Source organism: Microvirga lupini (assembly GCF_014191055.1).
Lineage (GTDB): Bacteria > Pseudomonadota > Alphaproteobacteria > Rhizobiales > Beijerinckiaceae > Microvirga > Microvirga lupini_A.
The window spans coordinates 1,347,384-1,404,323 of sequence record NZ_JACHWB010000001.1; the positions used below are offsets into that span (position 1 = coordinate 1,347,384).

Sequence of the window (56,940 nt, forward strand, 5' to 3'; positions counted from 1 at the left end):
ACCGCCAGCGCTTCGCCCGGGCCGAAGCTATCATGGCCGAGCGACCCAACACCGAGGTGCCGACACTGCCGGGGCGGGTGATGATCGTCACCCTCGGCTATGCGCTGGCGAAGGACGGCACAGCGGAGAAGCCGCTCCTCGACCGCCTGGATGTCGCCCTGAAAGCCGCACAGGCCAATCCGACCGCCCGGATCATGGTCACCGGCGGTCAGCCTCAGGCGGGCGTCACCGAGGGCGACGTCATGATGAAGTGGCTGGTGGAAAAGGGCATCGATCGGGACCGCATCCTGATCGAAGACAAGTCGAAGGACACGGTCGGCAACGTGCTCAATGTCGCCAATCTTCTGAAGCGCCATACGGCCGACGCGGTCATTCTCGTGACCAGTTCCAGCCATATGCGCCGTGCCCGTACGCTGCTCGAGGACGCTTTCCGGCAATACGACCTCAGCGCAAAGATCGTCCCTGTGGTGGCGCTCGATGCGCCGTCAGTCGAAGAGGCCGCCAAAGTCTCGAAGGATGAGCGCATGGTCGTGTATCGTGACCTCATGCGCGTCTCAGGTCTCTGGGCCTATCCGGGCATCCAGCAGTAATCCGCCGCCTCATTCGACGTGGAAGTCTCCTGGATTCCAGGAGACTTTCGGATACTGAGGGTTCATCTCCTCGAGGGTCGCCTTGACGATGCTGGCGATGGCGGCGTTGCGGACCCATTTGCGGTCGGCCGGGATGACGTGCCACGGCGCCCACGGGGTCGAGCAGCGATGGAGCATCGTCTCGTAGGCCTCCTGGTACTCGTCCCAGTGCTCCCTGTCCTCCAGATCCCCGGGATTGAACTTCCAGTTCTTGGTGTGGTCGTCGAGGCGGGCCTGCAGGCGCTCCTTCTGCTCGTCCTTCGAGATGTGGAGCATGAACTTGAGGATCGTGGTGCCGTTTTCGACCAGCATCTTTTCGAAGGCATTGATCTGCTCGTAGCGCTGCTCGATCGCCGCATCGGGCGCGAACTTCCGGACCTTACCGATCAGCACGTCCTCGTAATGGGAGCGGTTGAAGATCCCGATGGTGCCGCGCCGGGGGCAGACGGCGTGCACGCGCCAGAGGTAGTCATGCTCCAGCTCGAGTTTCGTCGGCGGCCCGAAGGCATGAACCGAGACGCCCAAGGGACCTGTCGCATTGAAGACGCTGCGGATCGTGCCGTCCTTGCCGGAGGTATCCGTGCCCTGGAGAATCACCAGGAGCGCCCGCGAGCCCTCGGCGTAGAGCCGGTCCTGCAAGGTGTCGATTTCCCTGGCAAGGGCGGCTGTGTTCTCTTTCGTCTGCTCCTCGTCACCGAAGAGCGACTTGTCGCGCGGGTCACGGTCCCGGAGACGCGCCTTCTCGCCGGGATCGACCCGCAGCTTCTCCATCAAGGTCTTGGCCAGATCCGTCATCGTCATCTCCCGTTCTCTCCAGGACGATAGGGCATGACGGTATGAAAGGAAGATTGGGATCGTCCGCCGGGTGCTCTTTACGACCCCCGTGGCGCCATCTACCAAGAGGACACCAACGACAATTCAGGGGCTCACGATGCTCGCTCTCTACTACTATCCCGGCAATGCCAGCCTTTTGCCGCATATGATGCTGCGCGAGATCGGAGCCGAGTTCGAGCTGCGTCTGGTGGACCGCGGGCAGAATGTCCAGAAAAGCGCCGAGTATCTGAGGCTCAATCCCAATGGCCGCATCCCGGTTCTCGTCGACGGCGATCTCGTGCTGTTCGAAACGGCGGCCGTTGCCCTGCATCTGGCCGACAAGTTCCCGCAGGCCGGTCTCGCGCCTGCCGTTGGAACGGCGGAGCGGGCCGAGTTCTATAAGTGGATGGTCCACCTGACGAACACCCCGCAGGCGGAATACCGCGCCTGGTTCTACCCGCACGAGCATGTGAGCGACGAGGCTGCCGCGCCGGCCGTGAAGCAGGCGGCCAATGAGCGCCTCAACCGCATGTTCGACGTCATTTCCGAGCAGCTCGGCGACAGGACATGGCTGCTCGGGGATCGCTTCTCCGCCGCCGATCTCTTCCTGTTCATGCTGATCCGCTGGGGCCGGGGCATGCCGCGTCCGCCGCGCAGCCTGCCGAACCTGAACGCCCTGGCCGAGCGGGTTCTGGCGAGGCCTGCAGTGCAGCAGGCCCTTGAGGCGGAAGGGATCAAGGCTCCGGTCTTCTGAACGCTACTTCCTGCGCGACGTGCGTTTCGACGATTTTTGCTCCGGTAGGACCTGATCGATCTTTCCGATATCGGCCCATGGATCTCTCTTGAGAGCGAGGAGGCGCTTGCCCAGATTCGCGACAGTGAAGCCGTTGGGCCTGAGATCGGATGAAAGCTCCTCCCAGGCAATCGGTGTCGCCACCGGCGCACCGGGTCGCGAGCGGGTGGAGTAGGGCGCGACGGCCGATGCCTCGCGGTTGTTGCGAAGATAGTCGATGAAGATGCGGCCCTCGCGCTCCTGCTTGACGGACGTGGTGGTGTAGCGATCCGGCTCGTCGGCCGCCATGGCCTCCGCGATCCCGCGTGAGAAATCGAGCGCCTCCTTCCAGGGAGCCTTCGGCTTCAGGGGAACGACTACGTGCAGGCCCTTGCCGCCCGTGGTTTTGACGAGCGTTTCCAGACCGAGCGCTTTCAGACGCTTGCGCACCGCGAGCGCGCCCTCGACCACGCGCGGCCAATCTACGCCTTCCCCTGGGTCGAGATCGAAGATGAGTCGGTCAGGACGTTCCAGATCGGCAAGGGTCGCGCCCCAGACATGCATCTCCAGGACGCCCGACTGCACCAGGGCGATCACGCCCTGGATGTCGGTGACCGTCAGAGCCTCCTGCGTGCCGCTGTTGTCCGGAATCGTAACGCGATGGATGAAGTCGCTCATGCCGGCCCAGGAATGCCGCTGGACGAAGCACTTCTTCTCCGCGCCTCCCGGGCAGCGGATGAGGGTCAGCGGGCGGTTGGCCAGATGCGGCAGGAGCCATCCGCCGATGTCGAGATAGAATTCCGCCAGTTCCTGCTTGGTAAGTCCCTGATCTTCCCACAGCACGCGGTCCGGATGGGTGAGGCGCACCCCTGCCACTTCGATATCGCCAGCCTTTGCGGCCTGGGCGCTTGAGGCTCGCTTTGAAGTTTTCGCCGATGCGGCCTTCTTAGGGGCGGATTTCCGTTTGGGAGCGCTCTTGTTGGTGGCGCTCTTGACCGCACGTTGAGGTGCGATCTCCTCGAGCGAGCGCCCGGTTTTCACCGAGAGCGGTGCCTGCTCGAGAATATCCGGGTCATCCTCGGTCCTTGCATGCGCATCATCGGCCTTGAGCAGCAGCCAGGATGGCTGTCGCTCGCGCGGACGCTTCGCCATGCGGACGAGATGCCAGGCGCCTTTGAGCTTCTCGCCATCGAGGCGGAAGGTGAGGCGGCCTTTCTCGTAAGCCTCCTGAGGGTCGCCTTCCGGTTCCCAGGTGCCTCGGTCCCACAGCAGGACGGTGCCGCCGCCATATTGGCCCTCGGGAATGGTCCCTTCGAAACCGCCATATTCCAGAGGATGGTCTTCGACCTCGACCGCCAGACGCTTTTCGCCTTTGACGAGGCTCGGCCCCTTTGCGACCGCCCAGCTCTTCAGCACGCCGTCGAGTTCGAGGCGGAAGTCGTAGTGCAGGCGGGAGGCATCGTGCTTCTGCACGACGAAGGAGGCGCCCTGGCGCCGGGAGGCCTTGCCTGCCGGCTCCGAGGTCTTGGTGAAGTCGCGCTTGGCGCGATAGGCTGCGAGCTTTGCCATGGTGCCAGAGCATGATCCGGTGAGATGGATACCGGTTCACCGCACGATCATGCGGCAAACAAAGATCAAATCCGCACGATGGTCTCCGGTTCCCGCCGTCAGGAGGCGAGGGGCTGGGCTGCCGCTTCGTTCCCGTCGCCCTTGGTAAGGAAGGCCGCCGCGATCAGGTCGCGGGTGTACTCCTCGCGCGGACGGTCGAAGATTTCCTCGGCCGTGCCGCGCTCCACCACCTTGCCGCTCTTCATGACCATGATCTCGTCCGAGAGCGCCCGCACGACGGCGAGGTCGTGGCTGATGAACACATAGGCGAGGCCATGGGCCTTCTGGAGATTGCGGAGGAGCTCGACGATCTCCTTCTGCACCGAACGGTCAAGGGCCGAAGTCGGCTCGTCGAGGACCACGAGCTTGGGATGCAGGATCATGGCGCGGGCAATGGCAATGCGCTGGCGCTGGCCGCCGGAGAACTCGTGCGGGAAGCGGTTGCGCCACGCTGGGTCGAGCTGCACCTCCTCGAAGGCCTGGGCGGCACGCCGGTCACGCTCCTTGCGGGAGATGCTCGGCTCGTGGACGAGAAGACCCTCGGTCACGATCTCGCCCGCCGTCATGCGCGGGGAGAGGGAGCCGAATGGGTCCTGGAACACCAGCTGGAGATGACGTCTGAGGGGGCGCATCCCGCCGCGGTCGAGCGGCATGAGATTGCGGTCTTCGAAGCGGACGAGACCCGAGGCCGGCTGCAGGCGCAGGATGGCACGGCCGAGCGTCGACTTGCCGGAACCAGATTCGCCCACGACACCCACCGTTTCGCCAGCGCGAACCCTCAGGCTCACATCGTCGACGGCGCGAAGCACATGGGTTGCCTTGCCGAAGAAGCTCTTCTCCAGGGTGAACTGAACCGAGACGTTCTGGGCGTCCAGGACCACCGGAGCGCTGGCCGCAACGGGCTCCTTGCGTCCGGTCGGCTCGGCATCGATGAGCATCTGGGTATAGGGATGCTTCGGAGCGGCAAAGATGTCGGCCGTGCGGCCGCTCTCCACAACCTCGCCGCGCTTCATCACATAGGTGCGGTCGGCAAAGCGCCGCACGACGCCGAGATCGTGGGTGATGAACACGATCGACATGCCGAGACGCTTCTGCAGATCGGCCAGCAGGTCGAGAATGCGGGCCTGCACCGTCACGTCGAGAGCCGTCGTTGGTTCGTCGGCGATCAGCACGTCCGGATTGTTGGCGAGAGCCATGGCGATCATCACGCGCTGGCGCTGGCCGCCAGACATCTCGTGCGGATAGGCGTCGATGCGTCGCGCCGGATCCGGAATGCGGACAAGCTCCAGCAGTTCGATGGCGCGCTTTCGCGCGTCCGCCCTGCTCAAGCCGCCATGAGTGGTGAGCGGCAGAGCGATCTGATCTCCGATCCTGTAGAGCGGATCGAGGGAGGTCATCGGCTCCTGAAAGATCATGGTGAGCTTGGAGCCGCGATAATGATTGAGGCGGTCCGGCGAGAGGCCAACCAGCTCCTCGCCGCGGTATTTGACCGAGCCTTCGGCCCAGCCGTTCGAGGCAAGCAGGCCCATGACCGACATCATGGTCTGGCTCTTGCCCGATCCGGACTCGCCGACGATGGCGACGGTCTCGCCCGCATTGACGTCGAGATCGATGCCCTTCACCGCATGCAGGATGCCGTCGCCGGTGCGGAATCGGACATTGAGGTTTCGAACGGAAAGAACGGGTTCGGCCATGTCAGCGATCCTTCGGGTCGAGTGCATCGCGCAAGCCGTCACCGATGAAGTTCAGGCAGAAGAGGATCGCGACAAGCGTGATGGAGGGATAGATCAGCATCCAGGTGGCGCCCTGGATGTTCTTGGCGCCTTCCGAGATCAGGACGCCGAGACTGGTGTTCGGCTCCTGGACGCCAAGGCCGAGGAAGGAGAGGAAGCTTTCGAGGAGGATCACCTTCGGCACGAGAAGCGTCATGTAAACCACGACGGGACCAAGAGTATTGGGGATCACGTGGCGGCGGATGATGCCTTTCGTCTCGACGCCGAGCGCCTCGGCGGCCTGGACGTATTCCTGCCGCTTAATGGAGAGTGTCTGTCCGCGGACGATGCGTGCCATGTCGAGCCATTCGACCGCGCCAACTGCGATGAACATGAGCACGAAATTGCGGCCGAAGAACACGACCAGCATGATCACGAAGAAGATGAAGGGCAGGGAGTAGAGGATGTCGACGATGCGCATCATCACGAGATCGACACGCCCGCCGAGATAGCCGGATGTGGCGCCATAGATAACACCGATGACGATCGCCACGAAGGTGGCGAGCAGCCCGATGGCAAGCGAAACTTGGCCTGCCTTCATGGTACGGGTGAGAAGATCGCGCCCGTTGGTGTCCGTGCCGAACAAGAAGTACTGTCGCTTCAGAGGCACGTCGACGACGAGCCTCTGGCCGTCCTGTTGCTTTTCGACCACCTTGGCCGGACCGAACAGGTCCGAGCGCTCGAAATAGGCGAGCAATCGCTCGTCGATCGGTCGGGCGCTGGAGCTCACGAGCGTCATGTGAACGACGTCGTTGTCGATGGCGATGTTCTCGGCCTTCGCGCGAACGCGAGCGCCGATGCGCTCGATGTTTGGTCCGATCTGATCGGCCTTGGGATAGGCCTCCAGGCTCGCAGGCACCTTCACATAATCCGGGTAGACCCGGTCAAAGGGGTGACCTGTGAGGAGCGGCCCGAAGATGCATGCAAGCGCGATCAACCCCAGCACGATAATGCTGGTGAGAGCCGCCCGGTTGCGGATGAGACGCCCGCGGGCCTCGGCCCAGAGGGAGCGTCCGGTGATGGGACCTGTCATGGTCTCGACAGGAAGAACGGCGCCTTCAGCCATGGGAGATCTCACTCGTAGCGAATGCGCGGATCGATAAGGGCGTAGAGAATATCGACCACGAGGTTGAAGAGCAGAACGAAGACCGCCACCACCACGACCGTGCCCATGACGAGCGTGTAGTCGCGGTTCAGAGCGCCTTCGACGAAGTAGCGCCCGATGCCCGGCAGACCGAAGATGGTTTCCACCACCACCGAGCCGGTGAGCAGGGCAGCCGCCGCCGGACCGAGATAGGACACGACGGGCAGGGCCGCTCCGCGCAGGGCATGGGCCACGACCACCCGCGTCGGCAGACCGAGCGAGCGTAGGGTGCGGATGTGGTTGGACCGCAGATTTTCGATCATGGCGGCGCGGGTCATGCGCGCAACGACCGCGATCTGCGGCAGGGCCAGGACCAGCACGGGCAGGATGAGATTGCGGATATTGCCGTTGGCCCAGCCGGCCACGGGGAGCCACGCAAGGGCCAGACCGAAAACGATTTGGAAGATCGGCGCTACGACGAAATTCGGAATGGTCAGGCCGAGCGCGCCCATGCCGGTCACCAGATAATCGATGGTGCTGTTCTGGCGCAAAGCGGCAATGGAGCCGAGGGTGCCGCCGACGATGATCGCGAAGGAGAGGGCCAAGGCTCCCAGCGTCATGGAAATAGGCAGGCCTTGAGCGAAGAGTTCAGCAACCGAGAAGTCGCGGAGGATGAAGGAGGGGCCGAAATCCCCTCGCATGACCGCGCCCAGATAGAGCCAGTATTGCTCGATCAGCGGCTTATCGAGCTGATAGATCCGGTTGAGGTTCTCCATCACTTTGGCCTCAAGAGGCCGCTCCAGATCGAACGGTCCGCCAGGGGCGAGCCGGATCAGGAAGAACGAGATCGTGATGATGATGAAGAGCGTGGGGATGGCCGACAGGAAGCGGCGAAGGATGAAGGAGAGCACGGAAAGCTCCTCCTGCTGCTACAGCATAACAGTAAAAGAATAGGGCGGTCTGAAGAACAGACCGCCCCTTTGATCAAAATTATTTTTACTGCGTCTTCGACAGGTACCGCGACGGATAGACGCCGCGCGTATTCTGCACGAAGCCCTGAATCTTCGGCGAGATCAGGTTGCTCTTGCCGTAGTACATGATTGGGATCCAGGGCATGTCCTTCATGAGGATCGTCTCGGCCTGCCTCATGATGTCGGCGCGCTTCTTCAGGTCGAGTTCGACGGCGGCCTGATCGAGAAGCTTGTCGAACTGCGGGTTGTTGTATTTGCCCGCGTTGAAGCCCCTGGTGTCGCTCTTGAGGAGGAACAGGAAGTTGCTCGGATCATTGACGTCGGCAATCCACCCATAGCGGGCCACTTCAAAATCACCGCCGTCGCGCAGGTGAGCGAAGTGGGTCTTGCCGTCCGTGTTGATGAACGAGGTCTCGATACCGGCCTGCTTCCACTGCTCGGCGATGGCGATCACCGAGTTGCGGTTGTTGTCCGTGGTGTTGTAGCGGATCTCGACCTTCAGCGGCTTGCCGGGGCCGAAGCCTGCTTCCGTCAGAAGCTTCTTGGCGGCTTCCTCACGATCGATCGGAGACTGGTCCTTGTAGCTCATGTAGGCCGGCTCGCCGTAGTTGCCCACGCCCGGAGGCATGAACGAGTAGCCCGGCTGCATGGTCTGGCCCCAGATCTGCTCGGCGACGAACTCGCGATCGATGAGCATGGAGAGAGCTTGGCGCACCTTCACGTCGTTGAAGGGGGCCTTGGAGGAGTTCACGATGAAGAACCAGGTGCCGAGATACGGACCGAGCTTGACCTGATCCTTGAAGCGCTCCTTCAGCGACTTGATCTGATCGGCCGGAAGCTCGTCCATGCTGTCGAGTTCACCGGCTTCATAGCGGCGCACGCCGGCGGCGAGGTCAGAATGCGGGATGAAGTTGACTGCGTCGAGCTTGACGTTCTTGGCGTCCCAGTAGTTCTCGTTCTTCACGAGCTTGATGTGCGAGTTCGGCGCGAATTCGGCGAGCTTGAAGGCTCCGTTCGACACCATGTTGCCCGGCTTCACGAAGTCCTTGCCGAACTTCTCGACGGACGCCTTATGCACCGGCAGGCTGGTTTGGTGGGTCAGCAGCTCGAGGAAGTAAGGAGTCGGCGCCTCGAGATTGATCTCGAGCGTCTTGGCGTCAACGGCCTTCACGCCCAGTTCCTCGGGCTTTGCCTGGCCCTTGTTGACCTTCTCGGCATTCTTGATGGGGTAGAGGATGTTGGCGTACTTCGCACCCGTCTCTGGATTCATGATACGGCGGTAGGAATAAACGAAGTCCTCGGCCGTGATCGGATCGCCGTTTGACCATTTCAGGCCATTACGCAGCGTAAAGCGATAGGTCTTGCCGTCGTCGCTGACTTCCCATTTCTCGGCTTGGCCGGCAATGGGTTCGGCCTTGGGGCTGTAGGCCACGAGACCTTCGAGGAGATCGCGCAGGATGTGAGATTCCTGGACTGTCGAGGTCTTGTGAGTGTCGAGCGTTTCAGGCTCGCCGGTGTTGCCGCGGTTGTAGGTGACTTGCGCGACCGCGAAGCTCGAGAAGGCTACCGTTGCGGCAGCCGCCAGAGCGGTACGTTTCAACCATGATGACATTGGACGCGTTCCCTTTCTGATTATCTCAGGGTTTTTTAAATGTTTCGGCCAGAGCCGGTAAGGCAGTAACCTTGTCCTATTTGTTGATCAATCAACTGTTTATGTCCAGTACTATCCAAAAAATTAAGGAATTCCTGGAATAACAAAGGGTTGAGCCTGTGGAGACGGCTCAGGCGCCGGTATCGAAGACCAAGCCGACGGCCTCGATCCCAGCGGCGGCGGCGATTTCGTCATTGTCGGATGTGTCGCCGGAAACGCCCACCGATCCCAGGATCCGTCCCTGGCCGTCCTTGATCAGAACCCCGCCCGGAACCGGAACGAGTTGCCCGCCGACCGCATGGGTGGCCGAAGCGATGAAGTAGGGACGGTCGGTCGCCATCTTGTGCAGGGCGCGCGAGCCGATGCCGAGGGCCAGGGCGCCATAAGCCTTGCCCATGGCGATCTCGGCCCGCTTGATGCTGGTGCCGTCTTCCGAGAGGAGGGCCTTGAGCGAGCCGCGGGCGTCATAAACCACCACCGAGAGAGGCTTGAAGGACTTCTCCCGGGCAGTCTTGAGGGCGGTGGTGGCGATTGTTTGAGCCGCTTCCAGGGTGAGTTCGGTCACTGGTTTCTCCATCATAATGTTTGTGGCCGCAGGATGCGGAATTCAGCGGGTCGCCGTGCCCTTGGCCGCCAGCCAGGTTGCCACGGCCCTGCGCTCGTCGAGGGTCATCTCGGTAATGTTGTTGGGCGGCATGGCATGGGTGAGCACGCTCTGGACCCGGATGATCTCCCGATGCCGCTCGATCTCCTCCGGCGTGTCGAGGCGGACGCCCTTAGGGGCAATCGTGATGCCGTCCCAGACGGGCTCCGCCGCATGGCACATGGAGCAGCGGGACTGGATCGCGAGCACCGCCTCGTCGAAGGATGCCGTCATCACCTCGGGCGTGGCATTCACCGGAGCCTGGGCCAGATTGGCATTGCCGGGCTTGCCGATGATCGAAAGCCAGATCGCTGCCCAGAGGCAGAGCGCAGCCAGGGCCCAGGTCCACCAGGGCGATCCCTTGCCCGCATGCTGCGAGTTGAAGAAATGCCGGATCGCCGCGCCCGCGATCACGATCATCCCGACGATGCCGACGGAGTAGGTGGACGACCATGCCAGCGGGTAGTGGTTCGACAGCATCAGGAAGATGACGGGCAGAGTCAGGTAGTTGTTGTGGGTCGACCTGAGCTTCGCCTCCTTGCCGAGCTTCGGGTCGGGCGTCTGCCCGGCCAGGAGGGTGGCCACCACCTTCTTCTGGTTGGGGATGATGACGAAGAAAACACTCGCCGACATCCAGGTGGCGATCATCGCGCCCGTGTGCAGGAAGGCGGCACGCCCGTTGAACACCTGTGTGAAGGCGAAGGCCGCCAGCAGGATGTAGCCGAAGAGCACGACGCCGAGCAGGAGGCTGTTCCGGCCGAGCGGTGAGCGGCACAGGCCCTCATAGACGAACCAACTCAGGGCAAGCCCGCCGATGCCGATGGCCGCAGCCTGCCAGGTCGAGAGGGCGCGAACAGTCGGGTCGACCGTGTAGAGATCGGCCTGGAGATAATAAACCCAGACGATGAGAAAGAAGCCGCTGATCCAGGTGGAATAGCTCTCCCACTTGAACCAGGTCAGTTCCCTGGGCAGTTCGGGCGGCGCAACGAGGTATTTGCGCATGTTGTAGAAGCCGCCGCCATGGACCTGCCAAGCCTCGCCGCCGACGCCTTCCGGCAGGCCTTCGCGCTTTTTCAGGCTGAGATCGAGATGGATGAAATAGAAGGACGAGCCGATCCACGCGATGGCCGTGATCACATGGACCCAGCGGATGATCTGGCTGATCCATTCGGAGATTTGCGGGTCGATCATGCAGTCACTTGAATATTGAAGGAACGCCTAGCCTAGGGCGGCGGTGGGGTTTGCGATAGGCCGTGTCCGCAGCTTTTTCAACAGGAACCCTGTCCCGGAAATCCTGCCTTTTCGCGACAGGATCGAGGGATCCGGCTTGACGCGGAACGCGCGGGCCCGAAAGAATTCCGGGCCCGATCTGCTCCCTTCAATCCCATCCGCGAGGTTTCATGGGTCGCCTGTCCACCCACGTTCTGGATACCGTCAACGGCAAGCCCGCGCGCGGCGTCGCCATCGAATTGTTCTCCATCGAGGGCGAGAGTCGCCGTTCCGTCCTGCGCACCGTCACCAACGCGGATGGACGCACGGATGCGCCGCTGATGATCGGTGATGCCTTCCGCACCGGAACCTATGAGCTCGTCTTCGAGATCGGGGCCTATTTCAAGGCGCTCGGCACGGCCATGGCCGATCCGCCGTTCCTGGATATCGTGCCGATCCGCTTCACCATCGCCGAGCCCGATGGGCATTACCACGTTCCGCTCCTCGCTTCTCCCTGGAGCTATTCCACCTATCGAGGAAGCTGACCATGCCGACATCCTATCCCCGCGACCTCGTCGGCTATGGCCGCAATCCTCCGCATCCGCGCTGGCCGAACGGCGCCCGCATCTGCGTGCAGTTCGTGATCAACTACGAAGAGGGCGGCGAGAACAACATCCTTCATGGTGATCGGGCTTCCGAGGCCTTCCTGTCGGAGATCGTCGGCGCGCAGGCATGGCCCGGCCAGCGGCACATGAGCATGGAGTCGATCTACGAATACGGCTCCCGCGCCGGTTTCTGGCGCCTGTGGCGGATGTTCACCGAACGCGGCATGCCGGTCACGGTCTATGGCGTCGCCACCGCCCTCATGCGCAACCCGGAAGCGGTCGCGGCCATGAAGGAAGCCGGGTGGGAGATCGCAAGCCACGGGCTCAAATGGATCGACTATCGCGACTTCTCCTCGGAGGAGGAGCGGGCGCATATGAAGGAGGCGATCCGCATCCACACCGAGGTGACGGGCGAACGGCCGCTGGGCTGGTACACCGGCCGCACCTCGGAGCACACCAACCGCCTCGTGGCGGAGGAGGGCGGCTTCCTCTACAGCGCCGACTCCTACGCCGACGAACTGCCCTATTGGGAGCAGCATGGCGACCGGCAGCAACTCATCGTTCCCTATACGCTGGACGCCAACGACATGCGCTTTGCGACTCCGCAGGGCTTCAATGCGGGCGACCAGTTCTTTGCTTATCTGAAGGACTCGTTCGATACGCTCTATGTGGACGGCGAGACCGCGCCCAAGATGCTGTCGGTCGGCCTCCATTGCCGCCTCGTCGGTCGTCCCGGACGGGCCGCGGCGCTGGCGCGCTTCCTGGACTATGTGGCTTCCCACGAAAATGTCTGGGTGGCCAAGCGTATCGACATCGCACGCCACTGGATCCGGCATCATCGGCCCGTGGGCCTGAAGCCCAGTACCATGAGCCGCGCGCTGTTCGTGGAGGCCTTCGGCGACATCTTCGAGCATTCGTCCTGGATCGCGGAGCGTGCCTTCGATGCGGGCCTCACCACCGGGCAGGATACGGCCGAGGGCCTTCATGCCGCCATGGTGCATGTGCTCTCCGGCGCAAGCCACGGGCAGAAGCTGGCGCTGATCAACGCCCACCCGGATCTGGCCGGGCGCCTCAAGCTTGCCGATCTCACGGCCGATTCCCGCAACGAGCAGTCCTCTGCGGGGCTGACCAGCCTGACGGAAGAGGAGCGCGACCGATTCCTGGCCCTCAACGATCTCTACAAGGAGAAATTCGGCTTCCCGTTCATCATGGCGGTCAAGGGGCGCTCCAAGGACGAGATCCTCACGGCCTTCGAGGAGCGGCTCGAACATGACCCGGAGCAGGAATTCGCAACGGCCATCGTGCAGATCGAGATGATCGCGCTTCTCCGGCTCAAGGATCGGCTGCCCTCGCTGGCGGATGTGTTCTCGAGTTTGGGCTAAGCGGAACCGTTCTGAGCCCCACGCGTCTTCGTCTCAGCTTGGCTGCCTGAAGGCCAAGCGCGACGAGAGGAGGACGACATGGGTCTGTTCAAGTTCATCAAGGAGGCCGGGGCCAAAATCTTCGGCGGAAGTGCGGCCGCGGCCACGCCGGAAAAGCTGCAGCAGGAGGTTCAGGGACACGGGTTCGATGCGAGCAAGCTCGGGATCCAGGTCGAAGGCGACAAGGTGAAGCTGTCGGGTCAGGCCATGACCCAGGAAGAGGCCGAGAAGATTATCCTGTCCTTGGGCAACACCTACGGCGTTGCCGAGGTCGACACCAGTGGCCTCCAGGTTCAGCAGCCGTCTGCCCAGTCCACCATGTATACGGTCCAGAAGGGCGACACCCTCTGGGAGATCGCCGAGAAGCATTACGGCAAGGGCAAGGGTGCGAAGTACACGGAGATCGTCAAAGCCAATTCGCCCCCGGTCAAGGATCCCGACATGATCCAGCCGGGCTGGGTTCTGAGGATTCCGCCTCTCGCCTGAGGCACGAGCCGATTGCGCTTCTCCCTGTCGGGCAGATATGAAGCGGTCACGACAGGGAGGATATGTTCATGAGCGAAGCGCCGCAGGTTATCGATCTCGACCGTGAGGCCATCAAGCAAGGGCTCCGCGAGGGCTCCCTTGTGCTCGTCGATGTCCGCGAGCCGCATGAGTTCGCTGCCGGACATATCCCTGGCTCCGTCTCCCATCCACTCTCAGTCTTTGATCCCTCCAGCCTGCCCGACGGCAAGCGAATCGTCTTCTCCTGCGCGGCCGGCGTCCGGTCCGTTCGGGCCATCGAGTTCGCTCAGGCGGCGGGCCGGGACATTCGCGAGCATTACAAGGGAGGGTTCAAGGATTGGGCGGGTGCCGGAGAACCGGTGGAGTAGGTCTCGTTTCACCGGATGATCACATAGATGTGTTCTAAAGGAGAGTGCTCAAGCTTAAGCACTTATGCGCTAATGACGGCCCGCTGAGGACGGTTGGTCGAAACACCGTCTGCCGGCCCACTAGGGGAAACACATAAATGAAGCGTACGATATTTGTCGCCAGCCTTCTGGCGATTGGGGTGACTGCCGCCATCGCCCAGAGCAACGTAGTCGAGCAGCGCCAGGCTCTGATGAAGGAAATGGGTGCACAGACCCGGCCCATCGGCGCCATGATGCGTGGCCAGGAGTCCTTCGACCTTGCCAAGGCCCAGGCCGGCTTGAAAGTGTTCGCCGAGAATTCCAAGAAGTTCGTCACGCTTTTCCCGGAAAGCTCGAAGAGTGCCGAGAAGACCGAGGCCCTGCCGGCGATCTGGGAAAACAAGGCCAAGTTCGAGTCGATCGGGAACAAGATGAGCCAGGACGCTCAGACCGCCTTGGCCAACATCAAGGACGAGGCCTCCTTCAAGACCGAGATGCCGAAAGTGCTGCAGAACTGCGGCACCTGCCATAACGAGTTCCGCAAGAAGGCCTCCTGATCGGACAAGGCTCAGAAAGGGCGGCCCAAAGCATCGGACCCAAAAGTGGACTTGCACTTTTGGGATCCATTCGATGCTCTAGGCCGCCTATTTCATTTGGAGAAGTGGCGATGCGTAAGGCGTTTATCGGGCTGGTCGCCCTGATCATTCTCGGCGTGATCGGCTTTGTGGCCCTCACATCGCCATCGGCCTATCGCCTCATCCGCGCCGAGGCATCCGCCCCGGACGGCAACCGGACTCCGAATATGGAGAACGGCCGCATCCTGTTCTTCGCCGGAGGCTGCACCTCCTGCCATGCGGTTCCCAACAGTGACGACAAGCTGCGGCTCGGCGGCGGATATGCCCTGAAATCCCCGTTCGGCACCTTCCACGTTCCGAACATCTCAGCCCACAAGCAGGACGGTATCGGCTCCTGGACGACGGCCGATTTCGTCCGCGCCATGCGCGAGGGCGTGTCCCCGGACGGGCGCCACTACTATCCGGCGTTTCCCTACACGTCCTATCAGCGCATGAGCGCTGAAGACCTCTCCGACCTCTTCGCCTTCATGCAGACGCTGCCCCCCGTCGAGGGCCGCGTGCGGGATCACGAGCTGCCGTTCCCTTTCAACATCCGCCGCGGCGTCGGCTTGTGGAAACTGGCCTTCCTTGATGGACAGGTTTTTGCGCCGGATGCAACGAAATCGGCCAGCCTGAATCGCGGAGCCTATCTGGTGAACGGCCCGGGCCATTGCGCCGAGTGCCACAGCGAGCGCAATTTTGCCGGCGCCATCATCGAAGAGCGCCGCTTCGCCGGCGGTCCTGACCCGGAGGGCAGGGGCACCGTTCCCAACATCACGCCGCATCAGTCAGGCATCGGCGGCTGGAGCCCCGAGGAACTGGCGACATTGTTGAAGACCGGCGAGACGCCCCTCTTCGACACGGTTGGCGGACCCATGGGCGCCGTTGTTGCCAATACGGCTCAACTGCCTGAAGCGGATCGTGCCGCGATGGCCGAGTACCTTCTGTCCCTGCCGCCGAAGCAGGGCTTCAAGAAACCTGAGTAAATTTCGGAAGGATTGAGGCCTGTCATCAATCCATGACGGCGGCTTTGAGGATGCAGACCATCGTGGCGCGGCCGGGCTTGTCGCCGATGCAGCGGACGGAATGGGGACGGTCGCAGCGATAGCGCAGGCTTTCGCCAGTCTTGGCCTGCTGGACGACTCCACCCACCTCGACCTCGAACTCGCCCTCGAGAACCGACAGGCATTCCACCGAGCCGCGCTGGTGGCTGTCCGAGTCGAGAACGCCACCGGGCTCAGACTGCACATCGTACCATTGCAGCCATTCGATGGTCTTGAGCCAGCCGATGATGGCGAGCCGCATCTTGCCGTCTTCCGAGACGAGGATCGGCGTGTCGGCCCTGGACGACTTCTCGATGAAGGGCTCTTCATCCCCCGAGGCGAGAACCCGCTCGATCGAGACGTCGAGAGCCTGGCTCAGGCGCCAGATGGTGGCCAGCGTCGGGTTGGTCTCGTTGCGCTCGATCTGGCTGATGATCGACTTGGCGACCCCGGATTGCTCGGCGAGCTCCGACAGGGACAGGTTGTAGGCTTTGCGCAGACGCTGGATCGTCTTGCCCATGTTGCCGGACAGAACCTGCGCGCCCGTTTCCAGGTCCCGGCTCCGTTCTTTGCCCTCGACGCCCATCGCTGCCTCTGTTCTGAAAAACCGTACGTCCGTTCCTCAAAACGGTTGTGGGGTAATCGGCAGGGCGGGTCAAGCACCGCAGGGGCCGCGGTCTTCCTTTTCCCCTTCAGGGCGTGTCTCAGACGCCGGGTCGCTGAGGGGCGGCCTGGAATTCCTTGGTGCGCAGCAATCCGAGCTGGTGCTCGCGCCAGACGATGAACAGCCCTGTTGCCGCCACGATGGTGGCGCCGGTGAGCACCGTTGGCGTGGGCAGATCCCCGAACACGAACCAGCCGAACAGAAGCGCCCAGATCATGGTGGTGTACTCGAATGGGGCGATGACCGAGGTGTCGGCAAAACGATAGCTCTGGGTGAGCAGGATCTGCCCGATCCCTCCCAGGATCCCGGCCACCACGAACAGGGCCCAGTCCAGGGCATCGGGCATGTGCCAGCCGAGCACAATCGTGCAGAGGGACAAGACCGATGCCAGAATGAAGAAATAGAACACGATGGCGCCGGTCTTCTCGGTGGCTGTCAGGCGCCGCACCTGGATCATGGCTCCCGCCGAACAGAAGGCGCCTGCGAAGGCGCAGATGGCTCCCAGGCTTGGCCCAGCAGCCAAACCGCCTGAGAAGGTCTCGATCTTCAAATAGGGAGACAGCATGATCAGAACGCCCACGAACCCGACGGCGACGGCCGTCCAGCGATAGGCCCGGACCTTCTCGTTGAGGAGCAGAGCCGCCAGGATCACGACGATCAGCGGCGAGGCATAGCCGATGGCGATGGCATCGTGGAGCGGCAGGTAGGACAGCGCCGCGAATCCGAGATACATGCCGCTCGTCCCGATGAAGCCACGCTTGAAATGTCCGATGACGTTTTTGGTTCTCACCGCATTGACGAGGTCTCCCTGCCATTTGAGCCATACCAGAAGCGGCAGCAGGGCGAAGGCCGAACGGAAGAACACGACCTCTCCGATGGGATAGCGGACCATCATCGTCTTGAGCGTCGCCGACATCATCGTAAAGACGAGGGCGGACAGGACTTTGAGGGATATTCCTAGGAGAGGTTTCACAGGAAGAGCATCGTCACGGGTGAAGCATAAGGCGAGGGGAATGCAGACAACCACGGTCAGGCGGCCGCGTGAAGCCTCATTCGGGTCGAAAGCCCCTGCGCCGGGTGCATGGGCTTGAATTCAGCGATCCTACTCCTTGCAGCGACGATCAATGATGCGGAAGCGCTTTCAGGCTGTCCGGGGCTTCCTCGTGCGTGATCGCATGTAGCCTAAAGGCGTAAGAATGAGCCAAGCGGACTGCGTCACGAAGGACGCCAGGTTGAAGTCGTAGATCAGGGAGTAAAGAACAAGAAGCGCGCCGATGCCATTGAGAAGGGCGTAACGCAGATCCTCCACTTTCAGAAAGCCGATCTGCAGGAGGCCGTAGGCGGATAAATAGGCTGCAACGCCCAAGAGCCCTACGATGTCAGGCACGCTCATCATGATCTCCGATTGATCCGCAACGAAGCCTCTATGGTAAATCGAGCCGTGGTGAAACCGATTTCCCTGCAACGTCACAAATCTGCAGGCAAACCGTCATGGGGACGAGATGCGAATCCGGTTTGGCTGGAGGCCGTAAAATCGTCGGGGAAGTCCATGGCTCAGGATGCAGATCCCATTCGTGTGCGAACGCTGTTCCTGTCGGACCTCCATCTCGGGACCAGGGGGTGTCAGGCCGGGGCCTTGCTCGACTTCCTCAAGGCCTATGATGCCGACACCATCTATCTGGTCGGCGACATCGTCGACGGTTGGAAGCTGAAATCGGGCTGGTATTGGCCGCAGGCGCATAACGACGTGGTGCAGAAGCTCCTGCGCAAGGTCCGGAAAGGCGCCCGACTCGTCTACCTTCCCGGCAACCACGACGAGTTCCTGCGCGATTATCTCGGCGTCAATCTCGGGGGCATCGAGCTGGCGGATTACGCCCTGCACGAGGCCGCCGACGGCAAGCGCTACCTCGTGATCCACGGGGATCAGTTCGATCTCGTAGTCCGGCACGCCCGCTGGCTGGCGCTCCTCGGGGACGGGGCCTACACGGCCGCTCTCTTCGTCAACACCCATCTCAACATGGTCCGCAGGCGCCTCGGCCTGACCTACTGGTCTCTCTCGTCCTGGGCCAAGCTGAGGGTCAAGAACGCGGTCAACTATATCAGCCGGTTCGAGGAGCTGCTTGCAGCAGAAGCCGAGCGGCATGCGGCAGACGGGGTGATCTGCGGCCATATCCACCATGCGGTCATGCACGATCAGTTCGGAGTGGCTTACGTGAATACCGGCGACTGGGTCGAATCCTGCACTGCCGTGGTGGAGCATTACGACGGTTCATTCCAGCTCGTCCGGTGGACAGACGTCCAGCTGGAAAAGGCTGCGGAACAGAGCGCCATGACTCCTACGGTCAGCGAGAGGGCGGCCTGATGCGGGTGCTGATCGCCACCGATGCCTGGCGGCCCCAGATCAACGGCGTGGTGCGCTCGCTGGAGCATATGGCCGAGGAGGCACCGCGCTTTGGCGCCGAAATCGTCTTCCTGACGCCGGAGCGCTTCCGCTCCTTTCCCATGCCGACCTATCCGGAGATCCGCCTCTCGCTGACGCGACCAGGAATCATCGCCCGCATTCTCGACGAGGTGAAGCCCACCCACGTCCACATTGCCACCGAGGGGCCGATCGGGCTCGCCATGCGCCTCGTCTGCTCGCGGCAGAGGCGGGCTTTCACCACAAGCTATCACACGCGCTTTCCGGAATACGTTGCCGCCCGCACGCCGATCCCTGAATCATGGTCCTACAGGGCGCTTCTGCGATTTCATGAAAGCGCCCGCGCCATGATGGTCAGCACGCCCTCCCTCGAACGGGAGCTGATGGGGCGAGGCTTCAGGAACATCATGCGCTGGACCCGCGGCGTCGACACAAGCCTGTTCCGGCCGCGCAAGGAACGGGTTCTGGACGCGGCGGCGCCCGTGTTCCTCTATGTCGGACGCGTCGCCGTGGAGAAGAACCTGGAGGCTTTCCTGAGACTGGATCTTCCCGGCACCAAGGTGGTCGTCGGCGATGGCCCTTTGCGCCCGGTCCTGGAGGTGAAGTACCCGGCGGCTCGCTTTCTCGGCCCGCTGACCGGCGAGGATCTCGCGCGGGTCTATGCCTCGGCGGATGTGTTCGTCTTCCCGAGCCTCACCGATACCTTCGGCATCGTCCTGCTCGAGGCGCTCGCCTCCGGGCTGCCGATCGCGGCCTTCCCGGTGACGGGGCCCATGGATGTGATCGGCTCCTCCGGATGCGGGATCCTCAAGGAGGATCTGCGGGAGGCAGCCCTCGCGGCGCTCGATATCCCTCATGACCGCTGCCGGGCTTATGGAGAGACCTTCACCTGGCAGGAAAGCGCCCGGCAGTTCTTCTCCAATATCGAGACCGCCCACGCAGGGGCTTAGGCGCCGCTACATCAGGAAAGCAGAGTGGGGATGGAGGTGCCGGGCCTTCTCACCGTCGAAAGGGCCTGATTCCAGCGAGACCTCGGTGCGCTCGATCTCGACTCTGGTGAAGTCGACCATGCTCTGGATACGGCCTTCGAGATAGAGGAGCGTTCGGACCATCTGCCGGATGCGCTGTTCGGCGGCCTGTTGAAGCTCCTCCTCAGACAGGTCGGCCGGTTCGGTCGCCGGGAAGGATCGCACGTGCTCCATGGTCTGCCGGATAGCGGCAGCCATATCCTCCAGGTAGGCCTTGAGAGGGGCGACGGTGCCAGCGTCGAGGGGCTTGTCCTTCAGGCGCTCCAGGGCCTCCAGCACGGCCTGGGTGTCCGCATTGCGGTTGCGCCTTGCATATTCCTTCAGGAACCAGCGGCCGCGCGCGGTTTCCATGACGGCGGCTTCGATGGTGTCGAAATCCAGGTCACTGCGCGTGACGTCTGTCTCTTCATCGGGCATGGTGCCGGGATCCATCTGCGCCAGGGTTGATTCCACTTATCCCTCAGATGGGTCCAAAGCGGGTGCACGCTCAACCCCTCTAACGCTTTAGAGAGGGGGTCTTGCACCGGATTCTTGTTGATTTGGGCCATTTTGGGCCCCGGAAGACCCTGTCCTCGATGCGTCCGATCAGAGCTCTCGAACTTCGGCTGGGTGCCCTTCAGGCCGCCAGCTTCACCAGCCATGGGATGTACCTGCCGTTCTTCCCGCTCTGGCTGCAGAGCAAGGCCTTGTCGCCCACGCTGATCGGGTTCGTGGTCGCCATTCCCATCATCGTCCGCATCCTGGCGACCGCGCCGCTCCTGAGCCTCGCGGATCGCTCGTTGGGTGCGCGACGGCTTCTTCTGGCGAGCCACCTGGGTCAGCTCATCGGCTTTCCCCTGTTCCTGATCAGCGACAGCAGCCTGGCGATCATCGCCCTCGTGGCCCTCGTGGCCGTTGCGCAATCCTGCATCATTCCCGGCAACGACCTCGTCTCCACCAATGCGGTCCAGAAGCATCCCGGTTTGAACTACGGCATGATCCGGGGAGCCGGCTCGGTGGCCTTCTTCATAACCAACATTATCGGCGGCTATCTGGTGGGGGCTTTCGGGGCGGATGCCGTGATCGTCGCCCTGACGCTCATTCCGGTCCTGGGGATTGCCGCGACCCTCATGGTGGTTCCTCAGGACCTCCCCGAGCCTGTGCTCGAGGATGAGCCCAGGAAGAGCCAGGCTTCTCCAAGACTTTCGACAATTCTCTGGATCGTGCTGATCGCGGGCGCGGCGACCCAGGGCAGCCACGGCGCGCTGAATGCCTTCGCCAGCATTTACTGGCGCTCCATCGGCTTCTCGGACGAGGTCATCGGCTATTTCTGGGCCGCCGGCGTGGTCACCGAGATTCTTGTCTTCATCTTCCTGGGCCGCGCGGTCGGGCGCGGATCAGGCGTCGGGCTCATCCTGATCGGCTCCGCTGCTGCGGCGATCCGCTTCACGATCATGTCGCTTCAGCCCGGCATCGAAATCATGTTCGTGCTCCAGGCCATGCATGCCCTGTCGTTCGCCGCGACCCATATCGGCACCATGGCGGCCCTGACGGCGCTTGCTCCCATGCAGGCCAGGGGACGAGCGCAGGGTATCTACGGATCGCTGGCTGCCCTGACCACGGCGGTCTCCACCGTGGTCAGCGGGATGATCTACAGCGGAGTGGGGGCAGGCGTGTTCGCCGCGATGGCCCCCTTGGGAGCCATCGGCGTTCTGCTGATGATAGTCGTCATCCGACTGCAAAAACGTCAGCCCCAGAGGGCGGGCTCCGGCGGATAGACGATGCTGCCCTCGTAGCGCAGGCCGGGCTCCCGGTCCTTGGCCAGCAGCAGCGGGCCGTCGAGATCGACGAAGCGGGAGCGCGGCGCCAGCACCATGGCCGGAGCCATGGCGAGCGAGGTGCCGACCATGCAGCCGATCATGATGGAAAAGCCCTTGGCCTCCGCCGCATCGGCGAGTGCCAGCGCCTCGGTCAGACCACCGGTCTTGTCGAGCTTGATGTTGACGAGATCGTAGAGCCCCACCAGACGGTCGAGGCTCGCCCGGTCGTGCACGCTCTCGTCCGCCAAGATCGGCACGGGACGCGAGATCCGGCTTAAATAACCGTCCTCCTTGGCCGGCAGCGGCTGTTCCACCAGGGCGTAGCCGGCCTCGGCGCAGGCCGAGAGATGCTGTTCGATATTGGCCTCGGTCCAGCCCTCGTTGGCGTCGGCGATGAGCGTCGCCTGGGGGGCGGCCCGGCGCACGGCCTTGATCCGCTCGATATCGCCGTCGGGAGCTCCGAACTTGACCTTGAGGATCGGCCGCTCCGCGGCCTTTGCGGCGGCCTCCGCCATGCCTTCAGGGCTATCGAGGCTGATCGTGTAGGCGGTGGTGACCGGCGGCCAGCGGGTGAGGCCTGCCGTCACATGGGCGCGGATGCCGGACCGCTTGGCGTCGAGATCCCAGAGGGCGCAATCGACCGCGTTGCGCGCCGCGCCTGCGGGCATGAGGCTCTGGAGGGCTTCGCGGGTCAGGCCATCCTCGATCCGGGGACGGATGGCCTCGATGGCCGCCGCAACGCCTTCGACCGTCTCACCGTAGCGCGGGTAGGGCACGCATTCCCCATGCCCGACGGCGCCACCTTCGCTGATCGTGGCGGTCACCACCACGGCCTCGGTGCGGGAGCCTCGGGCGATGGTGAACTTTCCCGCGATGGGAAAACGGTCGATGGAAACGGTGAGCTGACGCATTCTCGTGATGACTCTTGGCTTCTCGTGATGAAGTTCGTCTCGACTTGTGACGCAATGACACGCTATCACCAAGCGGAATCAACGCCGAAGGGACAATCGTGGCGCAGGGCACCCTGGCTCAAGGGCCGGACATGACAATCGAGCGCTCGGGCGGGCAGACGACGGTGCGTCTGTCGGGTCCCTGGACGGCGCCGCATGCCCAGCGCGTCGAGGCCCTCGTCGGCGAGATCGAGGCGGAGGCCGACCATTTCCCCCTGGTCTTCGACCTGAGCGGCGTCGAGCGGCTCGACACCCTCGGCGCCTGGACCCTCGACCGGACCCGCCATGAACTGTCGGTCAAGGGGCAGGCGGATTTCGCCAATGCCTCGCCGGAGCAGAAGATCCTCCTGGAGGAGGCGGCCTACCGCGATTTCCAGGGCAAGCCCAAGCCCCGGCATTCCCGCTCGGTCGATTTCCTCGTCGATGTGGGCCAGAGCGTGGCCGGGGCCGGTAAGGATCTGGTCGGCGGCGTCGGTTTCCTGGGCGAACTTGTCGCCGCGATGGTGCGGGTGATCGTCCATCCCCGTCGCTTCCGGGGCACGGCGGTGGTCAACCAGCTGGAGCAGATCGCCTATCGCGGCGTGCCGATCATCGTGCTGATCTCGTTCCTCGTCGGCTGCATCGTCTCCCAGCAAGGTATCTTCCAGCTCGTCAAGTTCGGCGCGACACCCTTCGTCATCGACCTGATCGGTATCCTGGTCCTGCGCGAACTGGGCGTGCTGCTCACCTCCATCATGGTGGCGGGTCGTTCCGGCTCTGCCTTCACGGCCGAGATCGGCTCCATGAAGATGCGGGAGGAGATCGATGCCCTGCGGGTTATGGGGCTCGACCCCATCGAGGTCCTGATCGTCCCGCGTATTCTGGCCCTCCTGATCGGCCTGCCGCTCCTGACCTTCATCGCGTCCATCGCGGCACTGGTCGGCGGCGGCCTGACAACCTGGGTCTATGGCGGCATCAGCCCGGACATCTTCCTCGAGCGCCTCAGGGCGGCTGTCGGCATGAACACCTTTCTGGTGGGCATCATCAAGGCGCCCTTCATGGCGGTGGTCATCGGGATCATCGCCACCCTGGAAGGCATGGCGGTCGCCGGATCCGCAGAGTCGCTCGGCCGCCACGTGACCTCCTCGGTGGTGAAGGCCATTTTCATGGTCATCGTGCTCGATGGCCTCTTCGCCATGTTTTTTGCAGCGATCAATTACTGAGATGATGCTCGAGCGCCGACATCCCGACCTGACGAAGAATCGCGAGGTGATCATCCGCGCCCGCGGCGTCGAGGTCGGCTTCGGGGAACGCACCATCCTCAAGGGGCTCGATCTCGATGTGTATCGCGGCGAGATCCTGGGCTTCGTCGGAGGCTCGGGCCAGGGCAAGTCGGTCCTGACCCGCGCCATCCTGGGGCTCGTGCCCAAGCGGGCGGGCACCATCGAGGTGCTGGGCCAGAATCTCGACGAGCTGTCGCCGAACGAGCGCCGCCAGCTGGAACGCCATTGGGGCGTGCTGTTCCAGCAGGGAGCGCTGTTTTCGGCCCTGACGGTTAAGCAGAACATCCAGGTGCCCATGCGCGAATACCTGCGCCTGTCGGACCGGCTGCTCGACGAATTGGCCATGCTCAAGATCGAGATGGTGGGCCTGAATTCGGACGCCGCCGACAAGCTGCCCTCAGAGCTGTCCGGCGGCATGATCAAGCGTGCGGCCCTGGCGCGGGCACTCGCGCTCGACCCGGAAATCGTCTTTCTCGACGAGCCGACTTCCGGCCTCGACCCCATCGGCGCCGGCGAGTTCGACGACCTGATTGCGACGTTACAGCGGACTTTAGGCCTGACCGTATTCATGGTAACCCATGACCTCGACAGCCTTTACTCGGTCTGCGACCGGATAGCGGCATTGGGCGAGGGAAAAATTCTCGCGGAGGGTCCCATCGAGGCGATGCTGGCCTCGGACCATCCGTGGCTTCGCTCTTATTTTCATGGGAAACGGGCACGCGCGGTCATGGCCGGCGGCGCGCAAGGGTAACGATGGAAACGCGTGCAAATTACGCCTTGATCGGCCTCTTCACCCTGGCGGTGATCGCAGCGGCCTTCGGATTCGTCTACTGGTTCTCCGGTGGCGAGCGCGGTCAGGCCCGCCAGACGATCCGCATCGTGTTCTCCGGTTCCGTCTCCGGCCTTTCGCAGGGCTCGAGCGTGTCCTTCAACGGCCTGCGGGTCGGCGAGGTCTCGACCCTCGAGCTTCTGCCGGAGGATCCGCGCCGGGTGGTGGCCATCGCGTCCGTCAACAGCACCACGCCGATCCGGGCCGACACCCGCGCCCGCCTGGAATACCAGGGCCTGACCGGCGTCGCGAATGTGGGGCTGACCGGCGGCGAGGCGGGAGCGCCCCCGCTGGTGGCCGGCCCCGGCCAGCCCATGCCGACGATCTTCGCCGACCGCTCCGACTTCCAGGATCTCATCGAGAGCGCCCGCAACATCGCCCGGCGGGCTGACGACGTGCTGGAGCGGGTCGGCCGGGTGGTCTCCGACAACGAGGCTTCGGTCAGCCGCACCATCCAGAACGTGGAGCGCTTCTCCCAGGCCCTGGGCGAGAACGCGGAGGGCATCGACCGCTTCCTGGCCCAGGTGGGGCAGGCGGCCGAGAAGGTCGGGCCTCTGGCCGAGAAGCTCGAGACGCTCGCCACCAACGTGGACACGGTCGTGCGGGCGGTCGATCCGCAGCGCGTGACCCGGATCGTCGAGAATGTGGAAGGCTTCACCCAGACCCTGGGCGCAAGCCGGCAGGCATTGGAGAGCACCCTGCGCAATACTGATAGCCTCGTGGCTCGCCTCAACGAGACCGCTCCGAAGCTCGACAGCGCCGTAGGAGACATCTCCAACATCGCAAAGGCCATCGACCCGGCGAAGGTCGGCCGAACCGTCGACAAGGTCGAGGAAGTCGCCAATTCCATTGATGGACAGCGGGTCGCGCGGATCGTCGAGAATACGGATAATTTCACCCGAGCTCTCGGGGAGAATCGCGAGACCATCAACAATGCCCTCCGGGACGCCGCGAGCCTGATCGCGTCTCTCAATGTCACCGCGCCCAAGCTGGACAGGGCCGTGGGTGAGATCGCGGAACTGGCCCAGGCCGTCGATCCGGCCAAGGTTGGCCGCACGGTCGACAATATCGACACCTTCACCCAGACCCTGAGCCGCCGCAGCCCGGATGTGGACAAGGCAATCCAGGAGGCGCGCTCGATCACCGAGAAGTTGAATAAGTCGGCGGACCGCATCGACGGCGTCTTGGCCGGAGCCGAGAAGTTCCTCGGCTCGGCCTCCGGCGAGGCGGGCAAGGGCGCCTTCGACGAAATCCGCGCCGCTGCCGTTTCCGTGCGGGAGCTTGCCAACGACCTCAACGCACGGACCGAGGGCATCCAGGGCGTGCTGTCAGGTGTCGGCCGCTTCACGGATTCGGGCCTGCGGGAATACGAGGCGCTGGCCGTCGAGGGTCGCAGGACCCTCGGCGACATCAGCCGCGCGGTGCGCAGCATCGAACGTAATCCACAGCAGTTTCTTTTCGGTGGCCGTTCGAACCTCCCCGAGTACAATGGACGCCGTTAAGTAACCGGTATGCGTGGATCCTCCGTGGTAACCTCCCCGATTAAACGAGCCTGCCTGCTCCGGCGCCTTGCTCCGGTGGCGCTGCTGGCTGCCCTCGCGGGCGCCTGCTCGTCGGGGCCTGCTCCGGCGACCTTCGACCTGTCGGCGCCGTCCTCCCGGATTCGGGGGGCGGCCGGCGTTCAGGTGCTGGTGAACGAGCCTGCGGCCCTGCAGCAGCTCTCGACCCAGCAGATCCTGGTCAAGGACACGAGTGGATCCGTGTCGTTCATCGGAGGAGGGCAGTGGGCCGACAACCTGCCCCGTCTGATCCAGACCCGCCTGATCAACACCTTCGAGAATTCCTCCCAGCTGCGTGGCGTCTCACGTCCCAGCAGCGGAGCGGTGGCGGATGTCCAGCTCGTCTCCGAGCTGCGGCGCTTCGAGATCGCGACCCCCGACAACCAGGCGGTCGCCGAGATTTCCGTGAAGATCGTCAGCGACCGGGATGGCCGCATCGTCAATGGCCGGATCTTCCGCGCCAGCGTCCCGGCCAGTGCCGTCGACGCCCCGAACGCGGCTCGCGCCCTCGACGAGGCGCTCTCCGTGGTCATGCTCGACATCGTCCGCTGGGTCAGCGGCAGCCACCTGCCGCGCCGCGAGGATCCTGGCACCGCTGCGGCGGGTGAGGATCGGGCGCCGGCTTAAAGAGGCAGCTAACCAATCCGCCAAGTCTAGTTCCAGTGGACCGTCATGCCCGGACTTGTCCCGGGCATCCACGTCTTTATAGCGCTGTGGCTCAATGACGTGGATGGCCGCAACAAGTGCGGCCATGACGAAGAGGGTGTCATCCCCGGCGAGCGTCAGCGAGGGAAGGGGATCCACTCTCACGCGCTGAGCCATGGATTTCCCTCCGCTACGCTCCGGCTAGGAATGACACCGGCGCATTAGCAGACCATCAACAACGAAAAACGCGGCCCGGAGGCCGCGTTTTTCGTATTCAATCGAGACGGAGAAGGCTCAGTCGAACCGGCCGCTGGCATGGGCCAGCATGGTGTAGACCTTGCCGGTCTCCGACGTCAGGTAGGTCTTTGTCAGCATGGAGTCGCGGTCATCGCGGGAGACTTCGGCGAGCAGGCGCTCGAACTCTTCCACGTACCGGTCCACCGTCTGCCGGAACTCCTCGTCACGGCCGTACTTGCGGCGGATCTCCTCGAAGGTCTGCTGACCCTGCAGAGTATAGAGCCGGCGGGTGAACACGTTGCTCTCGCCGCGGCGGTAGCGGTCCCACAGCTCCACAGCCGCGTCGTGATCGATCATGCGGGCGATGTCGACCGAGATCGAGTCGAGCGACTCGAGGCTGTTAGTGCGGGCGCGGTCGGGACGGCCTGCCGTGTTGCGCGCCGGCTCCACCGCATCCTCGCGGGAGGCGCGGTTGAGGAGGTCCGACAGCCAGCCGCCACGGGCGCCAGCATCACGGGGAGCGGCTTCGTCGCGGCGGGGAGCCGGACGCTCGGCCGCAGGCGGTGCCTGGCGCACTGGCGCGGGCGCCGGGGCAGGCTTGGGCTCGGCCTGACGGGCCACCGATGCCGGAGCAGGGGCGGGCGTCGGCGCGGGGGGCGGGGTCTGGGCGATGCGCTGCTCGACCGCGGCGGCAACCGCCGCCATGGTCGCGGCGACCGGGGTCTCGTTGACGGCGGCCTTGCGCGGCTGGGCGGCCGGAGAGGCATCGACAAGGCGGTTCGAGCGCGTCACCAGAGCCGAGAGCTCGTTGAGAGCCTTGATCTGATCGGCGACGACGCGGCGCATGTTGGCGGTCGTCTCCTGGGTCTCCTGCGGCAGCTCGACGACGCCGCGGCGGAGTTCGGCGCGGGTGGCCTCCAGCTCGCGCTGGATATTGCCCGTCATGCCGCGCAGCTCGCCCATTGCGTCGCGGAACTGTGCCGTGGCCTTGCCCAAGGCCTCTGCCATCTCGACGGTCGCCTGCTCGTAGCTGGCGCGCAGGGCCTCGGCCGTCCTCTCGCTCTCCTGGCCGGTGGTGGCACGGATGCGGTCGAACTGCTCGCCGATGGCCGCCGTGGTGGTGTCGGCCGCTGAGGCCAGCACCGAGCCGATCTGGCGCGCCTTGGCCTCGGCGCTCTCGAGGGAGCCCTCCAGAAGGCTGGTGAAGGAACGCGTGACGGAGTCGAGGTCCTGCGAGCGCTCGCCGATCCGGGTCAGCAGCTCGTCGAGGGCCTGCTGGCGGCTGGTGAGGGCCTCGTTCATGCGGACCTCGACGCGCTCCAGGGCCGCGGCTGCCTCGGTGAGAGTGCGCATCTGCTCGCTGGTCGTGCTGGTGAGCGCCTGTCCGCGCTCCTCGAGGCTGCGGGCCAGTTCCAGGGCCTGCTGGAGGGCGCCGGACGACACGTTGCGCAGCTCGTCGACCTGTTCGGCCACCTGATCGGAGGCGCGCCCGGTCTGGGTGGCGATCTCCGACAGGAGCGTCTCGATGTGCTGGACACGGCCGGTCAGCCCGTCCTCGACGGCTCCGAGATTGCTGCTGGCGGAAGCCGCCACCTGCTGGAGCATGCGGTTGGCGTCGGTCAGGCGGCCGAGCACTTCGGTGAGCTCGCCCCGCAGGCGCTCATTGGCGCCGGTGAGGGCCTCCACCGTCTGCTCGGTTCCCGCGTTGATGGATGCACGCACGGCCTCCGTCGACTGCAGGTAGGAAGCGGTGAGCTCCATCGTGCGCTCCTGGAGCGACGAGAGGAGGGTGTCGCTGCGCTCTTCGAGGCTGCGCAGGGTCGTGTCGCTGATGGCCGCGACCTCGCGGCCGATGACCTCGCCACGATTGCCCAGGCTCTCGACGAGCGAAGCGCCCTGGGTGTCGAAGATCGAGCGGATCTCGCCGATGCGGCTTGTGAGCGAGCCGAGAACGGCCTGACCGCGCTCGTCGATGGTCTCGGCAGCGCCGGTCAGGCGGTTGACCACACCCTCCTCGAGCATCGTGACGCTCTGGTTGAGAGCGGCGGCCAGCTCCTCGGTGCGGCTGCCGAGGGTCGCGGCGATCTCTTCCGCGCGGGAGCCAAGGGTCTGGTTGATCTCGAAGGCGCGAGTCCCGAGGGTCTCGGAGATCTCGTCGGCGCGGCTGCCCAGGACCTCGTTGATCGAGGCAATCCGGCTGTCGAGGGACTGGCCGATCTGCTCGGCCCTGGAGGATAGGGTATCGGCGATGGCGTTGGTCTTGGCCGTGATCGCCTGGCTGATCTCGTCCACACGGGCCTGGAGGGCCGTGGCCACATCGCGGCCGCCTTCGGCCATGACGCGGGCCATCTCGCCGGTGCGCACCACGAGAGCCTCGTTGAGGGCGGTCGAGCGGGCGCCGAGCACGCTGTCGACCCGCTCGACGATGGTGTCGAAGTTGGCCGTGATCTCCGTGGTGCGGCGGGAGGCGTGCTCCTCGAGAGCCGTAAGCTGCGTCTCGATGGCCGTGGTCGCCTCGCGGGCACGCTCGGTGAAGGACTCGGCGACGGTGCGGCCCTGCACGGTGATCAGGCGGTCCATTTCTTCGAGGCGGCCGGTGATGGTCTCCGTCATGCTGCCCACATCGCGGGAGATGCGCTCGGCCACTTCGCTGCCGCGGGTGGTGACGTCCTCCAGGGCCGTGAGGCGGGCCACGAGGGTCTCTTCCATGTCGCGGGTGCGGGTGTCGACGGTGGTGGACAGGGTCTCGGCCGTACGGTTGAGGGCCTCGTTGACGCGCGAGCCCTGGCTCGCGATGGCGAGAACGATGTCCTTCGCGGTATTGGCGAGACGCGTCTGCGCATCCTCGGTGTGGAGGGAGAGGGTCTCGGAGAATTCATGGCCACGGTTTTCGAACGCGGAGCGGAATTCCTCGACCTGGGTTCCCATGAGGGCGGACAGGCGCTCGCCGGCCTGGGTGAGGCTGGTCTCCAGGGCCTGACCCTGGACGGTGACGGATTCGCTGACACGCAGGCTGGCGCTCTCCAGGCGGCTGGCGAGATCCTCGACGCGGGTGCCGATCGACTCGTCGGCGAGCCGCACGGCGCTCTCCAGATGCTCGCGCACCTCGCTGCCGCGCTGGCTGATCTCGCGGGTGACGTCGCCCGCCGTGGCCGCAAGGCCCTCGCGGAACTCGTTGCCGCGCAGCACGATCTCGTCGACGACGCCGGTGCCCGTGCTGGCAAGCTGCTCGCGCAGGGAGCTGCCGCGGGTCGTAAGCTCTTCGATGAGGGAGCCGGCCGTGAGGGCGAACTCCTCGCGCACGGTGCCGCTGCTGGTGGTGAGCGCCTGAACCAGGGACGCCCCGGTCTCGGAGAGCTGCTCGCGCATCTGGGTGCCGCGGGTCACGATCTCCTCGCTCACGGAGGTGCCAGCTGCCGCGATCTGGTCGCGCATCTCGGCCGTGCGGGCGGAGATGTCGTCGGCGATCACGCCGCCGGTGGCGGCAAGCTTCTCGGTGATCTCGGCGCCGCGCTGGGCGAAGCTGTCCTCAAGGGTGCGGGCGGTCTGCTCGAAGGCTTCGCGCACGTCGTTGCCCTGCTGGGCGAGGGCGTCGATCACGCCACGGCCGGTCTCGGCCAGCGTGCGGGTCACCTGGCTCGCACCATCCTGCAGGTGGCGGGTCAGCAGGTCGCCAGTGCGCTCGAATGCGCCCGTGATGTCCTGGGCCTTGCTCTCGAGGGCAGTCGTGATGGTGACGCCGACCTCGGAGATGCCGTTCTTGATCTCGTCGCTGGAGCCCGCGAGGCGCTCGACCAGCTCGACGCCGCGGCTCGCCATCTCCTCCACGACGCGCTCGCCTGCGCGGCCCAGAGCCTGGGTGATGTGGTCGCCCTGCTGTTCAAGGGAGGCGGTGACCTTGTCGCCCGCACCGCTGACGGCGGACACGACACGCTCGCTGGCGCCGTCGAGGTCCTGGATCAGGTTCTGGTGCACGCCGGTGATCGAGCCGCGCACGCGCTCCGCGTTCGACACGATGGCCTCGCGCTGAGCCACGAGTTCGTCGATGAGCGAGCGGATGCGGATCTCGTTATCGGAATAGGCGCGCTCAAGGGTCGAGATCTCGCTGCGCACGAGAGTCTCGAGTTCGCCGGCGCGAGCCAGCGCCCGCTCGACGCCGTCGCCGACGGCCGCCACCTCGCGGCGCACGGCCTGCGATACGGAGAGGACCGCGTCGGTGGAGAAGTTCTCGGGCTGGGCGAGACGCGCGGCTACTTCGCCGACCGCGCGAGCCACCAGCTTCATCTCCTGCGAACGGACGGTGAGCATGGCGGCGATGAAGAACAGGAAGATCGGACCGACGAGCCCCACGGCGCCGAGCGCGAGCTGGGACGTCGAGAACGTCGCAAGCAATTGTTCGGGCGTGGTGATGCCCTGCGTGTAGATGAGGGCGCCGACGCCGCCGATCCAGAGCAGAGACAAGAGGGCCGCCAGCCAGTAGGCGCGACGGGAGGGGCGGACCTGCAGGGCCTGAAGCATCACGCCGACATTCTGGCGGTCGTCATTGGCGACGGCGTTCCGGTCGGGGGCGATGAAACCGGAACGGGCCATGTCGTCGAGCCGCGGGTCGTGATCGTCGGCGTGGGCGGAGAGGGAATCCGATCCGAGCCCGAAGGGACCCTTGGTGAAGTCGTGATCGTCGATGTCCGGCAGCTTGGGCTCGTCGCCAAAGGCCTTATCGCCCGGACGGGATGGGGTGTGGATCACGAACGTATCGTCGAGGTTGAGCGCCTGCTCCACAGCCGTCAGGGCTGCCTCAGCCGGGTCTTTCATCTTCTTGTTCTCGGTCGCCATGATCCGCCCTCGTGACGCAACTGATGATTCTGAAGCCGCATTCTTTTCACGTAAAGCAAGGTGAATGCATGGCCTCAGCCGCTCCGGACGACCCTTTAGGGGCTTCCGCACGGTAATCTGTCATTTACCAAGCAAGTCTAGCGGCCGATCTGAAACAAGGAAACCGGATGTCCCCTGTCACTTGCGAACGTCGTTAACGGCTTAGTAACCTGCACTACGGGGCACAATGCGGCAAAAAGACGGCATAGATCGGGTCTGTCTCTCGTCTTCCGGTGCGGTCTGTCATAAGTATGCGCCAGCAACCAGAGGTCCGCAATGATCCAGATCACGTTCATCGATTCTGAGGGAACCTCCCGCACCGTCGAGGCGGAAGAGGGCGCAACCGTTATGGAAACGGCCATCCGCAATGGCGTTCCCGGCATCGAGGCCGAGTGCGGCGGCGCATGCTCGTGTGCCACATGCCATGTCTATGTGGCCGAGGAGTGGGAAGCCGCCACGGGCCAGCCTCAACCCATGGAGGAAGACATGCTCGACTTCGCCTATGATGTGCGCCCCAACTCGCGGCTCTCGTGCCAGATCCGGGTGCGGCCGGAGCTCGACGGCCTCGTCGTTCACACCCCCACCCGGCAGGGCTGACCTGGAGGCAGATCCATGTTCAAGACCATTCTCGTTCCCGTTGATCTCGGTGAGGTCGAGGCGGCCAAGCCTGCGATCGACAAGGCTGTCGAACTCGCCAATAGTTCGGGCGGCACCCTGCGGCTGATTTATGTGCGTGCCATCGTGCCCGTCACCTACATGGAGTTCATGCCTCCGGCCTTCGACGAGGAGCAGCAGGGCGAGGCGGACGCCAAGCTCGCCGAGGTGGCGGCCGGGGTCGCGCTGCCGGCCGAGCGTGTCTCGACCGCCGTTCGTCTCGGCTCCGTCTATGCCGAGGTTCTGGACGAGGCCGAGCAGACAGGCGCGGATCTCATCGTCGTCGGCTCGCACCGGCCCACCATGGCCACCTACCTGCTCGGCTCCAACGCCTCCACCATCGTGCGCCACGCCAAGTGCTCGGTGCTGGTGGTGAGGGCTTGATTTTCACCCTCCGTCGTCATGGCCGGGCTTGTTCCGGCCATGACGACGAGAATTGATGTGCCGAGGTCCTAAGACGCTTTCGGCAGCAGTTCTTCCGGCAGCGCTTCCGACCGGAACGGGCGGGGCTTGTTGAGCCGGATCATCGGCTCGATCTGCCAATAGCCGACGATGGCCAGCAGGATCCCCAGCAACCCGACGCCGTTGGCTCCCATCTGGAACGCCTGCCAGACCAGATAGGCCATGGCCAGAAGGGACGCGATGGCGAGGCCGGATGTCGGCAGCCACAGACCCATGGGCTTGCCGGCCACGAACCGCGCCTGCGGATTGGATCGGATGATCGCCTCGCACAGGGCCTTCACGAAGGCGCGGTATTCCTTCGTCATCTCCTGCGCCTCCACGAGGCTCTTCCAGTCGAGGGAATTGAAGGTGAAGGATTTGCCGTCCTTCATGATCACCTTGGTGCGGTAGGATTTCTGGGCCAGCCGCCCTGGCTCGAAGGTCATGCGCACGGTGTCCACGGCGCCGAGCTGGACCTCATGCACCTTACGGCCGGAATCCACCGTGAGCGTGCTGCCCTTGAGGGTGAAGGAGATCGGGCCGCCGAAGGGCTTGGGGCTGTGGGTATAAGTCTGAGACATAAGGCTTCTTAACCTTAGGCTGTCCCTTCGGCAAACCGGTTCCCGGATTCTGGAGGCATGCCTAGCGGACCAGTTCCCGCATCGCGTGGTCGATGCCTTCGAGATTGAGCGGGTACATGCGCTCGCCGAAGGTCTGGCGGATCAGGCTGATCGATTGCGTATACCCCCAATGCGGCTGCGGCACCGGGTTCAGCCATACGGCTTTATGGAAGTGATCGAGAATGCGCCGCAGCCAGACTTGGCCCGACTCCTCGTTCCAGTGTTCCACGGAGCCGCCGGGATGGGTGACCTCGTAGGGGCTCATGGAGGCATCGCCCACGAAGACCACGCGGTAATCCGACGGATAAGTGCGGATCACGTCGAGGGTGGGGATCTTCTCGTCGAAGCGCCGGCGGTTCTCCTTCCAGACGTTCTCGTAGACGCAGTTGTGAAAATAGAAGTGCTCGAAATGCTTGAACTCCAGGCGCGCAGCCGAAAAAAGCTCCTCGGCGATCTCGATATGCCAGTCCATGGAGCCGCCGACGTCGAGGAAGAGAAGCACCTTTACGGCGTTGCGGCGCTCGGGCCGCAGGCGCACGTCGAGATAGCCCTTGTGGGCGGTCTCGTGGATCGTCTCGTCGAGGTCGAGTTCCTCGGCCGAGCCGGTGCGGGCGAAGCGGCGCAGGCGGCGGAGCGCGATGCGCATGTTGCGCACCCCGAGCTCGACGCTGTCGTCGAAATCCTTGAACTCGCGCTTGTCCCAGACCTTCACGGCGCGGAAGTTGCGGTTCTTGTCCTGGCCGATGCGCACGCCTTCCGGGTTGTAGCCATAGGCGCCATAGGGCGAGGTGCCGGCGGTGCCGATCCACTTGTTGCCGCCTTGGTGGCGCCCTTTCTGCTCCTCGAGGCGTTTTTTCAGATTTTCCCAGAGCTTGTCCCAGCCCATGGCCTCGATCTGGCGCTTCTCCTCGTCGGTCAGGTAGCGCTCCGCGAGCTTGCGCAGCCATTCCTCCGGGATCCCGGTCTCCTCGACCGCGCGGCCCACGCTCTCGAGGCCCTTGAACACATGGGCGAAGACCTGGTCGAACTTGTCGAAATGCCGCTCGTCCTTCACCAAGCAGGTGCGGGAGAGGTAGTAGAACTCTTCCACGCTCTTGTCGGCGAGATCCCGGTCGAGCGCCTCCAACAGGGCTAGGTACTCCCGGAAGGAGACCGGCACCTTGGCCGCGCGCAGCTCTGTGAAGAAGGTCAGGAACATCCGGTCACTCTCCGGCCACGGCCGAGGAGGTCCTGCCGACGCGCCGGCGTGCCTGGAACACGGCGCGGTTCGGGTCGTGCTTCGGATCGCTCCTCTTGAGAAGCTCCCGGAATTCGTCCCGCCGCTCATGGATCGAAGCAATCACGAGACCCATCGGAACGCCGATGTCGCTCAGCACCGCCTCGCTCAGCTGAAGAGAGGCCTCGATGGTTTCCGGAACCGCATCGTCGACACCAAGCTCATAGAGCTGGGTCGCATGGCGGGCGTCGCGAGCACGGGCCACGATGGTGATGTCGGTGCATTCCTGCCGCGCGGCGGTCACGACGCCTTCGATGGAGCTGAGCGTGTCCAGCGTGATCACGAGCGCGAGTGCGCGGTCGATGCCGCAGGCACGGAGGAATTCCGGATAGGAACCGTCGCCGTAATACACGGGCTTGCCGGCCTTGCGCTCCGCAGCCACGCGGGCGGGATCCAGATCAATGGCGAGATAGGGGATCTTGTGGCGGTCCAGCATATCCCCGACGAGCTGCCCCACCCGCCCGTATCCGGCGATGATCACGCGTCCGACCTCATCGGCCGGCGGGGCGACCGTGACGATGGTATCGAGCGGTCGGCTCACCTCCAGTTTGCGGCTCAGACGCTGCCCGAGCCGGGCCAGAAGCGGGATCACCACCATCGTGATCGTCGTCACGAGGAGGAGATTCTGGCCGATGCCGCCCGGTACGAGGCCGGCGATCATCGCAGCGCCCAAGATCACGAGGGCGAACTCGCCGCCAGGGCCGAGGAGGAGGCCGGTTTCGGCGGCCTCGCCCGTGTTGAGGCCATAGCGACGTCCGAGAGCCACGATCGTCAGAGCCTTCACGATGACGACCATGGCGGCGAGCGACAGGATCAGCACGGGGGCTTCAAGGAAGCGGGACAGATCGAGGCTCATGCCGACCGATACGAAGAAGACTCCGAGGAGTAGGCCCTTGAAGGGCTGGATCGTGACATCGACGGCGCGTCGATACTCGGTTTCCGACAGGAGAATGCCGGCGATGAAGGCGCCGAGCGCCATCGAGAGACCACTGACGGCGGCGATCATGCTGGTCACCATCACGACGAGCAGGCAGGCGGCCATGAACAGCTCGGGGCTCTTCGTGGCCGTGACGAGCTGAAAGAAGGGCCGCAGGATGAAGCGGCCGAGGCCGATGATCAGGGCCAGCGCGAGGCCCGCCTGCAGGAGCAGGATGACAAAGGTGGACGGCGTTACCTCGGGCCTGCCGATGTCGAGCACCGCGATCGTGAACAGGATGGGAGCGACCAGCAGGTCCTGAAACAGCAGGGCCGAGAAGCTCGCACGTCCGGCAACCGTATTGAGCCGTTTTTGCTCGGCCAGAACGGGGATCACGATGGCAGTGGAAGACAGCGCCAGGGCAAGGCCAACGATGGTGGCCGCTGTGATGGTATCGACGAGTTTGAAGGCGAAGAAGGCGATGCCGAGGACCAGGGCCCCCAGGGCCACCTGAAGGGATCCGAACCCGAAAACCATTCGCCGCAATGTGCGCAGCCGCTGCCAGGACAGCTCGATGCCGATGGTGAACAGCAGGAAGACCACTCCGAACTCGGCAATCCGGGAGGTGCCCTCGGGATTCGTGAAGGTCAGCCAGTTGACCCAAGGGTGTTGTTGGATGAAGCGCCCCAGCCCATAAGGCCCCAGCAACGCGCCGGCCGCCAGGAACCCCAGCACCGGGCTCACCCTCAGCCGGTGAAAGACCGGGACCACGACGGCGGCCGTTGCCAGGAAGAGGATCGGTTCCTGATAGGCGTAGAGGTCTATCGCAGCGGCCATTGCTTCCTTCCGGTTGAAAGTATTGTCGTTCTACCGGCGAGGGATGCGCAAGAGGTTAATGCCGCTTAAGGTGAGTGGGGGGCGCGACAAGAACGCATGGCGCCAGTGCTGCCCATGAGCGATCCCGGACGCCGCAGGCGATCCGGGATCGTCACGAGGATTAGGAGCCATTACTGTCAGGCGATCCCGGGTTCCGCTGCGCGGCCCCGGGATGACGGGTGAGCTTACCCCAGCGTCGACAGCGCCTGCGCCAGGTCGGCCACCAGATCGTCCGGGTGCTCGATGCCGATGGAGACGCGGATGGTCGCATCGCTGACGCCGAGGCGGTCGCGGGTTTCCTTCGGCACGCCGGAATGGGTGGTGGAGGCCGGGTGCGAGATGAGCGACTCGGTGCCGCCCAGGCTCACCGCCAGCTTGAAGACCTGGAGCGCGTTGAGAACCCGGAACGCTTCCGGTTCGCCGCCCTTCACGTCGAACGAGAAGGTGGAGCCGGGGGCGTCGCACTGCTCCTCGTAGACCTGCCGGGCGCGGGAGCCCTCGGGCAGGTAGGCGAGGTGGTGGACCTTCGCCACGCTCGGGTGCTCGTGCAGGAACGCCGCCACGATCTCCGCATTGCGGTTCGCCGCGTTCATGCGAAGCGCCAGCGTTTCCAGCGAGCGGCCGAGCATCCAGCAGGAATGAGGGTCGAGCTGCGTGCCGATGGAGGAGCGCAGCAGGCGCACCGTCTTCATCAGCTCCTTGGAGCCGAGCGCCGCGCCGGCGATCAGGTCCGAATGGCCGCCCACATATTTCGTCAGCGAATAGACCGAGATGTCGGCGCCGTTCTTCAACGGCTTCTGGAAGACCGGCCCGAGCAGGGTGTTGTCGCACACGATGACTGGGCGGTGGCCCTGGGACTGGCCGATCTCGTCGGCGACGGTGCGGATGAGCGCGATATCGACCAGGGTATTGAGGGGGTTCGAGGGCGTTTCGATCTTAATCACCGAAACGCGGCCCTTGGCCATGGCTTCCTTGGCGGCGGCCCGGATGCCCGCCTCGTCGACGCCGTCGCCGAAGCCGACCGCCCCGATGCTCATGTTGGCCAGCGTCTTGGCGATCAGGGTCTCGGTGCCGCCATAGAGCGGCTGCGAGTGGAGGATCACGTCGCCGGGCCGGGCGAAGGCCAGGATCGTAGTGGCGATGGCCGACATGCCGGAGGAGAAGAGGAGACCAGCCTCGGCCTCCTCATAGATGGCGAGCCGATCCTCGACGATCTCGGAATTCGGGTGGTTGAAGCGGGAATAGACGAGACCCGCGGCCTCGCCCTGCGGTGGTTCGCGCCGGCCCGCCACGTAGTCGAAGAATTCCTTGCCGTGCTCGGCGCTGTTGAACACGAAGGTCGAGGTCAGGAAGACCGGAGGCTTCACCGCGCCTTCCGAAAGGGTCGGGTCATAGCCGTAGCCCAGCATCAGGGTCTCAGGCTTGAGCTTATGATTGCCGATGCGGTCCTTGTGATAGCGGTTATAAGCCATAGGTCATTGTCCTCCTGATTTGTTTGTCATGGGCTTAGCCTATGAGGACGATTGCCGAAAGGCCGGGGCAGGACTTAGGGTCTGATAAAGCGAGGAAGAGTGGAATGGCGCGTTTTGCCGGAACCGAATCGTATGTGGCCACCGAGGACCTGACGGTCGCTGTGAACGCGGCCATCACCCTGGAGCGTCCGCTTCTGGTGAAGGGTGAGCCCGGCACGGGCAAGTCGGTTCTGGCGGAGGAGATCGCCCGCTCCTTGAACGCCCCGCTGATCACCTGGCACATCAAGTCCACCACCAAGGCCCAGCAGGGTCTTTACGAATACGACGCCGTATCCCGCTTGCGGGACAGCCAGCTCGGCGACCCGCGCGTCTCTGAGATCCGCAACTACATCAAGCGCGGCAAGCTGTGGGAGGCCTTTGCCTCGGATGAGCGGCCGGTGCTGCTAATCGACGAGATCGACAAGGCCGATATCGAGTTTCCGAACGACCTTCTGCTCGAGCTCGATCGCATGGAGTTCTTCGTCTACGAGACCGGTGAGACGGTCAAAGCCGCCCGGCGCCCCATCGTGATCATCACGTCCAACAACGAGAAGGAACTGCCGGACGCCTTCCTGCGCCGCTGCTTCTTCCACTACATCAAGTTTCCGGACGTCGACACCATGGCCCGGATCGTCGAGGTGCACTATCCCGGCATCAAGCACCGGCTGGTCGAGGAGGCTCTCAAGATCTTCTTCGACGTGCGCGAGGTTCCGGGTTTGAGGAAAAAGCCCTCGACCTCGGAGCTGCTCGACTGGCTCAAGCTTTTGCTTTCCGAGGATATCGGCCCGGAGCAGCTGCGCGAGCGCGACACCTGCAAGCTGATCCCGCCGCTCCATGGGGCGCTTCTGAAGAACGAGCAGGATGTGAGCCTGTTCGAGAAGCTCGCCTTCATCGCCAGACGTGAGGGACGCTGATGCTCCGCCTTCTGCTCCTCCGCCACGCCAAGTCCGCCTGGCCCGCCGGCATCCTCGATATCGACCGGCCCCTCGCGAAGCGGGGTCAGGAGGCTGCCCTGGTCATGGGCGATTACCTGAAGCGGGAGAGGCTCGCGCCCGATCTTGCCATCGTCTCCTCGGCCCGGCGCACGCAGGAGACATGGGAGCGGGTTCAGCCCATCCTGGGCGAGATCGAGATGCGTCTGGACGGACGCATCTACGAGGCGCCGGTCGGGCGGCTGCTTGAGGTGGTCCGGGAGGTGGGGGCCGAGACCGGCACTCTTCTGCTTATCGGCCACAATCCCGGCTTCGAGGAACTCGCCAAGCTGCTGATCGGTGAGGGCGACATGGACGGCATCCTGCGACTCGGCCAGAAATACCCGTCCGCCGGCCTCGCAGTGATCGACTTCGAACTGGCGAGCTGGGCCGATGTCGCAAGGAAAGCCGGCCGGCTGGAGCGGTTCGTGACCCCGAAATCGCTGGGCAGCGGCGAGGACGATTAGGAGCCTGGAAACTCCAGGTAGATCAGCTCCTCGTCGTAGAACCGGTCGCCCACCCGGATCGCCTTGGGCTCGATGCCGTAAGGCTTGAAGCCAAGGCCGTGATAGGTCCGCCGGGCACTTTCATTCGTGAGCACGACGGCTGCCTCAATCATGATCACGTGCCGGGAGGCCCGGTCGATCACGGACTGGACGAGGGCTTTGCCCACACGCTGCCCGCGCCAATCCTGCTTCACAAAGACACCCCACATCAACCCCTTGTGCCGGGCCTTCGGCCGGTCATAGACGACGAAGCCCGCCATGCCGATCAGGCGCCCCTCGGCGAAGGCGCCGAAGATCGCATTGGGCCCCGAGGCAGGGATCCGTGCCCGGAATTCATCAAGGCTGCGTGGCGATTCCTCCTCATGGCTGGAGCTGAAGGCTTCCGGATGACTGGATAGTGCTTCCAGCCTCAAATCGCGGAAAGCCTGGGCGTCCGATGGCGTCAGTGGGCGGATTGAGATGGAGGGCGACATGATCTCATGGGGTTGGTGAGAGCGCCCCATTCGTGGATCGTGGGATCCGGCCGGTCAAGGTGACGGTTTCCGATCCCTGTGAACCGCAAAGCCCGATGAACATATCCGCCCCACCATCGTTTGGCCTGAAACCTTCCTGATTGTTTCGTCCGAAGCGGGGGCTGATCCTCATCATGGTGCCTCAGACCGTTTATGCGCTCGTTCTCGCAGCTCGCGCGCTCCTGCCGGGCGAACTCGGTTCTCACGGCGCCGAGGCCCTGCAGCCCGAGCCGCAGGCTGTCGCGGCGCGCTACGAACCCGCTAATCGCGAGGTCACCAACTGGCGCTCGGAGGCCATGGATGCCCTGGAGCCGAAGCCTGTCGTGGCCCTGGCCGCCCTGTTCCGCGCCGAGCGTCCCTTCGTCACCCGTTGCGTGAAGCTCAACAATTACTGGTGCATCAAGAGCGCGCGCTGGGATGGGGAACTCGCCACCGACAGAGAAGGCCATGTGGGCTTCGCCTCAGCCGACCACGGCGCCGATGCCGCCGCCACCCTGCTGCGGCGCTACTATCTGGATTTCAACCGCAAATCCGCCCTCGACATCGTGCGTCGCTGGGCGCCGGCCGAGTGCAATGTCGCGACGGGCATCGGCGGCATGGCGATGCTGGCCGTGCGGGGAATCGGCGGCACGGTCCGGGCCCAATATCTCGCCTCGCGCCGAAAGAAGGGTGGGGCGGTGCGCTACACCGCGAAGGCCGGTTCGGGCGGCAAGCCGGGCCGGGTGTCCGTGGTGATCCCCATGGCCCCGAAGACGCCGCAATACCGGGTGCCGAGCATTGCAGCCGGCATGGCCGAGAGGCCGAAGCCTGCTAGCCCATCGAAGCCGCTTGTCGCCACCCGTCGCAAGCCGGTGAAGGAACCGCCAGCGACGGCCTCGGCGGCTCCGAAGGTCCAGGTCGCAACGGCCTGCCCCTCTGAGGAACAGCGGCACCGCAATTATGCGGGCCGCATGGTGGAAGGTCTTGGCCTGAGCCCGACAGACGACCTGAAGCTTTTCGCGGATGACGGCACGCCCCAGCCCAACCTGACCCATGTGATGCTCGCCATGTCGGCCTTCGAACTGGGGGCGCTGCGCGCCAGTCCCGATCTCGTGGAATCGGCCATCGAGCGGGCCGTCGCCAAGGTACAGGACAATGCGAAGGCAGCCGCGCAGAAGGCGGAAGCGCTTCAAGGCAGCCCGCAGAGCATCCCGCGATGACAAGGCCCCGCTTGCCCGCTACAAACTCATGACTGAACCTTGTCGAGGGCCGGCGTGCTGCGTTTCAATCTCGTAAATTCCTGCGCGGGAACCGTCCGCGCCTTTCGCGGGATTGACCCATGAAAGAGGGCGGGTCGAGTGGCGTGTCCGTGCAGCAGCTGCGGGATGCCAACGCAGCTTTGGGCCTCGCTGCGACCTATGTCGCCTCGCATCAGCCGTTCGGGTCCTATCGCGCCGACAAGCTGGTGGGGTCTCTCGCAGGTCAGATCCGGCGCGGCCATTACGCCTTCGCGGTGCGAAACGGAACCATTGTCGGCTATGTCGGCTGGGCCCTGTGCCGGCCGGACGTCGCTCAGGCGTGGATTGAGAGGGGGCAGGCGCCGACCTTCGAGCAAAGCCAGGAGGGCGATGTGGTGGTGCCGATCATGGTCGTTTCCGATGATCGAATGGCCCTGCGCCAGTTGGCTGCCACGATGCGCCGGCACCATGGTGGAAAACTGTATATGGGACGGCGAGTTCTGAGGGAGGCGAATGCGGTCCGAACTGGCCGGATTGGTAAAAAGCGTTGAGTCTGGTCTGCTTGGGGGGACAAAAAGCCTACCTCCAAAGAGGTAATTCCCCCGAAACCGGTTGCACATGCCTCACGATATAATAGGAATGCTTTGCGCCGTATTCCCATGCGTAGTGCAGGTGGTCCGGAAGCATTTACGTATCTTGGGGCAGGGGAAATCATAATGCCGGTGCAAGTATTTACAGTTGCTCAATACCGCGCTCATGTCGCGGAGGGAATTCCGCTTCCGGATGGGGATTCCATCCAGATCAATGATGTGGCCGCAGCCATCAAAGATTTGACCGATCTCGAAATTGGGGCGCTGGACGATAACAAGGTCACTCTGATCGATGTGGCGGACAATGCGCTGTCTTTGAACCTTGCACAGTTCAGGGCACTTGGAAATGAGGTCAAATTCAGTACGGAAGACAAGCTGGTTCTGCTTGATAGTGGAACTGCACTCGACGATCTGCATTCCGGCGACATTCAGACCCTGACCGATAGGGGTGTCGGCCTCATCGATTCCACGGATGGAAACCTCACCGTTGAAGCCGGAGCCACGATGGCGCTCCTGGCGACCAATATCGGTTTCGATGCCGCAGATACGGTGACTGTCAGCGACTCAAGCTTCAAGCTTGGTCTCATGTTCTTCTCTGCTCCTGAAATCATGACCCTCTCGAACAAGGGAGTTGATTTCATCGGATCGAACAGCGGCACGCCGTTTCCACTCAAGATCGGTGCGGCTCAAGCCAAGGCGCTGGCTAATTCCAATATCTCCCTCATGCCTGATTCCTTCGTCTTGCTTTCCGACGATGGGTCTGACCTCTCCCAGTTGACGGCTGCCCAGTTTGCTAAGCTCTCTGCGACCAGCCTCATAGTTCTCGACGCAGTCGACGATGTGCTGACCCTGTCGTTCGATCAGTACAAGGTTCTTCCTGATACAGGCCCATATCCGCCAGGAATGTCTTTGTTCTATCCTAACGACAAGGTCACTCTGGAATTGAGCGTATCCGATCTGCTCAGCCTCACTGACGCGCAGCGCGCGAGCATGACGGCAAATGGCGTCGATGCACTGACCCTCAAGGATACCGGTCAGGCACTGGCGACACTGACGGCGGACCAAATCACGGCTCTCTCGTCCAAGGGTGCCAACCTCATCGACGCGACAGACAACAAGCTCAGTCTGTCTCTGGCTCAGTACAATGCGCTCGGCTCCGTCAAACTCTCTGGTGACGATGTGGTGACCATTGCGGCTGACGGCGATGCCGTTCTGTCCGATGGCCTCACCGACCTGACCCTGACGGGCAGCGCCATTCGCGGAACTGGCAACAGCCTTGCCAACACCATCGCCGGAACCACGAAGAACAACATCCTCTCGGGTCTTGGGGGCGACGATTTCCTCTATGGCGGTCTCGGCAAGGATCAGCTGAGCGGCGGCACCGGCAAGGATGTGTTCGTGTTCGACACGAAGCTCAACAAGAGCACGAATGTCGACAAGATCACGGACTTCAAGTCCAAGGACGACAGCTTCTATCTCGACAACAAGGTCTTCACGAAGCTAGGCTCCGGCTCGCTCTCCACGCCGAAGAAGTTCAACTCGGACATGTTCGTCGAGGGCACGAAGGCCAAGGACAAGGAAGATCGCATCGTCTACGACAAGAAGACGGGGACGCTCTATTACGACGCCGACGGCACGGGGAAGAGCGCCCAGGTGAAGTTCGCCACGCTCTCCAACAAGGAGAAGCTCTACTACCACGACTTCTTCGTCATCTGATCGTCAGATCTGACGAATGCGCCCGCCGATGGGAGATCCATTGGCGGGCGTTTTCTATGGGACCTTGCCTCCGCATCTCCTGTCCGGAACGGACGGTCATGCTTGGCAATTGACCGGGGTGACCCCATGTGATGCCCAACGCTCACAACGCTCAGGTTCCCGGTGCCCACTCTGTCTGATATCGCCTCCCGCGCCGGGTCTGCTGCGCAATCGCTCTGGGAGGCCTCCGGCCAGCTGGTCCAGCCCTCCCTCCGCCTCGGCGTCACCGGGCTCGCCCGCTCCGGCAAGACCGTCTTCACCACCGCACTTGTGCATCACCTGATCCGAGGCACGAACCTGCCGGCCTTCCGGGCTTCCGCTGAAGGCCGCATCCGGCGGGCTCAGCTGGCGCATCAGCCGGATGATGCGATCCCTCGCTTCCCTTACGAGGAACACTTGGCGGCCCTGACCGAGAGCCGCCGCTGGCCGCAATCGACCAATCGGATCAGCGAGCTGCGGGTGGATGTGGAATACGAACGGAAGGCCGGCTGGCGCACCGGGCCGGCGTCGCTTGCCCTCGACATTGTGGATTATCCGGGCGAATGGCTGCTCGACCTTGCGCTTCTCGATGCCGGTTATGCGGAATGGTCCCGCCAGACCATCGAGGCAAGCCGCAAGCGTGATCGGGCACCGGTGGCGGGCGGCTGGCACGAAACCCTGAAAACCCTCGACCCGTCAGGGGCTTCCGACGAGATGCTCGCTTCGAGAGCAAGCGAGGCCTTCAAGGATTACCTCACGGCATTGCGTGCCGGATCCGAGGCGGTGGCGACGACCCCGCCGGGGCGGTTCCTCATGCCGGGCGATCTTGCCGGCTCCCCGGCGCTCACCTTCGCGCCTCTCGATCTGTCTCAAGGGCAGCCCATTGCGGCAGGCAGTTTCGCGGCCCTGATGGAGCGGCGTTTCGAGGCCTACAAGACCCATGTGGTCCGGCCGTTCTTCCGCGACCATTTCCAGCGTATCGACCGCCAGATCGTCCTGGTGGACGTGCTGGCCGCCATCGATGCCGGGCCTGTGGCGCTCGCGGAGCTGGAGGAGGCGCTGGATCAGGTGCTCATGGCCTTCCGAACCGGCCGCAATACGCTGCTCTCGCGCCTGTTTTCCCCCCGAGCCGACCGGGTCCTGTTCGCGGCCACCAAGGCCGATCACATCCACCACACGGATCACGACCGGCTCGATGCCATCCTGCGGATGCTCGTGAACCGGGCTTCGCGCCGGACCGAAGCAGCCGGCGCGCGGGTGGGCACCGTGGCGCTCGCCTCGGTGCGTGCCACCCGCGAGACGACCATTCGCGAAGGACGCGAGACCCTGCGGGCCGTCGCCGGGGTTCCGGAGGCGGGCGAGCGGGTCGGGGACGACGTGTTCGACGGCGAGGCGGAAGCCGCGATCTTTCCTGGCGAACTGCCCGAGAGCGCCGAGGCGGTGTTTCAGGGGGCGGTGCCGCCCGGCTCGTTCCGGTTTCCGCGCTTCCGGCCGCCGAAGCTGCCGGTCGATGCAGCGGGCCGCATGGCCAAGATGCCTCATATCCGTCTCGACCGGGCCCTTGAATTCCTCCTGGGGGATCGCTTCGCATGAGCCGCCAACCTCGCGCCTATCGCCTCGACGATCCGAACATCACCACCGGCGCCGTGCAGGTGACGGAGGAGCCCTTCGATGCCATCGAAGCCGCCGATGGCACTGTGGTGCCCATGGGCAGCAAGCGCCGGGCGCCCTGGCTCGGCATCCTGCTGTCCGCGCTCTCGGGGCTCCTTCTGCTGGGCCTAGGGCTTGCCATCGAGAACCTGATTGTCGATCTGTACCGGATTGCCCCGTGGCTGGGCTGGGTGGCGCTTGCTCTCGCGGTGCTGGCGGTGCTGGCCTTCCTGGCCATTATCGGCCGGGAGGTTTCGGGGATCTGGCGCGAGCAGAAGATCGAAAGCCTGCGCGAGGCTGCGGTCGATGCGCTGGCCGTCAAGGACCACAAGGCCGCCAAGGGCATCGTGGCGGATCTCATCAGCCTCTATGGCGGCCGGGCCGCGGCCGCTCAGGGGACCGCTCGCCTCAAGGGGCTCTCCGACGAGATCATCGACGCGGACGACCGCCTCGCCATTGCCGAGCGGGAGCTCCTCGAGCCCCTCGACGCACAGGCCAAGCGTGCGATCGCAGGCGCAGCCAAGCAGGTCTCGCTCGTCACGGCCGTGAGCCCGCGGGCCATCGTCGATGTGGCGTTCGTGATCTTCGCGGCCGTGCGTCTCCTACGAACTTTGGCCCGGATCTACGGTGGCAGACCCGGCTTCTTCGGCTTCCTGCGGCTTGCCAAGGCCGCCTTCAACCACCTTGCGGTCACCGGGGGCGTGGCGGTGGGCGACAGCCTCATGCAGCAGGTGCTGGGCCTCGGTCTCGCGGCGCGGATCTCGGCCAAGCTTGGCGAGGGGGTGCTGAACGGGCTCATGACGGCCCGGTTCGGCCTGGCGGCCCTATCCGTCTGTCGGCCGCTTCCCTTCATCCGAGAGGAGGCGCCCAAGATCGGCGACGTCGCCGGGGAACTCGTCAGCCGGGCGGAGGCGGCGGCCTCCTGATGGTGCGACATATCGTTCGGCCTGAGCCTATCCAAGGCTCATAAGGGGTGCCGGGGCCAATTAGACAAATCGATGACGCTTTATCTCGTTGTCGCGGTCCCTGCTTGCCTATATAGGGGCGCCACGGTTCATCGGGGAAGAACGGCTGAACATGACAGATAGCGTGATTGATGAAGGCTACCGTCCGACAGAAGACGAGCCTTTCATGAATGAGCGGCAGAGGGAGTATTTCAGGCGCAAGCTGATCCGCTGGAAGCACGACATCCTCAAAGAGGCTCAGGAAACCCTCGCGACGCTGCAGAGCGAGAACGAGAATCACCCTGACCTTGCGGATCGCGCCTCATCGGAAACGGATCGCGCCATCGAGCTTCGCGCCAGGGATCGTCAGCGCAAGCTGATCGCCAAGATCGACGCGGCGCTCGCACGGATCGAGGATGGCTCTTACGGCTATTGCGAGGAGACGGGCGATCCGATCTCCCTCAAGCGCCTGGAGGCCCGCCCCATCGCGACGCTCTCCCTTGAGGCTCAGGAACGCCACGAGCGTAACGAGCGGGTCTACCGGGACGACTGATCCGGTCCTGCCAAACATACGAAAAAAGGGCTCCGCACGCGGAGCCCTTTTTCTTTGGTCGCTGGCAGGGGAGCCTAGGCTCACCCTTTCTTGTTCGGATCGAGGGGGCGTCCCAGAAGGCGTGCAAACTCCGCTTCGATATCCTCGACCGAGAACGGGTCGGCGGCCTTCTGCGCCGAGGCGGGTTCCTTGGCCTGGGGCGGCAGGGGAGCGGATGCGGGCGCAGGCGGGGCGGTCCGGACCGGCTCGACGGCTGGTGCGGTCTGAGCCGGAGCGGGAGTGTCAGGCTCCTCGGCGCGATCCTCTTCCTCCGCAGGTTCGTCAAAGGACGTAACGGGCTCCTCTTCGGCCGGCTGCGGCTCGAGAGGGGTATCCTCCTCATCGCTCACATCTTCATACACGGCAGGCGAGGTCGCGCTGACCGGCGCTGTCGGAGCCACCACCGCCGGAGGCGGAACGGGGCTCGCCGGGCGCTTCAGGGCCTCTTCGAGCTGCTTTGCCATATCCGACAGCAGGTTGGCGTCGGGGGCCGGCCGCTCGCTCGCTGCTGGCTCGGGCGGCCGGACAGGCTCAGGCGGTTGCACAGGCGCCGGCGGCACTGGCGTTGCCCGCGACTGGAACGGCGGCGGCGTGAAATGAGGACGCGGCTCCGGGCGTTCCACCGGAGGAGGCGAGGGCGGGGCAGCAGGTGCAGGTGGCGCAGGAGGCGTGTTCTGGAATGACGAGGTCCTCGCCTCGGCGCGCAGCCCTTGGATCGAGGGAGAAGCGGACGTCGCGACGGCATCCGGCTTCAGGACCGGCTCGGGATGGGCCGGAACCGGCGCGCTGACGGTCGCCACCGGGGACAGCTCCTCCTCGATGTCGGATTCCTCAGACGGGCGGCGCACGAAGGCCCCTAGCTGGGCGGCGAGCTGGCTCTCGATGGAAGGCCGGCCATTGTTCTCGACCTGAGGAGCGCGAGGCGCTTGATCCAGCGAGGGCTCGAAGCGCTCCGCGCCCATGTCTACCGGGGGAGCGGGAACGCGCGCGCCGGCAACCCGGACGATGTTGGTCTCGATCACCACATCGTTGGGGCCGCCGATGAGGAGGAGGTGCTCGACATTGTCTCTGCGCAGCAGAAGGAGCTGCCGCTGCCGGTCGAGGTCATACACATCCACGATGCCCAGCCGCGGCTGTCGGCTGCGGCCGCCGCGATCGCTGCCCGGCATGATCAGGCGGCCACCCCAGACCTTGCGCAGGACGAGCCCTAAGAGCACGAGCAGGATCAGAATGATCGCGAAGGCGATTGCAAATTGAACTGCCCGCGGTGCTTCGAGACCGAAAAGAGATGACACGATGAACTCTCAAACGTTGACTGGCCTTCGCAGGCCACTTCTGTGTTGGTTGTACCACATTGACTGCCAAAGCCACCGGCAAGGTTAACAGATGGTTAACGTCACTCGGCTTCGGCACAGGGCTGATGACACAGGAAAAGCTCGCTGTGATCCGTCCAAGATGGGGCCGACGGTCCTTACATCAAGGAAAATAAGGATTTCCTGTGACGGACCTCATCGTCGAGGCCTGCACCAACGCGACCGGCTCTTGCATCCTTCGCTGCCGCCGCCTTAGAGGTCGATCAATAAATACCGTGTAATATGATCGGAACAGATCGAGCGGTTGGCCGCAACCCTGCAGCCGGTGCCGTAAGGCACACCCGCCTCCGTTGAGGATGTAGAGATTTCATGGCTTACGAAGGCGATACGCCAAAGGGTTCGGCCATCGACCGTTCCGACCGTCACGGCCATATCGGATGGGTGCTGCTTCTGGCGAGCCTTCTTGTCGGCGCGACTCTGAGCCTGCGCTTTCTCGGCATCGAACAGGCGCAGCCTTTGATCCTCGCGCTTCTGGCGTTTTTCGCCATGGCGGGTGTCTTCTTCCTTTTCGCGATGGCGATCGGCGTCGTCCAGTTCTCTGGCCAGACTGTGCGCAACGATATCACCAAGCTCATGGCCGACACTTCGGGTGACGGCCTCGTGGTGGTCGAGGATGACGGGCGCATCACCTATGCGAACGAGGCCTATCTTGCCTTCGCAGGATTGCAGGGCGGCGAGGTGTTGCCGGTCGAGCGCCTGTTCATTGGTGCGCCCGAAGTCTCCGAGGCCATCTACCGGCTGGCGCAGGCGGCGCGCGAGCATCGCACGGGCGCGGAGGAGATCCGCCTGTCTCCGTCGCTCAACGGTGCCCGGGAATTCGGCTGGTACCGGGTGCGCGTGCGGCCCGTGCCGCGGCCAAGGGGGCGGCAGGCGGCACTCTGGGCCATCTCGGAAGTCACTCATGAACGGGAGCGCCAGGAGAATGTTTTTCAGGAGCTCCAGCATGCCATCGACTACCTCGATCACGCCCCCGCGGGCTTCCTGTCCGTCGATCCCGGCGGCTCCATTGTCTATCTGAACGCGACGCTGGCGTCCTGGCTCGACTACGATCTCGCGCAGGTCGGCTCCGGCGGCCTGAGCCTTTCCGATATCGTGCCGGGTGACGTGGCATCGATGATGACGTCGTTCTCCGGCGAGCCGGGCAGCGTGCGCACGGAGACCTTCGATCTCGACCTGCGCCGACGCAACGGCGAGTTCCTGCCGGTGCGCCTCTATCACCGGATCGCCTTCGGGCAGGACAGCCGCATGGGGGCATCCCGCACGCTCGTTCTGAACCGCTCGGCCGGAGGGGAGGTTGACGAAGGACAGCGCGCGGCCGAGGTGCGCTTTGCGCGCTTCTTCAACAACACGCCCATTGCAATTGCGACCGTTGATCGTGCGGGCCGGATCGTCCATGCAAACGCTCCGTTCTCAAGGCTCTTCGGCGCGCTGCCGCGCACCGGCGAGAACGGCCAGGACGGCCCCTCGATTCCCGACGTCTTCCGCGAGCGCGAGTCCATCGCGGCAGCCCTCAAGGCGGCGGCCGAGAACAAGGGCGACATTCCGCCCCTCGAACTGCAGACGGCGGCCGAAGGCGGCGGCTCGGTCCGCGTGTGGGTGACGCCCGTCGGCGATACCGGCGCGGACGGCGAGACGGCGATCCTTTATGCTCTCGACACCACCGACTTCCGCAAGGTCGAGGAGCAGCTGGCGCAGGCCCAGAAGATGAACGCGGTGGGACAGCTCGCCGGCGGCGTCGCGCACGACTTCAACAACGTCTTGCAGGCGATCATCGGCTACAGCGACCTGCTGCTCGCCAACCACAGGCCGACGGATCCGTCCTTCCAGGACATCATGCAGATCAAGCAGAACGCGAACCGGGCCGCGGGCCTCGTGCGCCAGCTGCTCGCCTTCTCGCGCCGCCAGACCCTGCGGCCGGAGGTGCTGAACCTCAACGACCAGCTCTATGATCTGTCCATGCTGCTCAAGCGGCTCCTTGGTGAGCGCGTGGCGCTGGATCTCAATCACGGTCGCGATCTGTGGTTCGTGAAGGCGGACGTGAACCAGTTCGAACAGGTGGTGGTGAACCTCGCGGTGAATGCTCGCGATGCCATGCCCGGCGGCGGCAAGCTCGCGATCCGCACGGCCAATGTCACGGCGGTCGAGGCGGAGCGGCTCAATGTGAGCGCCATGCCGCCGGCCGATTATGTGATGGTCGAGGTGTCCGATACCGGCTCCGGCATGACGCCCGAGATCGTCGAGAAGATCTTCGAGCCGTTCTTCACCACCAAGGAGGTGGGCAAGGGTACGGGCCTCGGCCTGTCCACCGTGTTCGGCATCGTCAAGCAGTCCGGCGGGTATATCGACGTGGATTCGACCCCGGGCCAGGGCACGACCTTCCGCATCTACCTGCCGCGGCACATTCCGGCCGTGCAGGAGGTTGTCGAGGAGGTAAAGCCAGAGGTGGCCAAGAAACCGGCCGCCGACATGACCGGGCAGGGCACGATCCTGCTCGTCGAGGACGAGGACCCGGTCCGCGCCGTGAATGCCCGGGCGCTCTCGGCCCGCGGTTACACGGTGCTGGAGGCGGCCTCCGGCATCGAGGCCATGGAGATCATCGAGCAGCGCGGCGCACCCGTCGACCTCGTGGTCTCCGACGTGGTCATGCCCGAGATGGACGGCCCGACCCTGCTGGGCGAGCTGCGCAAGCTCTACCCGGATCTGAAGGTGATCTTCGTCTCCGGCTATGCCGAAGAGGCCTTCCGCAAGAACCTGCCCGAAGGGGAGGAGTTCAACTTCCTGCCCAAGCCCTTCAGCCTGCGCCAGCTGGTCGAGACGGTGAAGCAGGTCATCGACCGTTAAAAAGGGAAGCAGCTTCGAGCCGGAGGATTCCGAAGCGCGCACCCGTGCTTCTACACATGATCCTCTATGTGCGGATCAGCACAGTAATGGTCTTTGAAACATAATATCATATTGTGAACTCTGATAGGAGGACACGATATGCAGACTTCATATTCCAGGGCAGGTGTTACCCTCGTCCTGCGGACCAAGATCCTGGCACCCTTTCTCATCGTCTTCTCGGGTATGATTGCGCCCGCACTGGCTGAGGCAACCCAGGACAGCGAGAGTTGCCGGCAGATCACTGCGGCTCTCATGAACGGCAATGTCGACATGGCCGTTGCCGCGCTCAATCCCAAAGCATCCGAGCAGGCGGAAACCCGTGAGAGCCTAGTACGGCTGAACTACGCTTTGATCGGCTTGGTCAAGGGGAAGACCCCGCGCCTGGAGCGCACGCTGCCGGACATCGATGTGGAAAACCATCAGGCGTCTTTGCAGATATGGAGCTTCGGTGATCGGGAGGTGTATCTCGTCGGCTGCCTTCCCTTCCGCGAGCGAGGCAAGATGTATTTTGATCTTCAGCTTCGCAATTCTGTCGATGACATCAGGCACCACATGAATCTCAAGCTGAAGCAGATCCGGGCATAGGAAGGCAGGTGAGCCTCCTGCCTGTTTCGAGATGAGCCGCGTCTTGAACGACGGCTCTGCTAAACCTTTGATTTAACTGTTCTTTAACCCTGCGTCATCGTGCCCGCCGCTGGATCTGTGAATTCCTGAACGAGAACGAAAAAAGAACTTGTAAGGGGGAACAAAGTGAGTACATATATTCTCTCAACACCGCGTTGAGATTCACTCTTCCTCCTGCCATAAGGATGTTAGGTCATGTCACAGTCCTCCCTGAGACTGGTGGAAAGCTCATCAATGGATAAAGATAAATCGAAAGCTCTCGACGCGGCGCTCTCGCAGATCGAACGCGCCTTCGGCAAGGGCTCAATCATGCGGCTCGGCAAGGGGCAGCAGCCGGTTGAGATCGAAACCGTCTCGACGGGTTCGCTCGGCCTCGACATCGCGCTCGGCGTGGGCGGTCTGCCCCGCGGCCGCATCATCGAGATCTATGGGCCGGAATCGTCCGGTAAGACCACGCTGGCGCTGCACACCATTGCCGAAGCCCAGAAGAAGGGCGGCGTCTGCGCCTTCGTGGACGCGGAGCACGCGCTCGACCCGGTCTATGCCCGTAAGCTCGGGGTCAACCTGGACGATCTCCTGATCTCCCAGCCCGATACGGGCGAGCAGGCCCTTGAGATCGCCGACACTCTGGTCCGCTCCGGCGCGGTCGACGTGCTGGTCATCGACTCGGTAGCGGCGCTGACCCCGAAGGCCGAGCTCGATGGCGAGATGGGCGAGGTCCAGCCGGGCCTCCAGGCCCGTCTCATGAGCCAGGCCCTGCGCAAGCTCACCGGTTCGATCTCGCGGTCGAACACCATGGTGATCTTCATCAACCAGATCCGCATGAAGATCGGCGTCATGTACGGCAGCCCTGAGACGACGACGGGCGGCAACGCCCTGAAGTTCTACGCCTCCGTGCGCCTCGACATCCGCCGCGTCTCGACGCTCAAAGATCGCGACGATCCGATCGGCAACCAGGTGCGCGTGAAGGTCGTGAAGAACAAGGTCGCTCCGCCCTTCAAGCAGGTCGAGTTCGACATCATGTTCGGCGAGGGCGTGTCCAAGGTGGGCGAGCTCATCGATCTCGGCGTCAAGGCCGGCATCGTCGACAAGTCCGGTGCCTGGTTCTCCTACGACAGCCAGCGCCTCGGCCAGGGCCGCGAGAACGCCAAGCAGTTCCTGCGCGACAACCCTGAGGTTGCAGGCAAGATCGAGGCACTCATCCGCCAGAATGCCGGCCTGCTCGCAGACCGCATCCTGGATCAGGCGACCCCGACCGCCGACGACCTGGACGAGGGTTCCGCAGAATAAGGTTTTGCTCTCCTTCAAGGGCAAATGAAGGCCGTCGCGAGAGATCGCGGCGGTCTTTTCGTTTGTTCTCCTCAGGGGAACGAAGCGAAGGCGTCATCCCCGGTGGCCGCAGGCCGGGAAGGGGATCCACGATCAGGCTCATGTTGATGGATTCTCTTCCTCTCCGCTGACGCTCTGGCCGGGAATGACACTAGGGGACAATCGCCCCCTAGATTAGACGAGACGCCGCCTCGACAGGGCGGGCGCGGGCGGCTAAAACCGGCCACCATCACGTCTTTTCGGGCCCTGAAAAGCCCCTGCACCTTGAGCTTGAGAACCCATGAGCGGCGCCAACGAACTTCGGTCCATCAACGCAATCCGGTCGACCTTCCTCGATTACTTTGCCAGGAACGGCCACGAGGTGGTGGCCTCGAGCCCGCTCGTGCCGCGCAACGACCCGACCCTGATGTTCACGAATGCCGGCATGGTGCAGTTCAAGAACGTCTTCACCGGGGTTGAGAAGCGCCCCTACAGCACGGCGGCGACGTCTCAGAAATGCGTTCGCGCCGGCGGCAAGCACAATGACCTCGACAATGTGGGCTACACGGCGCGCCACCACACGTTCTTCGAGATGCTCGGCAACTTCTCCTTCGGTGATTACTTCAAGGAGCGGGCGATCGAGCTTGCCTGGAACCTGATCACCAAGGAGTTCGACCTGCCGAAGGACAAGCTCCTCGTCACCGTCTATCACACGGACGATGAGGCCGCCGACCTCTGGAAGAAGATCGCCGGGTTCTCGGATTCCAAGATCATCCGCATCCCGACCTCCGACAATTTCTGGCAGATGGGCGATACCGGCCCCTGCGGCCCGTGCTCGGAGATCTTCATCGACCAGGGCGACAAGCTCTGGGGCGGCCCTCCCGGCAGCCCGGAGGAGGACGGTGACCGGTTCCTCGAGTTCTGGAACCTCGTGTTCATGCAGTACGAGCAGATCGAGCCCGGCAATCGCATCGCGCTGCCCAAACCCTCCATCGACACCGGCATGGGCCTCGAGCGCGTCGCCGCGATCCTGCAGGGCGTGCATTCGAACTACGACACGGATCTGTTCCGCACCCTCATCGAGGCGGTGGCTCACGCCACCGGCGTCGCGCCGGAAGGCGACCGCAAGGTCTCGCATCGCGTGATCGCCGATCACCTGCGCACCTCCTGCTTCCTGGTCGCGGATGGCGTCCTTCCCTCTAACGAAGGCCGCGGCTACGTGCTCCGCCGCATCATGCGCCGCGCCATGCGCCATGCGCAGTTGCTCGGCGCCAAGGAGCCGCTCATGTACCGCCTCGTGCCGGCTCTCGTGCGCGAGATGGGGCTGGCCTATCCCGAGCTGATCCGTGCCGAGGCGCTGATCGTCGAGACCCTGCGGCTCGAAGAGACACGCTTCCGCAAAACCCTGGAGCGCGGCCTCATCATCCTCGACGAGGAGACCCGTAATCTCGGCGAGGGGCAGAGCCTCTCCGGGGACACGGCCTTCACCCTCTATGACACCTACGGCTTCCCGCTCGACCTGACGCAGGATGCGTTGAAGCCCCGCGGTATCGGCGTCGACACGGACGCCTTCAACGCCGCCATGCAGCGCCAGCGCGAGAAGGCCCGTGCGGCTTGGTCCGGCTCGGGCGAGGCGGCGACGGAGACCGTGTGGTTCTCCGTGAAGGAGCGCACCGGCGCCACCGAGTTCCTCGGCTACGACACAGAGACCGCCGAGGGCATCGTCCTGGCGCTGCTCAAGGATGGCCAGGAAGTCTCCGAGCTGAAGGCTGGTGAAAGCGGCCTCGTGGTGCTCAACCAGACCCCGTTCTATGGCGAGTCCGGCGGCCAGGTCGGCGATACCGGCGTGATGCAGGGCGAGGGCGCTCGCCTGTTCGTGACCGGCACCGAGAAGAAGCTCGGCGACCTGTTCGTGCATCACGTCACCGTGGAGCATGGCCCGCTGAAGCTCAACCAGTCGCTGGAGCTGGTCGTCGATCACGCGCGGCGTTCGGCCGTCCGTTCCAATCACTCGGCCACCCACCTGCTGCACGAAGCCCTGCGCCAAGTGCTCGGCGACCACGTGGCCCAGAAGGGCTCGCTGGTCGCGCCCGACCGCCTGCGCTTCGACTTCAGCCATCCGAAGCCCATCGAGGATGCGGAACTCGCCAAGGTCGAGGAGATCGCCAACAAGGTGTTGCTCCAGAACGCGCCGGTGGTCACCAAGCTCATGGCGGTCGACGAGGCGATCGAATCCGGCGCCCGCGCGCTCTTCGGCGAAAAGTACGGTGACGAGGTCCGCGTTGTTTCCATGGGCAAGGCCGACGACAACAAAACCTTCTCGGTCGAGCTCTGCGGCGGCACGCACGTGAACCGCACCGGCGATATCGGCGTCGTCACCATCGTGGGCGAGAGCGCGGTCGCGGCCGGCGTCCGCCGCCTCGAGGCCATGACGGGCGATGCCGCCCGCCGCTACCTCACTGATGAGAGCCGCCGCTTACGCGAGGTGGCAAGCCTCCTGAAGACGCCGGTGGAGGAGGTCTCGGCCCGCTTGAGCGCGCTCCTCGAGGAGCGCCGCAAGCTGGAGCGCGATCTCGCCGAGGCCCGGCGCAAGCTCGCCATGGGCGGCGGTGCGTCCGGCGGCGGCGATCCGGTCAAGGACGTGGCCGGCATCAAGCTCATGGCGCGCGCGGTCACGGGTGTCGAGATGAAGGATCTCAAGAGCCTCGCCGACGAGGGCAAGAAGCGCCTCGGCTCCGGCGTGGTTGCGATCATCGGCGTGGCGGACGACGGTAAGGCAGGCATTGTGGTCGGCGTCACCGACGACCTGACCGACAAGGTCGATGCGGTCAGCCTCGTGCGGGTGGGCTCGGAGAAGCTCGGCGGCAAGGGCGGCGGCGGACGCCGCGACATGGCCCAAGCCGGCGGCCCCGACGGTGCCCAGGCGGAAGCAGCGCTGGCGGCCATCGAGGCGGCACTGGCGGCGGCTTAAGAACAAGTGCCATCCCGGACGGCAGAGGCCGGTCCGGGATCGCTCGACGTTTAGAGCGTCAGTTCTTCGTCACGCGCCAGATCGTGTTCGACAGATCGTCGGCCACGATCAGGGCGCCCTTTGGGTCCAGTGTCACCCCAACCGGGCGTCCCCGCGTGTTGCCGTCGTCGACCAGGAAGCCGGACACGAAGTCGATCGGCTCACCAGCAGGCTTGCCGTCGCGGAATGGGACGAAGACCACCTTGTAACCCACCGGAGCGCTGCGGTTCCAGCTGCCGTGCATGCCCACAAACACGCCATCGGCGAAATTTTCGCCCATGACCGGGCTCGAGAAGGCGACGCCCAGCGCTGCCACGTGGGATCCCAGGGCGTAGTCCGGGCGGATCGCCGCTGCGACCTTTTCTGGATCCTGCGGCTGCGCGCGCGGATCGACGTTCTGGCCCCAATAGCTGTAGGGCCATCCGTAAAAACCGCCTTCCTTCACCGAGGTCAGATAATCGGGAACAAGGTCGGGGCCGATTTCGTCCCGTTCATTCACAACCGCCCAGAGCTGTCCCGAACCAGGCTGGATGGTCAGCGCCGTGGGATTGCGAAGGCCGGTCGCATAAGGCCTGTGCGCGCCCGTCTGGGCGTCGATCTGCCAGATCATCGCCCGGTCTTCCTCGGCGTCCATCCCGCGCTCGGTGATGTTGCTGTTGGACCCGATGCCCACATAAAGAAAGCGCCCGTCCGCGCTGGCGGTCATGGCCTTCGTCCAGTGATGATTGATCACTGCCGGGAGATCC

Annotated in this window: 50 protein-coding genes (2 of these 50 running past the window's edge); 29 read left to right on the plus strand and 21 right to left on the minus strand. The window is 64.1% G+C overall.

The genetic code is table 11. The features are described from left to right. Positions 1-590, plus strand: partial view of a YdcF family protein gene (locus FHR70_RS06595; protein ID WP_183448247.1) — the 3' portion only. The gene continues 463 nt to the left of window position 1, outside the view; 590 of the gene's 1,053 nt are visible here — the last part of the coding sequence; its start codon lies off the left edge, out of view; the stop codon is at positions 588-590. A 9-nt stretch (positions 591-599) separates the two neighbouring features. On the opposite strand, the gene FHR70_RS06600 is transcribed toward FHR70_RS06595, so the two are convergent. Continuing rightward, positions 600-1,424, minus strand: coding sequence for a polyphosphate kinase 2 family protein (locus FHR70_RS06600; protein ID WP_183448249.1), 825 nt, complete (start codon positions 1,422-1,424; stop codon positions 600-602). Between the two features lie 136 nt (positions 1,425-1,560). On the opposite strand from FHR70_RS06600, the gene FHR70_RS06605 reads away from it, so the two are divergent. Beyond that, entirely contained in the window at positions 1,561-2,196 is a 636-nt protein-coding gene (locus FHR70_RS06605) for a glutathione S-transferase family protein (protein WP_183448250.1), read from the plus strand. A gap of 3 nt (positions 2,197-2,199) precedes the next feature. Here the strand turns inward: FHR70_RS06605 and ligD are convergent, their stop codons facing one another. From ligD to FHR70_RS06640, 7 genes are all read right to left on the minus strand, one after another. Continuing rightward, positions 2,200-3,783, minus strand: a complete 1,584-nt coding sequence (ligD, locus tag FHR70_RS06610; RefSeq protein WP_183448252.1) for a non-homologous end-joining DNA ligase — start codon at positions 3,781-3,783, stop codon at positions 2,200-2,202. 98 nt (positions 3,784-3,881) lie between these two features. After that, complete coding sequence (locus FHR70_RS06615) at positions 3,882-5,516, minus strand: ABC transporter ATP-binding protein (RefSeq protein ID WP_183448255.1); 1,635 nt, start codon at positions 5,514-5,516, stop codon at positions 3,882-3,884. A gap of 1 nt (position 5,517) precedes the next feature. Next, positions 5,518-6,660 (minus strand): ABC transporter permease subunit, encoded by a 1,143-nt coding sequence (locus tag FHR70_RS06620; protein ID WP_183448257.1) that lies wholly within the window; start codon positions 6,658-6,660, stop codon positions 5,518-5,520. Between the two features lie 8 nt (positions 6,661-6,668). Then, entirely contained in the window at positions 6,669-7,589 is a 921-nt protein-coding gene (oppB, locus tag FHR70_RS06625; RefSeq protein WP_183448259.1) for an oligopeptide ABC transporter permease OppB, read from the minus strand. An 85-nt stretch (positions 7,590-7,674) separates the two neighbouring features. After that, positions 7,675-9,261: a peptide ABC transporter substrate-binding protein gene (locus tag FHR70_RS06630; RefSeq protein WP_183448261.1), complete on the minus strand. Its 1,587-nt coding sequence runs from the start codon at positions 9,259-9,261 to the stop codon at positions 7,675-7,677. 169 nt (positions 9,262-9,430) lie between these two features. Next, the gene (locus FHR70_RS06635) at positions 9,431-9,865 is read right to left on the minus strand and encodes a heme-binding protein (RefSeq protein WP_183448263.1); all 435 of its coding nucleotides are present in this window, start codon (positions 9,863-9,865) and stop codon (positions 9,431-9,433) included. A 42-nt stretch (positions 9,866-9,907) separates the two neighbouring features. After that, positions 9,908-11,134, minus strand: a complete 1,227-nt coding sequence (locus FHR70_RS06640; protein WP_183448265.1) for a urate hydroxylase PuuD — start codon at positions 11,132-11,134, stop codon at positions 9,908-9,910. Between the two features lie 209 nt (positions 11,135-11,343). Here FHR70_RS06640 and uraH point away from each other — a divergent pair, with 209 nt between their 5' ends. The 6 genes from uraH (at position 11,344) to FHR70_RS06670 (ending at position 15,668) form a co-directional block, all read left to right on the plus strand. Beyond that, positions 11,344-11,697: a hydroxyisourate hydrolase gene (gene uraH / locus FHR70_RS06645; RefSeq protein WP_183448267.1), complete on the plus strand. Its 354-nt coding sequence runs from the start codon at positions 11,344-11,346 to the stop codon at positions 11,695-11,697. 2 nt (positions 11,698-11,699) lie between these two features. Next, positions 11,700-13,139: an allantoinase PuuE gene (gene puuE / locus FHR70_RS06650; RefSeq protein ID WP_183448269.1), complete on the plus strand. Its 1,440-nt coding sequence runs from the start codon at positions 11,700-11,702 to the stop codon at positions 13,137-13,139. 78 nt (positions 13,140-13,217) lie between these two features. After that, entirely contained in the window at positions 13,218-13,664 is a 447-nt protein-coding gene (lysM, locus tag FHR70_RS06655; protein ID WP_183448271.1) for a peptidoglycan-binding protein LysM, read from the plus strand. A 68-nt stretch (positions 13,665-13,732) separates the two neighbouring features. Further along, a complete protein-coding gene (locus tag FHR70_RS06660; RefSeq protein WP_183448273.1) occupies positions 13,733-14,050 on the plus strand; it encodes a rhodanese-like domain-containing protein in 318 nt (105 codons plus the stop codon). A gap of 137 nt (positions 14,051-14,187) precedes the next feature. Beyond that, positions 14,188-14,625: a c-type cytochrome gene (locus tag FHR70_RS06665; RefSeq protein WP_183448274.1), complete on the plus strand. Its 438-nt coding sequence runs from the start codon at positions 14,188-14,190 to the stop codon at positions 14,623-14,625. A 110-nt stretch (positions 14,626-14,735) separates the two neighbouring features. Further along, positions 14,736-15,668: a c-type cytochrome gene (locus tag FHR70_RS06670; protein WP_183448276.1), complete on the plus strand. Its 933-nt coding sequence runs from the start codon at positions 14,736-14,738 to the stop codon at positions 15,666-15,668. 25 nt (positions 15,669-15,693) lie between these two features. Here the strand turns inward: FHR70_RS06670 and FHR70_RS06675 are convergent, their stop codons facing one another. From FHR70_RS06675 to FHR70_RS06685, 3 genes are all read right to left on the minus strand, one after another. Then, positions 15,694-16,311 carry a helix-turn-helix domain-containing protein gene (locus tag FHR70_RS06675; RefSeq protein WP_183448278.1) on the minus strand — a complete coding sequence of 206 codons (618 nt, stop codon included), beginning with the start codon at positions 16,309-16,311 and terminating at the stop codon, positions 15,694-15,696. Between the two features lie 118 nt (positions 16,312-16,429). Beyond that, the gene (locus FHR70_RS06680; RefSeq protein ID WP_183448280.1) at positions 16,430-17,362 is read right to left on the minus strand and encodes an EamA family transporter; all 933 of its coding nucleotides are present in this window, start codon (positions 17,360-17,362) and stop codon (positions 16,430-16,432) included. Between the two features lie 168 nt (positions 17,363-17,530). Further along, positions 17,531-17,782 carry a CBU_0592 family membrane protein gene (locus tag FHR70_RS06685; protein ID WP_183448566.1) on the minus strand — a complete coding sequence of 84 codons (252 nt, stop codon included), beginning with the start codon at positions 17,780-17,782 and terminating at the stop codon, positions 17,531-17,533. 156 nt (positions 17,783-17,938) lie between these two features. On the opposite strand from FHR70_RS06685, the gene FHR70_RS06690 reads away from it, so the two are divergent. Both FHR70_RS06690 and FHR70_RS06695 read left to right on the plus strand, forming a co-directional pair. Continuing rightward, positions 17,939-18,751: a UDP-2,3-diacylglucosamine diphosphatase gene (locus FHR70_RS06690; RefSeq protein WP_183448282.1), complete on the plus strand. Its 813-nt coding sequence runs from the start codon at positions 17,939-17,941 to the stop codon at positions 18,749-18,751. Beyond that, positions 18,751-19,758: a glycosyltransferase family 4 protein gene (locus FHR70_RS06695; RefSeq protein ID WP_183448284.1), complete on the plus strand. Its 1,008-nt coding sequence runs from the start codon at positions 18,751-18,753 to the stop codon at positions 19,756-19,758. The genes FHR70_RS06690 and FHR70_RS06695 overlap by 1 nt, the downstream gene beginning before the upstream one ends. Before the next feature lie 6 nt (positions 19,759-19,764). Here the strand turns inward: FHR70_RS06695 and FHR70_RS06700 are convergent, their stop codons facing one another. Then, a complete protein-coding gene (locus FHR70_RS06700; RefSeq protein ID WP_183448286.1) occupies positions 19,765-20,289 on the minus strand; it encodes a hypothetical protein in 525 nt (174 codons plus the stop codon). 122 nt (positions 20,290-20,411) lie between these two features. Between FHR70_RS06700 and FHR70_RS06705 the strand changes: the two genes are divergently transcribed. Next, complete coding sequence (locus FHR70_RS06705; RefSeq protein WP_183448288.1) at positions 20,412-21,593, plus strand: MFS transporter; 1,182 nt, start codon at positions 20,412-20,414, stop codon at positions 21,591-21,593. Here the strand turns inward: FHR70_RS06705 and dgcA are convergent. Then, positions 21,563-22,546, minus strand: a complete 984-nt coding sequence (gene dgcA / locus FHR70_RS06710; protein WP_183448290.1) for an N-acetyl-D-Glu racemase DgcA — start codon at positions 22,544-22,546, stop codon at positions 21,563-21,565. The two genes, FHR70_RS06705 and dgcA, sit on opposite strands and share 31 nt — an antisense overlap. 131 nt (positions 22,547-22,677) lie before the next feature. Between dgcA and FHR70_RS06715 the strand changes: the two genes are divergently transcribed. Genes FHR70_RS06715 through FHR70_RS06730 form a run of 4 tightly spaced genes read left to right on the plus strand, consistent with a single transcriptional unit; the run spans position 22,678 to position 26,862 of the window. After that, positions 22,678-23,787 (plus strand): ABC transporter permease, encoded by a 1,110-nt coding sequence (locus tag FHR70_RS06715; protein WP_183448568.1) that lies wholly within the window; start codon positions 22,678-22,680, stop codon positions 23,785-23,787. A gap of 4 nt (positions 23,788-23,791) precedes the next feature. Next, the gene (locus tag FHR70_RS06720; RefSeq protein WP_183448570.1) at positions 23,792-24,598 is read left to right on the plus strand and encodes an ABC transporter ATP-binding protein; all 807 of its coding nucleotides are present in this window, start codon (positions 23,792-23,794) and stop codon (positions 24,596-24,598) included. A 2-nt stretch (positions 24,599-24,600) separates the two neighbouring features. After that, positions 24,601-26,178 (plus strand): MlaD family protein, encoded by a 1,578-nt coding sequence (locus FHR70_RS06725; protein WP_183448292.1) that lies wholly within the window; start codon positions 24,601-24,603, stop codon positions 26,176-26,178. Positions 26,179-26,202: 24 nt separating this feature from the next. Beyond that, positions 26,203-26,862 carry an ABC-type transport auxiliary lipoprotein family protein gene (locus FHR70_RS06730; protein ID WP_343058739.1) on the plus strand — a complete coding sequence of 220 codons (660 nt, stop codon included), beginning with the start codon at positions 26,203-26,205 and terminating at the stop codon, positions 26,860-26,862. 312 nt (positions 26,863-27,174) lie between these two features. Here FHR70_RS06730 and FHR70_RS06735 read toward each other — a convergent pair whose 3' ends face one another. After that, positions 27,175-31,950, minus strand: a complete 4,776-nt coding sequence (locus tag FHR70_RS06735) for an apolipoprotein A-IV repeat region-like domain-containing protein (protein ID WP_183448296.1) — start codon at positions 31,948-31,950, stop codon at positions 27,175-27,177. Between the two features lie 315 nt (positions 31,951-32,265). Here FHR70_RS06735 and FHR70_RS06740 point away from each other — a divergent pair, with 315 nt between their 5' ends. Beyond that, positions 32,266-32,586: a 2Fe-2S iron-sulfur cluster-binding protein gene (locus FHR70_RS06740; protein WP_183448298.1), complete on the plus strand. Its 321-nt coding sequence runs from the start codon at positions 32,266-32,268 to the stop codon at positions 32,584-32,586. Between the two features lie 15 nt (positions 32,587-32,601). Beyond that, complete coding sequence (locus FHR70_RS06745) at positions 32,602-33,027, plus strand: universal stress protein (RefSeq protein ID WP_183448300.1); 426 nt, start codon at positions 32,602-32,604, stop codon at positions 33,025-33,027. 68 nt (positions 33,028-33,095) lie between these two features. Here FHR70_RS06745 and FHR70_RS06750 read toward each other — a convergent pair whose 3' ends face one another. The 4 genes from FHR70_RS06750 to FHR70_RS06765 form a co-directional block, all read right to left on the minus strand. After that, positions 33,096-33,665 (minus strand): hypothetical protein, encoded by a 570-nt coding sequence (locus tag FHR70_RS06750; protein ID WP_183448302.1) that lies wholly within the window; start codon positions 33,663-33,665, stop codon positions 33,096-33,098. 61 nt (positions 33,666-33,726) lie between these two features. After that, a complete protein-coding gene (locus FHR70_RS06755; RefSeq protein WP_183448304.1) occupies positions 33,727-34,902 on the minus strand; it encodes a vWA domain-containing protein in 1,176 nt (391 codons plus the stop codon). A 4-nt stretch (positions 34,903-34,906) separates the two neighbouring features. Beyond that, positions 34,907-36,733: a cation:proton antiporter domain-containing protein gene (locus FHR70_RS06760; protein WP_183448306.1), complete on the minus strand. Its 1,827-nt coding sequence runs from the start codon at positions 36,731-36,733 to the stop codon at positions 34,907-34,909. A gap of 224 nt (positions 36,734-36,957) precedes the next feature. After that, positions 36,958-38,244 (minus strand): cystathionine gamma-synthase family protein, encoded by a 1,287-nt coding sequence (locus FHR70_RS06765; protein ID WP_183448308.1) that lies wholly within the window; start codon positions 38,242-38,244, stop codon positions 36,958-36,960. A 104-nt stretch (positions 38,245-38,348) separates the two neighbouring features. Between FHR70_RS06765 and FHR70_RS06770 the strand changes: the two genes are divergently transcribed. Together FHR70_RS06770 and FHR70_RS06775 are read left to right on the plus strand one after the other, a co-directional pair. Next, positions 38,349-39,197, plus strand: coding sequence for an AAA family ATPase (locus tag FHR70_RS06770; protein WP_183448310.1), 849 nt, complete (start codon positions 38,349-38,351; stop codon positions 39,195-39,197). Further along, positions 39,197-39,721 (plus strand): SixA phosphatase family protein, encoded by a 525-nt coding sequence (locus FHR70_RS06775; RefSeq protein WP_183448312.1) that lies wholly within the window; start codon positions 39,197-39,199, stop codon positions 39,719-39,721. The genes FHR70_RS06770 and FHR70_RS06775 overlap by 1 nt, the downstream gene beginning before the upstream one ends. Here FHR70_RS06775 and FHR70_RS06780 read toward each other — a convergent pair. Continuing rightward, positions 39,718-40,233: a GNAT family N-acetyltransferase gene (locus tag FHR70_RS06780; RefSeq protein WP_183448314.1), complete on the minus strand. Its 516-nt coding sequence runs from the start codon at positions 40,231-40,233 to the stop codon at positions 39,718-39,720. The two genes, FHR70_RS06775 and FHR70_RS06780, sit on opposite strands and share 4 nt — an antisense overlap. A 173-nt stretch (positions 40,234-40,406) precedes the next feature. Here FHR70_RS06780 and FHR70_RS06785 point away from each other — a divergent pair, with 173 nt between their 5' ends. The 6 genes from FHR70_RS06785 to dksA all read left to right on the plus strand — a co-directional run bounded on the left by FHR70_RS06785 (position 40,407) and on the right by dksA (position 46,960). Next, on the plus strand, positions 40,407-41,471 hold the full coding sequence (locus FHR70_RS06785; RefSeq protein ID WP_183448316.1) for a hypothetical protein: 1,065 nt from the start codon (positions 40,407-40,409) through the stop codon (positions 41,469-41,471). A 119-nt stretch (positions 41,472-41,590) separates the two neighbouring features. Continuing rightward, positions 41,591-42,040, plus strand: a complete 450-nt coding sequence (locus tag FHR70_RS06790; protein WP_183448318.1) for a hypothetical protein — start codon at positions 41,591-41,593, stop codon at positions 42,038-42,040. A 165-nt stretch (positions 42,041-42,205) separates the two neighbouring features. Further along, entirely contained in the window at positions 42,206-43,795 is a 1,590-nt protein-coding gene (locus tag FHR70_RS06795) for a calcium-binding protein (RefSeq protein ID WP_183448320.1), read from the plus strand. A gap of 162 nt (positions 43,796-43,957) precedes the next feature. Then, the gene (locus tag FHR70_RS06800; RefSeq protein ID WP_183448322.1) at positions 43,958-45,406 is read left to right on the plus strand and encodes a YcjX family protein; all 1,449 of its coding nucleotides are present in this window, start codon (positions 43,958-43,960) and stop codon (positions 45,404-45,406) included. Beyond that, entirely contained in the window at positions 45,403-46,389 is a 987-nt protein-coding gene (locus tag FHR70_RS06805; protein ID WP_183448324.1) for a YcjF family protein, read from the plus strand. The genes FHR70_RS06800 and FHR70_RS06805 overlap by 4 nt, the downstream gene beginning before the upstream one ends. 151 nt (positions 46,390-46,540) lie before the next feature. Next, a complete protein-coding gene (dksA, locus tag FHR70_RS06810) occupies positions 46,541-46,960 on the plus strand; it encodes an RNA polymerase-binding protein DksA (protein WP_036350657.1) in 420 nt (139 codons plus the stop codon). Positions 46,961-47,040: 80 nt separating this feature from the next. On the opposite strand, the gene FHR70_RS24295 is transcribed toward dksA, so the two are convergent. Further along, complete coding sequence (locus FHR70_RS24295) at positions 47,041-48,294, minus strand: hypothetical protein (protein WP_183448326.1); 1,254 nt, start codon at positions 48,292-48,294, stop codon at positions 47,041-47,043. A 387-nt stretch (positions 48,295-48,681) separates the two neighbouring features. Here FHR70_RS24295 and cckA point away from each other — a divergent pair, with 387 nt between their 5' ends. The 4 genes from cckA (at position 48,682) to alaS (ending at position 56,155) form a co-directional block, all read left to right on the plus strand. Next, complete coding sequence (gene cckA, locus FHR70_RS06820; RefSeq protein WP_183448328.1) at positions 48,682-51,213, plus strand: cell cycle histidine kinase CckA; 2,532 nt, start codon at positions 48,682-48,684, stop codon at positions 51,211-51,213. A gap of 138 nt (positions 51,214-51,351) precedes the next feature. Next, the gene (locus FHR70_RS06825; protein WP_183448330.1) at positions 51,352-51,837 is read left to right on the plus strand and encodes a hypothetical protein; all 486 of its coding nucleotides are present in this window, start codon (positions 51,352-51,354) and stop codon (positions 51,835-51,837) included. A 234-nt stretch (positions 51,838-52,071) separates the two neighbouring features. Next, entirely contained in the window at positions 52,072-53,166 is a 1,095-nt protein-coding gene (gene recA / locus FHR70_RS06830; RefSeq protein WP_183448332.1) for a recombinase RecA, read from the plus strand. Positions 53,167-53,485: 319 nt separating this feature from the next. Continuing rightward, complete coding sequence (gene alaS / locus FHR70_RS06835; RefSeq protein WP_183448334.1) at positions 53,486-56,155, plus strand: alanine--tRNA ligase; 2,670 nt, start codon at positions 53,486-53,488, stop codon at positions 56,153-56,155. 58 nt (positions 56,156-56,213) lie between these two features. Here alaS and FHR70_RS06840 read toward each other — a convergent pair whose 3' ends face one another. Beyond that, a protein-coding gene (locus tag FHR70_RS06840; protein WP_183448336.1) for a PQQ-dependent sugar dehydrogenase crosses the window boundary here: on the minus strand, positions 56,214-56,940 show its 3' portion. 557 nt of this gene lie beyond the right edge of the window; 727 of the gene's 1,284 nt are visible here — the last part of the coding sequence; the start codon falls outside the window, past its right edge; it ends in the stop codon at positions 56,214-56,216.

Excerpts from the sequence above, each read along its gene's own strand:
- alaS (WP_183448334.1), top strand. The coding sequence starts at position 53,486 with ATGAGCGGCGCCAACGAACTTCGGTCCATCAACGCAATCCGGTCGACC.
- FHR70_RS06775 (WP_183448312.1), top strand. The coding sequence starts at position 39,197 with ATGCTCCGCCTTCTGCTCCTCCGCCACGCCAAGTCCGCCTGGCCCGCC.
- FHR70_RS06620 (WP_183448257.1), bottom strand. The coding sequence starts at position 6,660 with ATGGCTGAAGGCGCCGTTCTTCCTGTCGAGACCATGACAGGTCCCATC.
- FHR70_RS06615 (WP_183448255.1), bottom strand. The coding sequence starts at position 5,516 with ATGGCCGAACCCGTTCTTTCCGTTCGAAACCTCAATGTCCGATTCCGC.
- recA (WP_183448332.1), top strand. The coding sequence starts at position 52,072 with ATGTCACAGTCCTCCCTGAGACTGGTGGAAAGCTCATCAATGGATAAA.
- FHR70_RS06695 (WP_183448284.1), top strand. The coding sequence starts at position 18,751 with ATGCGGGTGCTGATCGCCACCGATGCCTGGCGGCCCCAGATCAACGGC.
- FHR70_RS06770 (WP_183448310.1), top strand. The coding sequence starts at position 38,349 with ATGGCGCGTTTTGCCGGAACCGAATCGTATGTGGCCACCGAGGACCTG.
- FHR70_RS06630 (WP_183448261.1), bottom strand. The coding sequence starts at position 9,261 with ATGTCATCATGGTTGAAACGTACCGCTCTGGCGGCTGCCGCAACGGTA.
- FHR70_RS06785 (WP_183448316.1), top strand. The coding sequence starts at position 40,407 with ATGGTGCCTCAGACCGTTTATGCGCTCGTTCTCGCAGCTCGCGCGCTC.
- FHR70_RS06665 (WP_183448274.1), top strand. The coding sequence starts at position 14,188 with ATGAAGCGTACGATATTTGTCGCCAGCCTTCTGGCGATTGGGGTGACT.
- FHR70_RS06780 (WP_183448314.1), bottom strand. The coding sequence starts at position 40,233 with ATGTCGCCCTCCATCTCAATCCGCCCACTGACGCCATCGGACGCCCAG.
- FHR70_RS06720 (WP_183448570.1), top strand. The coding sequence starts at position 23,792 with ATGCTCGAGCGCCGACATCCCGACCTGACGAAGAATCGCGAGGTGATC.
- FHR70_RS06640 (WP_183448265.1), bottom strand. The coding sequence starts at position 11,134 with ATGATCGACCCGCAAATCTCCGAATGGATCAGCCAGATCATCCGCTGG.
- FHR70_RS06670 (WP_183448276.1), top strand. The coding sequence starts at position 14,736 with ATGCGTAAGGCGTTTATCGGGCTGGTCGCCCTGATCATTCTCGGCGTG.
- FHR70_RS06685 (WP_183448566.1), bottom strand. The coding sequence starts at position 17,782 with ATGAGCGTGCCTGACATCGTAGGGCTCTTGGGCGTTGCAGCCTATTTA.
- puuE (WP_183448269.1), top strand. The coding sequence starts at position 11,700 with ATGCCGACATCCTATCCCCGCGACCTCGTCGGCTATGGCCGCAATCCT.
- FHR70_RS06790 (WP_183448318.1), top strand. The coding sequence starts at position 41,591 with ATGAAAGAGGGCGGGTCGAGTGGCGTGTCCGTGCAGCAGCTGCGGGAT.
- dgcA (WP_183448290.1), bottom strand. The coding sequence starts at position 22,546 with ATGCGTCAGCTCACCGTTTCCATCGACCGTTTTCCCATCGCGGGAAAG.
- dksA (WP_036350657.1), top strand. The coding sequence starts at position 46,541 with ATGACAGATAGCGTGATTGATGAAGGCTACCGTCCGACAGAAGACGAG.
- FHR70_RS06735 (WP_183448296.1), bottom strand. The coding sequence starts at position 31,950 with ATGGCGACCGAGAACAAGAAGATGAAAGACCCGGCTGAGGCAGCCCTG.
- FHR70_RS06760 (WP_183448306.1), bottom strand. The coding sequence starts at position 36,733 with ATGGCCGCTGCGATAGACCTCTACGCCTATCAGGAACCGATCCTCTTC.
- FHR70_RS06675 (WP_183448278.1), bottom strand. The coding sequence starts at position 16,311 with ATGGGCGTCGAGGGCAAAGAACGGAGCCGGGACCTGGAAACGGGCGCG.
- FHR70_RS06750 (WP_183448302.1), bottom strand. The coding sequence starts at position 33,665 with ATGTCTCAGACTTATACCCACAGCCCCAAGCCCTTCGGCGGCCCGATC.
- lysM (WP_183448271.1), top strand. The coding sequence starts at position 13,218 with ATGGGTCTGTTCAAGTTCATCAAGGAGGCCGGGGCCAAAATCTTCGGC.
- uraH (WP_183448267.1), top strand. The coding sequence starts at position 11,344 with ATGGGTCGCCTGTCCACCCACGTTCTGGATACCGTCAACGGCAAGCCC.
- FHR70_RS06745 (WP_183448300.1), top strand. The coding sequence starts at position 32,602 with ATGTTCAAGACCATTCTCGTTCCCGTTGATCTCGGTGAGGTCGAGGCG.
- FHR70_RS06795 (WP_183448320.1), top strand. The coding sequence starts at position 42,206 with ATGCCGGTGCAAGTATTTACAGTTGCTCAATACCGCGCTCATGTCGCG.
- FHR70_RS06605 (WP_183448250.1), top strand. The coding sequence starts at position 1,561 with ATGCTCGCTCTCTACTACTATCCCGGCAATGCCAGCCTTTTGCCGCAT.
- FHR70_RS06715 (WP_183448568.1), top strand. The coding sequence starts at position 22,678 with ATGACAATCGAGCGCTCGGGCGGGCAGACGACGGTGCGTCTGTCGGGT.
- FHR70_RS06725 (WP_183448292.1), top strand. The coding sequence starts at position 24,601 with ATGGAAACGCGTGCAAATTACGCCTTGATCGGCCTCTTCACCCTGGCG.
- FHR70_RS06660 (WP_183448273.1), top strand. The coding sequence starts at position 13,733 with ATGAGCGAAGCGCCGCAGGTTATCGATCTCGACCGTGAGGCCATCAAG.
- FHR70_RS06825 (WP_183448330.1), top strand. The coding sequence starts at position 51,352 with ATGCAGACTTCATATTCCAGGGCAGGTGTTACCCTCGTCCTGCGGACC.
- FHR70_RS06805 (WP_183448324.1), top strand. The coding sequence starts at position 45,403 with ATGAGCCGCCAACCTCGCGCCTATCGCCTCGACGATCCGAACATCACC.
- FHR70_RS06755 (WP_183448304.1), bottom strand. The coding sequence starts at position 34,902 with ATGTTCCTGACCTTCTTCACAGAGCTGCGCGCGGCCAAGGTGCCGGTC.
- FHR70_RS06690 (WP_183448282.1), top strand. The coding sequence starts at position 17,939 with ATGGCTCAGGATGCAGATCCCATTCGTGTGCGAACGCTGTTCCTGTCG.
- ligD (WP_183448252.1), bottom strand. The coding sequence starts at position 3,783 with ATGGCAAAGCTCGCAGCCTATCGCGCCAAGCGCGACTTCACCAAGACC.
- FHR70_RS06705 (WP_183448288.1), top strand. The coding sequence starts at position 20,412 with ATGCGTCCGATCAGAGCTCTCGAACTTCGGCTGGGTGCCCTTCAGGCC.
- FHR70_RS06740 (WP_183448298.1), top strand. The coding sequence starts at position 32,266 with ATGATCCAGATCACGTTCATCGATTCTGAGGGAACCTCCCGCACCGTC.
- FHR70_RS06600 (WP_183448249.1), bottom strand. The coding sequence starts at position 1,424 with ATGACGGATCTGGCCAAGACCTTGATGGAGAAGCTGCGGGTCGATCCC.
- cckA (WP_183448328.1), top strand. The coding sequence starts at position 48,682 with ATGGCTTACGAAGGCGATACGCCAAAGGGTTCGGCCATCGACCGTTCC.
- FHR70_RS06765 (WP_183448308.1), bottom strand. The coding sequence starts at position 38,244 with ATGGCTTATAACCGCTATCACAAGGACCGCATCGGCAATCATAAGCTC.